This is a genomic window from Enterococcus sp. RTP21361st1_A6_RTP21361_211029 (assembly GCF_040910045.1).
GTDB lineage: Bacteria > Bacillota > Bacilli > Lactobacillales > Enterococcaceae > Enterococcus_D > Enterococcus_D gallinarum.
The window spans coordinates 1-47,874 of the sequence record NZ_JBDGBK010000017.1 but is presented as its reverse complement, the minus strand read 5'-3'; the positions used below and the strand labels follow the sequence as shown (position 1 = coordinate 47,874).

45 protein-coding genes and 1 riboswitch are annotated in these 47,874 nt (G+C 40.7%); of the genes, 38 read left to right on the top strand and 7 right to left on the bottom strand.

What is annotated here, in order from left to right:
• Positions 1 to 259 precede the first annotated feature (259 nt).
• The 8 genes from AB5Z52_RS05000 to AB5Z52_RS04965 all read left to right on the top strand — a co-directional run bounded on the left by AB5Z52_RS05000 (position 260) and on the right by AB5Z52_RS04965 (position 9,815).
• Positions 260 to 1,573 carry an NlpC/P60 family protein gene (locus AB5Z52_RS05000; protein ID WP_288551592.1) on the top strand — a complete coding sequence of 438 codons (1,314 nt, stop codon included), beginning with the start codon at positions 260 to 262 and terminating at the stop codon, positions 1,571 to 1,573.
• A gap of 144 nt (positions 1,574 to 1,717) precedes the next feature.
• Positions 1,718 to 3,388 (top strand): PTS transporter subunit EIIC, encoded by a 1,671-nt coding sequence (locus AB5Z52_RS04995; RefSeq protein ID WP_041120311.1) that lies wholly within the window; start codon positions 1,718 to 1,720, stop codon positions 3,386 to 3,388.
• Positions 3,375 to 5,405: a BglG family transcription antiterminator gene (locus AB5Z52_RS04990; protein WP_288551593.1), complete on the top strand. Its 2,031-nt coding sequence runs from the start codon at positions 3,375 to 3,377 to the stop codon at positions 5,403 to 5,405. The genes AB5Z52_RS04995 and AB5Z52_RS04990 overlap by 14 nt, the downstream gene beginning before the upstream one ends.
• Positions 5,406 to 5,418: 13 nt before the next feature.
• Complete coding sequence (locus AB5Z52_RS04985; protein ID WP_029487365.1) at positions 5,419 to 5,856, top strand: PTS sugar transporter subunit IIA; 438 nt, start codon at positions 5,419 to 5,421, stop codon at positions 5,854 to 5,856.
• Positions 5,857 to 6,014: 158 nt separating this feature from the next.
• Positions 6,015 to 7,778 (top strand): PTS mannitol transporter subunit IICBA, encoded by a 1,764-nt coding sequence (locus AB5Z52_RS04980; RefSeq protein ID WP_021150857.1) that lies wholly within the window; start codon positions 6,015 to 6,017, stop codon positions 7,776 to 7,778.
• 12 nt (positions 7,779 to 7,790) lie between these two features.
• Complete coding sequence (locus AB5Z52_RS04975) at positions 7,791 to 8,228, top strand: PTS sugar transporter subunit IIA (protein ID WP_003128815.1); 438 nt, start codon at positions 7,791 to 7,793, stop codon at positions 8,226 to 8,228.
• 12 nt (positions 8,229 to 8,240) lie between these two features.
• Positions 8,241 to 9,389, top strand: coding sequence for a mannitol-1-phosphate 5-dehydrogenase (locus AB5Z52_RS04970; protein ID WP_003128816.1), 1,149 nt, complete (start codon positions 8,241 to 8,243; stop codon positions 9,387 to 9,389).
• 132 nt (positions 9,390 to 9,521) lie between these two features.
• Entirely contained in the window at positions 9,522 to 9,815 is a 294-nt protein-coding gene (locus tag AB5Z52_RS04965) for a hypothetical protein (protein ID WP_208787682.1), read from the top strand.
• Positions 9,816 to 9,935: 120 nt separating this feature from the next.
• On the opposite strand, the gene AB5Z52_RS04960 is transcribed toward AB5Z52_RS04965, so the two are convergent.
• The gene (locus AB5Z52_RS04960; RefSeq protein ID WP_029487366.1) at positions 9,936 to 10,457 is read right to left on the bottom strand and encodes a type 1 glutamine amidotransferase domain-containing protein; all 522 of its coding nucleotides are present in this window, start codon (positions 10,455 to 10,457) and stop codon (positions 9,936 to 9,938) included.
• A gap of 126 nt (positions 10,458 to 10,583) precedes the next feature.
• Here AB5Z52_RS04960 and AB5Z52_RS04955 point away from each other — a divergent pair, with 126 nt between their 5' ends.
• From AB5Z52_RS04955 to AB5Z52_RS04945, 3 genes are all read left to right on the top strand, one after another.
• On the top strand, positions 10,584 to 11,135 hold the full coding sequence (locus AB5Z52_RS04955) for a hypothetical protein (protein ID WP_005469738.1): 552 nt from the start codon (positions 10,584 to 10,586) through the stop codon (positions 11,133 to 11,135).
• Positions 11,136 to 11,304: 169 nt separating this feature from the next.
• Positions 11,305 to 11,730 carry a hypothetical protein gene (locus AB5Z52_RS04950; RefSeq protein WP_288551594.1) on the top strand — a complete coding sequence of 142 codons (426 nt, stop codon included), beginning with the start codon at positions 11,305 to 11,307 and terminating at the stop codon, positions 11,728 to 11,730.
• 8 nt (positions 11,731 to 11,738) lie between these two features.
• Positions 11,739 to 12,491 carry a DUF6681 family protein gene (locus tag AB5Z52_RS04945; RefSeq protein ID WP_005469742.1) on the top strand — a complete coding sequence of 251 codons (753 nt, stop codon included), beginning with the start codon at positions 11,739 to 11,741 and terminating at the stop codon, positions 12,489 to 12,491.
• 68 nt (positions 12,492 to 12,559) lie between these two features.
• On the opposite strand, the gene AB5Z52_RS04940 is transcribed toward AB5Z52_RS04945, so the two are convergent.
• Complete coding sequence (locus tag AB5Z52_RS04940) at positions 12,560 to 12,967, bottom strand: Hsp20/alpha crystallin family protein (protein ID WP_005469744.1); 408 nt, start codon at positions 12,965 to 12,967, stop codon at positions 12,560 to 12,562.
• Between the two features lie 169 nt (positions 12,968 to 13,136).
• Between AB5Z52_RS04940 and ispE the strand changes: the two genes are divergently transcribed.
• From ispE to thiT, 8 genes are all read left to right on the top strand, one after another.
• The gene (ispE, locus tag AB5Z52_RS04935; RefSeq protein ID WP_003128827.1) at positions 13,137 to 13,988 is read left to right on the top strand and encodes a 4-(cytidine 5'-diphospho)-2-C-methyl-D-erythritol kinase; all 852 of its coding nucleotides are present in this window, start codon (positions 13,137 to 13,139) and stop codon (positions 13,986 to 13,988) included.
• 235 nt (positions 13,989 to 14,223) lie between these two features.
• A complete protein-coding gene (locus tag AB5Z52_RS04930) occupies positions 14,224 to 15,168 on the top strand; it encodes a metal ABC transporter substrate-binding protein (RefSeq protein ID WP_005469746.1) in 945 nt (314 codons plus the stop codon).
• Positions 15,169 to 15,180: 12 nt separating this feature from the next.
• On the top strand, positions 15,181 to 15,861 hold the full coding sequence (locus tag AB5Z52_RS04925; protein ID WP_003128829.1) for a metal ABC transporter ATP-binding protein: 681 nt from the start codon (positions 15,181 to 15,183) through the stop codon (positions 15,859 to 15,861).
• Positions 15,834 to 16,667, top strand: a complete 834-nt coding sequence (locus AB5Z52_RS04920; protein ID WP_003128830.1) for a metal ABC transporter permease — start codon at positions 15,834 to 15,836, stop codon at positions 16,665 to 16,667. Before AB5Z52_RS04925 ends, AB5Z52_RS04920 begins: the two co-directional genes overlap by 28 nt.
• A 136-nt stretch (positions 16,668 to 16,803) precedes the next feature.
• Entirely contained in the window at positions 16,804 to 17,628 is an 825-nt protein-coding gene (purR, locus tag AB5Z52_RS04915; protein WP_003128831.1) for a pur operon repressor, read from the top strand.
• 125 nt (positions 17,629 to 17,753) lie between these two features.
• Positions 17,754 to 19,142: a bifunctional UDP-N-acetylglucosamine diphosphorylase/glucosamine-1-phosphate N-acetyltransferase GlmU gene (gene glmU, locus AB5Z52_RS04910; protein WP_003128832.1), complete on the top strand. Its 1,389-nt coding sequence runs from the start codon at positions 17,754 to 17,756 to the stop codon at positions 19,140 to 19,142.
• A gap of 101 nt (positions 19,143 to 19,243) precedes the next feature.
• Entirely contained in the window at positions 19,244 to 20,218 is a 975-nt protein-coding gene (locus tag AB5Z52_RS04905) for a ribose-phosphate diphosphokinase (RefSeq protein ID WP_003128833.1), read from the top strand.
• Positions 20,219 to 20,360: 142 nt separating this feature from the next.
• Positions 20,361 to 20,462: riboswitch (TPP riboswitch) on the top strand.
• A 53-nt stretch (positions 20,463 to 20,515) separates the two neighbouring features.
• Positions 20,516 to 21,097 (top strand): energy-coupled thiamine transporter ThiT, encoded by a 582-nt coding sequence (thiT, locus tag AB5Z52_RS04900; RefSeq protein ID WP_003128834.1) that lies wholly within the window; start codon positions 20,516 to 20,518, stop codon positions 21,095 to 21,097.
• A 39-nt stretch (positions 21,098 to 21,136) separates the two neighbouring features.
• Here thiT and AB5Z52_RS04895 read toward each other — a convergent pair whose 3' ends face one another.
• Complete coding sequence (locus AB5Z52_RS04895; protein ID WP_368243552.1) at positions 21,137 to 21,910, bottom strand: hypothetical protein; 774 nt, start codon at positions 21,908 to 21,910, stop codon at positions 21,137 to 21,139.
• A 229-nt stretch (positions 21,911 to 22,139) separates the two neighbouring features.
• Between AB5Z52_RS04895 and AB5Z52_RS04890 the strand changes: the two genes are divergently transcribed.
• From AB5Z52_RS04890 to gor, 18 genes are all read left to right on the top strand, one after another.
• Positions 22,140 to 22,853: a class A sortase gene (locus AB5Z52_RS04890; RefSeq protein WP_003128837.1), complete on the top strand. Its 714-nt coding sequence runs from the start codon at positions 22,140 to 22,142 to the stop codon at positions 22,851 to 22,853.
• An 80-nt stretch (positions 22,854 to 22,933) separates the two neighbouring features.
• Entirely contained in the window at positions 22,934 to 24,592 is a 1,659-nt protein-coding gene (locus tag AB5Z52_RS04885; protein ID WP_003128838.1) for a patatin-like phospholipase family protein, read from the top strand.
• Positions 24,585 to 24,800 carry a YdbC family protein gene (locus AB5Z52_RS04880; protein ID WP_368243554.1) on the top strand — a complete coding sequence of 72 codons (216 nt, stop codon included), beginning with the start codon at positions 24,585 to 24,587 and terminating at the stop codon, positions 24,798 to 24,800. Before AB5Z52_RS04885 ends, AB5Z52_RS04880 begins: the two co-directional genes overlap by 8 nt.
• Positions 24,801 to 24,813: 13 nt before the next feature.
• Positions 24,814 to 25,698: a YicC/YloC family endoribonuclease gene (locus AB5Z52_RS04875; protein ID WP_003128840.1), complete on the top strand. Its 885-nt coding sequence runs from the start codon at positions 24,814 to 24,816 to the stop codon at positions 25,696 to 25,698.
• A gap of 12 nt (positions 25,699 to 25,710) precedes the next feature.
• On the top strand, positions 25,711 to 25,992 hold the full coding sequence (locus AB5Z52_RS04870) for a hypothetical protein (RefSeq protein WP_003128841.1): 282 nt from the start codon (positions 25,711 to 25,713) through the stop codon (positions 25,990 to 25,992).
• A 119-nt stretch (positions 25,993 to 26,111) separates the two neighbouring features.
• The gene (gmk, locus tag AB5Z52_RS04865) at positions 26,112 to 26,726 is read left to right on the top strand and encodes a guanylate kinase (protein ID WP_003128842.1); all 615 of its coding nucleotides are present in this window, start codon (positions 26,112 to 26,114) and stop codon (positions 26,724 to 26,726) included.
• Between the two features lie 5 nt (positions 26,727 to 26,731).
• On the top strand, positions 26,732 to 27,037 hold the full coding sequence (gene rpoZ / locus AB5Z52_RS04860; protein ID WP_005469752.1) for a DNA-directed RNA polymerase subunit omega: 306 nt from the start codon (positions 26,732 to 26,734) through the stop codon (positions 27,035 to 27,037).
• Between the two features lie 131 nt (positions 27,038 to 27,168).
• Entirely contained in the window at positions 27,169 to 29,568 is a 2,400-nt protein-coding gene (gene priA, locus AB5Z52_RS04855; protein ID WP_368243556.1) for a primosomal protein N', read from the top strand.
• Positions 29,569 to 29,578: 10 nt separating this feature from the next.
• Complete coding sequence (def, locus tag AB5Z52_RS04850) at positions 29,579 to 30,070, top strand: peptide deformylase (protein WP_003128845.1); 492 nt, start codon at positions 29,579 to 29,581, stop codon at positions 30,068 to 30,070.
• Positions 30,063 to 31,016: a methionyl-tRNA formyltransferase gene (gene fmt / locus AB5Z52_RS04845; protein WP_005469753.1), complete on the top strand. Its 954-nt coding sequence runs from the start codon at positions 30,063 to 30,065 to the stop codon at positions 31,014 to 31,016. Before def ends, fmt begins: the two co-directional genes overlap by 8 nt.
• Positions 31,006 to 32,364 (top strand): 16S rRNA (cytosine(967)-C(5))-methyltransferase RsmB, encoded by a 1,359-nt coding sequence (rsmB, locus tag AB5Z52_RS04840; protein WP_005469754.1) that lies wholly within the window; start codon positions 31,006 to 31,008, stop codon positions 32,362 to 32,364. Before fmt ends, rsmB begins: the two co-directional genes overlap by 11 nt.
• Before the next feature lie 15 nt (positions 32,365 to 32,379).
• A complete protein-coding gene (locus AB5Z52_RS04835) occupies positions 32,380 to 33,123 on the top strand; it encodes a Stp1/IreP family PP2C-type Ser/Thr phosphatase (protein WP_117474768.1) in 744 nt (247 codons plus the stop codon).
• Positions 33,116 to 35,107 carry a Stk1 family PASTA domain-containing Ser/Thr kinase gene (pknB, locus tag AB5Z52_RS04830; RefSeq protein ID WP_005469756.1) on the top strand — a complete coding sequence of 664 codons (1,992 nt, stop codon included), beginning with the start codon at positions 33,116 to 33,118 and terminating at the stop codon, positions 35,105 to 35,107. Before AB5Z52_RS04835 ends, pknB begins: the two co-directional genes overlap by 8 nt.
• Positions 35,108 to 35,346: 239 nt before the next feature.
• Positions 35,347 to 35,814 (top strand): CtsR family transcriptional regulator, encoded by a 468-nt coding sequence (locus AB5Z52_RS04825; protein WP_003128852.1) that lies wholly within the window; start codon positions 35,347 to 35,349, stop codon positions 35,812 to 35,814.
• Positions 35,815 to 35,819: 5 nt separating this feature from the next.
• Entirely contained in the window at positions 35,820 to 38,294 is a 2,475-nt protein-coding gene (locus AB5Z52_RS04820) for an ATP-dependent Clp protease ATP-binding subunit (RefSeq protein WP_005469758.1), read from the top strand.
• Positions 38,295 to 38,593: 299 nt separating this feature from the next.
• Positions 38,594 to 39,514 (top strand): peptidase U32 family protein, encoded by a 921-nt coding sequence (locus AB5Z52_RS04815; RefSeq protein WP_003128854.1) that lies wholly within the window; start codon positions 38,594 to 38,596, stop codon positions 39,512 to 39,514.
• Positions 39,515 to 39,526: 12 nt separating this feature from the next.
• Positions 39,527 to 40,768, top strand: coding sequence for a U32 family peptidase (locus AB5Z52_RS04810; RefSeq protein WP_005469760.1), 1,242 nt, complete (start codon positions 39,527 to 39,529; stop codon positions 40,766 to 40,768).
• A gap of 213 nt (positions 40,769 to 40,981) precedes the next feature.
• Positions 40,982 to 42,328, top strand: coding sequence for a glutathione-disulfide reductase (gene gor, locus AB5Z52_RS04805; protein ID WP_003128856.1), 1,347 nt, complete (start codon positions 40,982 to 40,984; stop codon positions 42,326 to 42,328).
• A gap of 160 nt (positions 42,329 to 42,488) precedes the next feature.
• Here the strand turns inward: gor and AB5Z52_RS04800 are convergent, their stop codons facing one another.
• The 4 genes from AB5Z52_RS04800 to AB5Z52_RS04785 all read right to left on the bottom strand — a co-directional run bounded on the left by AB5Z52_RS04800 (position 42,489) and on the right by AB5Z52_RS04785 (position 46,584).
• A complete protein-coding gene (locus tag AB5Z52_RS04800; RefSeq protein ID WP_003128857.1) occupies positions 42,489 to 43,475 on the bottom strand; it encodes a polyprenyl synthetase family protein in 987 nt (328 codons plus the stop codon).
• Between the two features lie 11 nt (positions 43,476 to 43,486).
• Positions 43,487 to 44,047, bottom strand: coding sequence for a Gx transporter family protein (locus AB5Z52_RS04795; RefSeq protein ID WP_003128859.1), 561 nt, complete (start codon positions 44,045 to 44,047; stop codon positions 43,487 to 43,489).
• A gap of 10 nt (positions 44,048 to 44,057) precedes the next feature.
• The gene (locus tag AB5Z52_RS04790) at positions 44,058 to 44,474 is read right to left on the bottom strand and encodes a NusG domain II-containing protein (RefSeq protein WP_288551596.1); all 417 of its coding nucleotides are present in this window, start codon (positions 44,472 to 44,474) and stop codon (positions 44,058 to 44,060) included.
• A gap of 166 nt (positions 44,475 to 44,640) precedes the next feature.
• Positions 44,641 to 46,584, bottom strand: coding sequence for an NAD(P)/FAD-dependent oxidoreductase (locus AB5Z52_RS04785; protein WP_003128862.1), 1,944 nt, complete (start codon positions 46,582 to 46,584; stop codon positions 44,641 to 44,643).
• A 268-nt stretch (positions 46,585 to 46,852) separates the two neighbouring features.
• Here AB5Z52_RS04785 and pplA point away from each other — a divergent pair, with 268 nt between their 5' ends.
• Positions 46,853 to 47,794, top strand: coding sequence for an extracellular electron transfer flavoprotein PplA (pplA, locus tag AB5Z52_RS04780; RefSeq protein ID WP_288551597.1), 942 nt, complete (start codon positions 46,853 to 46,855; stop codon positions 47,792 to 47,794).
• The last annotated feature ends 80 nt before the right edge of the window (positions 47,795 to 47,874 follow it).

Genomic DNA, 47,874 nt, shown 5'->3' with positions numbered 1-47,874 from the left:
TATGTTTTTTAATACCTAAAATAAAAATGGGGCTGAAGAATCAATTCTGATTCATCAGTCCCATAAATTATAGAGCCTTTTTTTGTTATGTTTTGTATCGAATCTGGTAGATTATTTGAAATCTGTTTGTAACATTCTTTTTATCTGCTTGACATGTATCTATGTTACAATCGTTTTATCGTAAAAAGACTTTAGATATTCTTATATATTTTAAAATTAACTTAAACTTTCAATGAAAAGTCAGGCGGAGGAATGAAGGGTGAAAAAACGTATTCTATCAGTAATATTAGTGAGTTCCATTGCGCTTACTTCAGTTGTAGCACCAACACTTGTCGCGGCAGACGACTTTGATAGCAAAATCGAACAAAAAGATCAAGAAATCAGTAACCTAAAAAATCAACAAGCTGATGCTCAAGCACAAATCAAAGCATTGGAAAATGATGTTGCAGCTATCAATGAAAAAGCTGAAGCATTATTGACGCAACAATCTACTTTACATGCTGATTCAGAAAAATTACAAAAAGAAATCGACGACTTGAATGTTCGTATTGAAAAACGGGAAAAAGCGATTCAAGAACAAGCAAGAGATGTCCAAGTGAATGGACAAAGCACCAATTTTATCGATGCCGTTCTTGAAGCAGATTCTTTAACGGATGCTATCGGTCGCGTTCAAGCTATGACGACGATTGTTAGTGCTAATAACGAATTGGTTCAACAACAAAAAGCGGATCAAGAAACGGTTAAAACGAAAAAAAATGAAAATGATAAAAAACTAAAAGAAATTGAAGCAAATCAACTTGAACTTGAGAAACAAGTAGGAGCACTTCAATCGAAGCAAGCAGACTTGAATGTTTTGCAAGCAGATCTTGCTTTGCAACAATCATCTAAAGAAGATGAAAAAGCCGACCTAGAAAAACAAAAGGAAAGCTATCAGGCTGAACAGGCACGAATTGCTGCCGCAAAAGAAGCGGCAAAAGCAGCTCGAGAACGTGAAGAAGCTGCGCAAGCCGAATCAAGCACAAGTAGTACAACAAAAACAGGCGAATCAACTTCGTCGTATGAGTCAAGCTCAAATGAATCAAGCTCAACAAATGAATCTTCCAGTACTAACAGTACCGGAACAAGTGACTCAGTAGAAAATGATACACCAAAACAAGAAACAATTGTAAATAAGCCTGAAAATAAACCAGAAAACAATACAAACGTTCCTTCACAATCTGTAAACGGGTCAGCAATTGTTTCAGAAGCAATGAAATATCTTGGTACACCATATGTCTGGGGCGGAACGACACCGAACGGATTCGATTGTTCTGGTTTTACTCAATATGTGTTTGCAAAAGTAGGAATTTCATTACCTCGTGTGACCTATGATCAAGAGTATTCTGGCACGGTTATCTCAATCAATGAAGCAAAAGCTGGTGACCTATTATTTTGGGGATCGCGCGGAAGTACGCACCACGTGGCTATTGCACTTGGTGGGGGACAATACATTCATGCACCTACCATTGGACAAAGCGTTTCAGTTAGCAGCTACTCTTATTACGCACCAAGTTTTGCTGTGCGTGTTAATTAAATAAAAAATGGTAAAAATAAGGCAATAACTTGAGCTGACGTTTTTCGTCAGCTTTTTTGGTACATTCAAAAGGAGGAAGCATAATCTATGGTTATTCCTTTTTAGAGAAAACCAAATTATACTAGTGTTAGGTAGGTGAGGAGGATGAAGGGAATAAAAGACAGAGGACAAACAATTCAATTTTTAAAACTCTATACTCATTATTTTTCTGATATGATGATGCCAAATGTAAGTATTTTTATTGCATGGGCAGTCATTGCGTTTGCCGTACCCGTACTACATGCGGATCAGGGGGGGTTGATCAAGTCAGAAGAAGCTATTTTACATTTTCTCTTACCAATATTGCTTGCTTACACTGGCGGAAAAATGGTTGAACCAATAAGAGGTGGAGTTTCAGGAGCAATTGCAATTTTAGGGATGATTTTAACCTCTCAATTTCCACAAGTTTTTGGAGCAATGATTATCGGTCCGCTAACGGGTGGTATGCTTCGATTCTTTGATCATATCTTTTCTCGAAAAGTAAAGACTGGCTATGAGATGCTCTTTCGTAATTTTTCTGCAGGCTTAATTGGAGGTCTTCTATTTTTATGTAACTTTTTTGTATTTGGCCCTTTGCTCGATCAGCTTAGTCAACAAAGTTATCATTTAGTTGATTTTTTTCTCAAGCAGAATTTATTTCCTGCTATTCATCTTTTTCTGGAGCCACTAAAGGTTCTTTTTTTTAATAATATTATCAATCATGGTCTATTTACGCCGTTGGGTGTTGAAGGCGCCAGTATTCATGGAACGTCGATTTTATTTCTGCTTGAAGCCAATCCTGGTCCTGGTTTAGGCGTCTTGTTTGCATGTATGAGGTATGGTTCTAAAAAAGCAAGAAATGGGGCGACTGCTGCTGCATTTGTGCAAGCAATAGGAGGTATTCATGAAGTTTATTTCCCATTTATTTTAATGAACCCATTATTGATTATCGCACCGATTTTAGGTGGAGCTACTGGTACATTTATTTTTCAATTGAGTAAAGTTGGCTTACGATCACCGGCTTCACCAGGTTCTATTTTGGCTATCTTAACAAATACGCCAAATCACATGTGGTCAGGCGTATTAGCTGGAGTATTGGTAAGCACGCTTGTTTCTTTTTTTGTTGCCTATTTTGTTTTGACCTATCACTCAGTGAATGAAAAAAGTACGGAAGGAACAATATGTATGGATAAAGTAAAGAGAATTATCGTTGCATGCGACGCGGGGATGGGATCTAGCGCAATTGGGGCAAGTTTATTAACTAAACATTTAGAAGAAGCAGCCATTTCCATACCTGTCGATTATAATTCAATTTATCAGTTGAAGGATGGAGAAGATCTTTTAGTTATTACCCAATCAGGGCTTGGTGCTTTAGCTCAAACAAAGACACCTCAAGCACAACATTACTTCTTGAGTAACTTTTTAGCGGAATCAGAGTATGAAACACTAGTTAAACTTTTAAAGCAAGAGCAAGAAACGGTAGCAAATGTTTCTTTTAAAGTTGGGGAAAAAATCCCAACATTGATTTTTTTGTATGAAGGCAAGAAAAGAGGCGCTCAAACGATGGCTGTTGCAATCGTTCGTAAAATTGCCAATGAATTAGCCATACCTATTGAGGTAAAGAAAGAAGATATTGAGACAACCCAGTTTAATCCAGAGGCATTATATATCGTTCAAAAAGATTTTCAGCAAATGGCTGCATTAACAAATGTCACCCACTTAGTTGTCGATGATTTAGTGACAACTTCCAAATATCGTCAATTGATGACAGAAGGAGTCGCCTATGTTCTTGACTAAGCGTGAAACTATTTTGTTGACTGAGCTAATGAACAGTAACAGTCCTGTTTCTATGGACCGAATGATGCAGCTTTTGAAAGTAAGTAAGCGGACTGTCTACCGCGAATTAGCCAATTTAGAGAATTCGTTGCGTACTGTAGGGGCATCCTTAGAAAAAGAAGGTCGTGGACATTTTCGAGTCATTGTCGGGAATAGTATCACTCAGCTGCAAGAAGCAATTATGTCTGATCCATCCCAAGAGTTTGCGTCAATAGAGCGACAACATAGGATTTTGCTGCAATTAGCAACTACTGCTAAGCCGATTAGTAGCCATCGTTTTTTAGAGCTCTATCAAATCAGTAATACTACTTTTTTTTCTGATATTAAACAATTAGAAGAAAGTTTGGCGCGTCTTCCGTTGACAATTGTCCGTAATCAAGGATATGAGCTCAAAGGACCAGAAAAACATCGACGTTTAGTAGCAGCGAATACGTTGATGATGGAAATAAATGAATACCAGTTTTTTCATTTTCCTGAAGCAGAACAAACGGCGCATTTTTTATTTGAGTTTATTGAAAAACAGTACTTGATTTTAGCGCAAGATCTTATAAGAGAAGTGGTTGAATCTAAATATCCTGAGTTAAGTGATCGCAAGTTGGCTTTTATTGGTATTATGCTTGCTTTAGCCATGGAGCGAGTAGCAACAGGATTCTCAGTAGAGGAAGAAAGTTATCCAAGTCAAATCAACAAAGATTTGCTAAAGGTAGCTAAACAGATTTTTGCTCAAGTTGCTGAACAAACGAAGCGGTTGTATTCGGTTAATGAAATAGTTTTTTTTGCGATTTTATTAGGGGATTTTTCTAATTCTTTTGACCGCGATTTTTTTGAAGAGAATTTTGATACAACTTTGGCATATCAGGTAAAACGGTTGATCGAACTGATTAGCCAGCACACTGAGGTTGATTTTTTTGAAGATGAAATTTTATATAAAATGTTGCTAACACATATTTCTGGGGTAATGACCCGAGCGATTTTGGAAGAGAACCATCTAAACAATCCAATTTTAGAAAAAATAATGAAACAATATGAGGAAATTGCAGAAGCAATCCGTTTAAGCTTACCGCTTGTTTTCCCACAACAGCAGTTTTCAACAGAAGAAATTGCCTATATGGTATTGCACTTCGCAAACTCATTAGAAAAGAATCCTAAAGTGATGGAAGTCAATATTGCAGGTGTATCACCAAGCGGACTGGCTTCAATTAGTTTGTTAGAGATGCAGCTAAGAAAGCAATTTCCATTTATCAATAAAATTACTTTTTTCCGTGTGGGGGATATCGAACAGGATAAAATTGAGGGCAACTACGACTTGGTGATTTCCACATCTTTGTTGCCAGGTTATCGAGGAAAATATAAGCTAGTATCTCCTATTTTATTGGAAGAAGACATTCAGGAACTAAAAGAAGAATTTCGTCTGCTTAGTCAGAAAAAGAGACTTTCTCATGCAATACCTACGCCAGTTTCTACTAGGGAAGATACCTATGAAGATGTTCTAGCATTTATTGAGGAGATTAACCGCTTATTAGAATTGTTTACTCTTCAAACGATTGACAATGGCCCCAACTTAGAAGAAACATTATCTGAAGTGATGAAACATTTTTCCAAAGCGTTAGTGCAAGACAGAAAAAAAGTAGCCAATAAATTAGTGAAGCGCTATTTACAAGCCCCTGTTGGAATACCGAAGACTCACTTTGCCCTTTTTCATGCGTCAAGTACAGAAATTTTGCAACCAGTTTTCAAAATCTTTGATTTATCACAAGGACTATCACTTTATGCGATGGATAAACAAGAGATTAACGTAACTCGCTTGTTAGTTATGCTCGCTCCTTATCCAATCGATGAGCAAAGCAGTAAAATCTTAGGGAGGATTAGCGGTTCCATCATTATGAATGATCTCAATACAGAAATATTTAATTCAGGAAATTTTTCCATCATTTATCAATTGCTTGCTACGCTTTTGATTGAAGAAATCAAACAATAATGGGGAGGAGAAAATAGTGGATATTCCAGCAACACATATTTTGTTAGATCAGCGATTCCAAAGTGCAGAAGAAGCATTGCATGAGATAGGTACATTCTTAGTAGACCAAAAAATGGTTCAACCTCAGTATATAAACAGTTTAATTCAGCGACACAAAAAATATGGTGTTTATATAGGAAACTTTGTAGCCTTGCCTCACGGAGAAGAAGAGGCAGACAAATGGATTAATGAAGAAGGGATTTGTCTTGTTCAAGTACCAGACGGTGTCGATTTTGGCGATGCAAAAGAATCAAAGGTTACTACGATTCTGTTTGTGGTTGTTCTCAAAGAAAAGCAGTTGTCATGCTTGCAAGAAATTGCTTTTTTTTGTTCAGATATCCAAAATGTAAAACTATTAAGCGACGCCGCTACAATAGAGGAAATCCAAAAAATACTATCGCTAGAAGAGTAGAAAAGGGCATTTATTGATTAGTCATGCATTATGCATGGCTTTTTTTTGTAGATAAGAGACAAATTTTGGCACAGTTTCCTGTGACAAAGTACGACTTTCGAAGCTTTCGGAAAGCGCCTACAATCAAGGTGTAAAAACAAGTTGGGAGGAGAATGAAGATGGAACAAGTACAAGCAGACAGGAATGCGTCTTTAAAGTCGAGGGTCCAAAAACTAGGTAGTACATTGTCGAGTATGGTAATGCCCAATATTGGCGCATTGATTGCATGGGGCGTGTTAACGGCTCTCTTTATTCCAGATGGCTATCTGCCAAATGAATCCTTTGCTTCAATGGTCGGTCCGATGCTGACTTATCTAATACCGATACTGATTGGATACACGGGCGGGAAAGTAATTGCTGGAGATCGGGGCGCAGTTGTTGGGGCAATCGCTACAATGGGGGTCATTGTGGGAACAGACATCCCAATGCTTTTAGGTGCAATGATTATGGGGCCATTAGGCGGATATACGATTAAGAAGTTTGATGAATTTTTTCAAGATAAAGTGCGGGCAGGCTTTGAGATGCTAGTCAATAATTTTTCTGCGGGTCTTCTAGGTTTTGCTTTGGCTCTGTTAGGCTTTGTTGTCATTGGACCTGTTGTAAACACATTGACAGAAGTAATGGCAGCAGGCGTTGCAGTGATTGTCAATGCACATCTGATTCCATTAGCAAATATTTTTATTGAACCTGCCAAAATCCTATTTTTGAATAATGCCATCAATCACGGAATTCTGACTCCATTAGGTACGGAACAAGTAAGCGAGTTTGGTAAATCAATTCTATATTTATTAGAGGCAAACCCAGGGCCTGGATTAGGTGTTTTATTAGCATTCACTTTCTTTGGCAAAGGCGCGGCAAAATCATCTGCTCCAGGAGCAATCATTATCCACTTTATAGGTGGTATTCATGAAATCTATTTCCCATATGTGATGATGAAGCCATTAATGTTTTTAGCTGTTATTGCAGGAGGTGTTTCTGGGAGTTTCACTTTTCAATTATTAGGTGCAGGTTTAAGGGCACCAGCTTCTCCAGGTTCGATTATTGCTATTTTAGCGATGACACCGTTGAATTCGGTGATGAGTGTCGTCTCTGTTTTAGCAGGGATTGCTGTTGGAGCAACCATATCGTTTCTTGTGGCGGCAGCAATTCTAAAAGCCGATGCCAAAGACACTGTAGATAATTTTGATGAGAAGGTACAGGAAATACACCAAGCAAAACAGCGTTCAAAAGGAGTGGCTCTAGAATCGTTAACAGGCATTCAGAAGATTATTTTTGCCTGCGATGCTGGTATGGGTTCAAGTGCAATGGGGGCTTCCATTTTGCGTAAGAAAGTTAAAGATGCTGGTTTGGCTCAACAAGTCACTAATCAAGCAATCAATAATCTGACAGATGATGCGCATACATTGATTGTGACACAAAAAGAGTTACAAGAGCGGGCAAAATTAAAAGCACCAAATGCAACATTTGTTGCTGTAGAAAATTTTTTGAATTCTCCTAAATATAATGAGATCGTGGCCACATTGTCAGGCTCAGGAGTTGAGGAAGAGAAAAAAACGAAAGCAGTAAATTATAAGCCACTGCCTCTAGAGGAATTAAAGGGCATTCATGAAGTTATTCTTGCCCATGACGATCGTGAAGGCTCAGCGACCATGGCGAGAAAGGTTTTTCAAGACTTATTAGCGAAAGAATCTCTCTCTTTATCACTTAAAAAGGTTCATATCGATAATCTAAAAGCGGATGCTTCATCATTGGTAATTACCAAAGAAGAGCTGACAAAGCAAGCGCGGTCGCTAGCACCAGATGCAGTCCATCTATCTGTCAGCAATTTGATGCGAACGTCAAACTACCAGCGTGTAATCACAACACTTAAAGAAGCTCTTTAAGGAGGAAGAAAAATGAAACTATTAGAAAAAGAAATGATTGAGCTGAATCAACAGTTTGCGAACAAAGAAGAAGCGATTCGTTATTGTGGGAAAAAACTTGTTGAGGCCGGATATGTTGATCCGGAATACGTCAACGCTATGATCGAACGAGATGCAATGTTATCTGTCTACATGGGGAATTTCATAGCTATACCACACGGGACAGATGAAGCAAAAAAATATGTCAAAAAATCTGGTATCTGCATTGTTCAAGTGCCTGAAGGCGTAAATTTCGGGACAGATGAGGATGAAAAAATCGTTACGGTATTATTTGGCATTGCTGGAATAGGTGAAGATCATTTGCAGTTGGTACAACAAATCGCTCTCTTCTGTAGCGATATCGATAATGTGGTCGAATTAGCGGATGCTTTGAGCAAAGAAGAAGTCGCCGCTAATCTAACAGTGGCATAGGAGGGGAAAAAGATGAGAGCAGTTCATTTTGGTGCAGGGAATATTGGTCGAGGGTTTATCGGAGAGATTTTGGCAGCAAACGGTTTTGAAATAACCTTTGTTGATGTAAATGAAACGATTATTGCTGCGCTTCAGCAACGTAAATCCTATACAATTGAATTAGCAGATGAGAACCGCGAACAGATTTTTATTGAACACGTGACAGGAATCAATAACGCAAAAGAACCGGATGCGGTTGTTCAAGCAATTGTCGAAGCCGATATTTTAACCACTGCCATTGGTCCTGCAGTATTGCCTCGCATTGCACCGCTCATTGCAAAAGGGCTGGATCAGCGAGCAATCAAGAAAAAGGAGCAAGCAATTGATGTCATCGCTTGCGAAAATATGATCGGTGGATCCACTTTTCTAAAAGAGGAAGTAGAAAAGTATAGCCAACAACTCGCTTACCTGGAGAATAGTGTTGGTTTTCCAGATGCAGCAGTGGATCGCATTGTTCCGATGCAACAACATGATGATCCTTTGTTGGTTCAAGTAGAACCATTTTGTGAGTGGGTAGTTCAAGAAACAGCAATGAAATCAGTGCTTCGTCTACAAGGCGTACAATACGTACCAGATCTGAAACCTTATATCGAGCGTAAATTGTTTAGTGTGAACACAGGTCATGCTACAGTAGCTTATACAGGAGCTCTACAAGGCTATGAGACCATCGATGAAGCCATGCGTGACCATCTAGTTGTGATTCAGCTGAAATCCGTTCTAGAAGAAACTGGTCAACTTTTAGTCGCCAAATGGGATTTTGATCCTGATGAACATGAACAGTATATTGAAAAAATTATTCAACGATTCAAAAATAACTACATTTCGGATGCTATTGCTCGAGTAGCCCGCACCCCTTTGCGAAAATTAAGCGCACAAGAACGATTTATCCGCCCCGTCCTTGAATTGCAAATGAGAAATGTGCAACCGTTCCATCTCTATGAAACGATTGGTATGATTTTCAACTATCATGATCCTGAGGACGAGCAAAGTCAACAATTGAGAGAGTTATTGGAAGCAGCTAATCTTTCTCAAGTGATCACAGAAGTCACAGGTGTAGAGGATCAGAGAATCATTGAGAAGATCAAACAAAACATTGAAAAATATGCTTATGTAGCTGCATGATCATTGGCTGCCGATTGCTATTCCAAATCATGGATAAGCCATCGGTAGCCAGTGTTTTTTAGTCTATTTTGACAGGAAGTTTGACCTTCTGAATCATTCACGTGATAATAAAGGGAGAAATGAGGGATCGGGATGGAGAGATGGTTTGAAGAAGCCCAACTACATGTGATTGAATTACCTATCAGTTGGCAAGATGGTCGTCCTTGTTATAGTGCGTTTATTCGAGAATTGCCAATGCTGCAGGCAGAAGGTGGTTCACGGAAAGATGTCTATCGACAATTGGCGGAAGCCTATCAGATCTATTGGGAAAAACACCAACAAACGGAAGAAGAGGAGATGACTTCTTCTTTGCTATCACTCGATGAATTACTTAAATATTATGATGGTGAGATATTTGATGGTTTTGACATTTCTATGGATGAATAGAAATATTAATTAAAAGAACTTGCGAACAAAAACAGCAGGTAAAATCGCTAAAGGATAGAAAAATAGGGAGTACGATATTCGTACACCCTATTTGTGAGTTCTTCGTTTAAAATTTAGGCTTTATTTGTTGCCTTCAAGTGCTGTTGTAATGGCTTGATTAAATGCATCCAAATCATCAGGATTACGACTAGTGATCAAATGATGCGTGTCGTCAATCACCACAGGCTCATCTTTGACAGTAGCACCTGCATATGTTAAATCTGGACGAATGGAATCATAGCCAGTCAATGTTAATTCTTTTGTCAATCCGGTTTGAATAAAGAGTTGAGGTCCATGACAGATAGCAAAAACTGGTTTTTCAGATGTCAGAAACTCTTTGGTCAAAGTGACATAGCGTTCATCTGTACGTAATTGGTCTGGAGAAAAGCCACCAGGAATCAACAAAGCATCAAAATCGGAAAAATTGATTGTATCAATAGACGCGTCAACTGCAAAAGTGGTTCCTTTTTTTCCTGTGACAGTGTCCACGCCTTCATTACTGATAATGACAACTTCATGTCCAGCATTTTCCAGTGCTTCTTTTGGTGAGGTTACTTCAATATCTTCAACTAGATCGGTAATGATAGTGGCAATTTTACTCATCAAATCTCCTCCTTAAAAATTAGCTTTTATTCATCTTCAATTTCTATGCTAACGAAGATTCATACCGCTGACAAATAATCTGTTTAGAGCAAAAATAAATTAGATAAAAAAGAAAGAGAGAAAAAAATGGCAACAATTCAATTATTTATTACAGATGAGCCGCTCGTTTTTGAAAAAGCTGTCTTGCAATTTATGGGTGAAGAGCAAATAGTCGAAAAGAATCTGAGGTTCAAAGATGCTACTATAGAATTATCAAAGGAAGTAGAATCTACATGTGTCTCATTGGTCAAGCAAGGCATTCTATGGCTGGAAGAAACAGGTGAAGAAGAAGACTACATTGACTTGCTTTATTTGGATTTTCAAAATACAACCCACTCAAAGACAACGGCATCTATTTTGTCACGACCTTTTTATCAAGTAGAAGAGACTCTCCAACCTGTTCTTGAGGAAGTTGGAGATGTGCTCGCGGAGAAATTCTTCGAAGAGTGGAGCAATCAACTAGCCGAATTGTCTGATGATGAACTGTCCTATGCTTATTTCATCGACGGTGCTCGGATCACTTTAGAATTGACTGAGCCATTTGAGCTACAAGAATCGATCTTATTAAAAGAGCTGATAGTGGATTATCACTCTGCGTTAACTCGTTCTGTACAAAAGTTTTACGAATTTCTTATTTAGAGCCTAGCAGAAGCTAGTTTTTGTTTGTAACCGAAAACATTTTTACTTTTTTTTAAATCTGTTCCGTTAATCCTTCGTAGTCTTGACCATTTCCAAGGAAAGAACTATAAAGAAAGTAAGTACTCAATGAGTGCAAAAAAGATAAGAATCAAGACAAGGATGGAAAATTATGCGAAAAGTACCTCCTATTTTGAAACCAATTGCTCTCTTGACCATTTCAACCATCATCGCTACTGCAACTGGTGTTGTGAATTCCAGTAGCTATCGGCAGTCAAATGGAACTAGTCACTCGACTGAGATTACTGAAACGACCGAAACCAGCGATGTTAGTCACTCGCAATCGGTAGACAGTCAATCTGTGTCTGAAAGCACAGAACCTTCAACATCAGCTGAAGATCATGGAGGCACTACATCTTCCACAACAAATAATCAGCGAACTGTTCCTTCATCTTCGATAGAGGATAGCTCTACACCACCAGCTACAGATGTCCCTTCTTCAGAGAACGGGCAAAGCGAGGAAACGACGCCGTCAAGTCAGGATCAGAATGCGGCTGACCAAGAAGCAGTCATCAATGAGGATCAAGAAAATGAGTAGGTGAATAAATGACTTTTTTATTAGATATGATCAATGGGATTCATAAGTTCTTAGGTTATCTGGATATTAGTCCTAAATACTTGAATCGGGCCTATACATTACTTAGTTTGATTCCAACGGCTTATATTCTGCGTATTGTTTATGGTCTCTATCTCAATCAAAATTATTTACAGATGGCTTTATACGGGATAGGATTCTGCGTGTTGCTCTATTTCTGGGTTCTAAATATTTTTTATTACTTTTTTGATAAAAATCTTAAGGTAGATATTACTCAGCTTTTTGTGAAGTATTTACCTGATGAAGTATTCAATATTGAAGGAGAAAAAATTAGCACCACACAAATCGATCGTTTATCAACAGAGAAAGCAGTTATTGATTTTGAAGAAGACTATCAACTGGTATTGGCTGACTATTTACAGAAACTCATTTCAAAAGATGAATTAGCAACGAATGCTATCGCACAAGGATTTGTGATTCCTAAAAATACCCTTTATCCCTACTACTTTGTCAAACAACGGTCAGATTCTGAATACTCGTTGCAAATTGGTACGAGCTATAGTGACTTAACAACAATTGGCCGTATTTATTGGAACGGGGAAAAAGCTTTGGAACCAGTTGGGTTGTTCATTACTGGCGGAGATTTTGTCAAAAATGATGTAAAATATCATGAACCTTATAGTTTGAAGCTTTATGTCAAAAAAGAAGAAATACCCACAGCAACAACTCGACAAGCTTATCGTCAAACTGGTAAGGCAAGGTAGAAATACAACAAAAAAGACTTCAGAAACTGATATTTCTGAAGTCTTTTTTACTTTTTGCGATAATTCAATTATTCGATTGGAATATGCTTACCTGGCGCGTCTTTGTAACTTGCCTTTGGTAAATTCAAGGAAAGGACACCATCTTCGAACCGTGCTTTGATCGCTTCTTCATCAATGTCAGGTATAGTGAATGCACGTTGATAAGCACTGCTAGATCGTTCTTTACGCAAGTAGTGACCAAGATCATCTTTCTCTTCGCTTTCTTCAATTTGGGAAGCAGAAATTGTTAGAGTATCATTCACGAAACTAACACGGATATTTTCTTTTTTTATACCAGGAAGATCAGCTTTGACTACATAATGATCTTCATATTCTTTAATATCTGTATTCATTTGTCGTTCTTGCCAGAAACTGTTCATCAATTTGCCTAATAGTTCTTCTCCACCAGGTAGATCTCTAGGAATTAGATTTGCCATAATTTCCCCTGCCTTCTTGATCAAATTTGTTACTCTTATTTTACGAGGAACGATTTCAAAGAGCAACCCAAAAGCTGATAAAGATCAAAAACAGGAGAAATATCTCAACTATCTCTAAAGAATCTGCTATGATAGAACTAGTTAACTATCAGATGATTGGGTGAATAAGATGGAAATTATTGAAAAAGCGCCTGCTAAGATAAATCTAGGACTTGATGTTTTGGGTAAGCGAGCAGACGGTTACCATGAATTGGAAATGGTGATGTCCAGTGTTGATCTAGCCGACCGTCTGATAATGGAAGAGCTAGAAGAAGATAAAATCATTATCGAAACCAATAAGGCCTTCTTGCCGATCGATAAACGCAATAATGTATATCAAGCAGCCAGTATTGTCAAAAAACGCTATGGTATCAATAAAGGTATCTTGATTCGGATCACGAAAAATATCCCTGTAGCAGCAGGCCTTGGCGGTGGCAGTACAGATTGTGCAGCAGCGCTAAGGGGGATGGACCGCTTATGGCAATTAGGTCTGACGATGCCGGAATTGATCGATATAGGAATGGAAGTAGGTACTGATGTCCCTTATTGCATTTATGGAACGACTGCGTTCATCTCTGGTAAAGGAGAGAAAGTCACGCCGTTGCGCCCGATGCCGCAGTGCTGGGTGGTCTTAGTCAAGCCCCGACTAAGTGTTTCAACAGGTAAAATTTTTCAAGAAGTTGATCTAGATCAGTTGCATCATCCAGATATTCAAGAACTTTCTGATGCAATTCTTGCTGAAGATTATCAACGAATGATTGCTGCAATGGGAAATAGTTTGGAATCGATCACGATTCCTAAGCATCCAGTCGTACAACAAATCAAGGAACGAATGATGAAATATGGTGCGGATGTGGCACTGATGACTGGAAGTGGACCGACTGTTTTTGCCTTGTGCCAGAAATACTCACGGGCTCAGCGAGTGTATAATGCTTTAAAAGGTTTTTGTGAAGAGGTTTATCTAGTTCGCACATTAAAATAGTAGGAAACAAAAGGACAAATTAAAAAGCAGATGCACACATTCAAAAAATGTGACATCTGTTTTTTGCTTAGCGGATATATGAATCAATTTTCCCATGTTTTCCGATTTACTGGCAGAGGAACGCTCTAAATCGGAAAACATACGATTTGTCTTGACGAATGAGGTTTCCTTTGGTAGAGTAATTTTTGCTGATAAATCGGATTAGTTCCGTTTTAATAAGAAAAGAGGAATCATCATGAAAAAATTACTAGCTCTATTTTTGCTTACCAGTACTGTTTTATTAGGGGCTTGCGGAAAAGGATCAGAACAAGTCGCAGAAGAAAGTCAGGATTTGCAGGTTATTACGACTTTTTATCCAATGTATGAGTTTACCAAAGAGGTTGTTGGAGATACAGGTAAAGTATCTTTGCTTATACCGGCGGGCACAGAACCCCATGATTATGAACCTAGTGCGAAAGATATGGCAAAAATTATGGATGCAGATGCTTTTGTGTACAATAGTCCGGAATTGGAAACATGGGTGCCAACAATGACAGATTCGATCGATACTGACAAAACAGTTGTGATCGAAGCGGCCAAAGAGATTGATTTAGCTGAAAATGAAGACCATGGAGAAACGGAAGCAGAAGCAGAACATGGGACAGACGCCCATACCCATGAATTAGATCCGCATGTGTGGACAGATCCAGTAATGGCAATCAAAGAAGTTGAAACGATTCGAGATCAGTTAAGCGAGAAATTTCCAACGAAAGCAGCTACATTTAAAAAGAATGCCGCTGCTTATATTGAGCAATTGAACGCATTGGATCAAGAGTACACTGCTGCTTTGAAAGATGCGGTCAATCGAACATTTGTCACACAACATGCCGCTTTTGGATATTTGGCAAAACAATATGATCTAGTCCAAGAATCGATTGCTGGATTATCTCCAGATCAAGAACCAACTCCTAGTCGGTTAGCAGAGCTAAAAGAATATGTTGAGGATCATCAAGTCAAAGTTATCTATTTTGAAGAAAATGCTTCTTCTAAAGTCGCGGAAACTTTAGCGAATGAGACTGGGGTTGAATTGGCTGTATTGAATCCGTTAGAAAGTTTGACGGAAAAACAGATTAGTGATGGAGAAACATATCTCATAGTAATGAAGGAAAATCTGCAAGCTTTACAAAAAAGTATCAAGTAAGGAGGCACATCTGTGCGTTATATCGATGTAAAAGGACTAACGTTTTATTATGATGATGAGCCTGTATTAGAGGATATCTCTTATTTTGTTGAAGATGGGGAATTCGTCATTCTAACAGGAGAAAATGGGGCTGCAAAATCTACCTTGATTAAAGCAACATTAGGGTTGTTGAAACCATCAAAGGGAGAAGTAATACTGGCTACCAAAAACAGAGAAGGACAAAAGCTAAGTGTAGGCTATATTCCACAACAGATTGCCTCGTTCAATGTAGGCTTTCCAAGTACAGTCTTAGAATTGGTCCAATCTGGCCGTTATCCGAAAGACCGATGGTTTAAGAAGCTGACAAAGCGGGATCATGAACATGTTCGGCGAGCATTGGATGCAGTAGGTATGTGGGAAATGCGCAAAAAACGGATTGGCGAACTGTCCGGAGGGCAAAAACAGCGAATCAGTTTAGCACGTATCTTTGCGACTGATCCAGATTTATTTATTTTGGATGAACCAACGACAGGGATGGATGAGCAATCACGAAATTTATTTTATGAATTACTGCGTCACAATGCACACGATCATGGGAAATCGATTTTGATGATCACCCACGATCACGAAGATATTAAGGAGTATGCGGATCGACAAATTCGGTTGGTTCGAAAGGAGGATTCACCATGGCGTTGCTTTCATATGAATTCATGAGGCGTGCTTTTTTGGCTGCAATTTTTATTGCCGGAATCGCACCGATGCTAGGTGTGTTTCTTGTGATCCGAAGACAGTCTTTGATGGCCGATACACTCTCACATGTTTCATTAGCTGGTGTAGCATTAGGCTTTTTTCTTAATTTGAATCCAGATCTCACGACCTTATTAATCGTAATCATCGCCGCGGTCATTTTGGAATATTTACGAACACTTTATCGGAGTTATTCAGAGATCTCAATTGCGATTTTGATGTCAGGCGGTTTGGCATTAGCATTGGTCCTTATGAATCTGAGTGGAGGAAACTCAGCGACCAGTATCCAATCCTATCTCTTTGGTTCCATCGTGACCATTACTCAGGATCAAGTTTGGTTTCTAGGCTTTTTATTTTTAGCTGTATTCGTTCTCTTCTTTCTATTCAAACGTCCGATGTATGTCCTGACTTTTGACGAGGATACGGCTCATGTAGACCGTTTGCCAGTGCGGATAATGTCGATGCTTTTTAATGTTTTGACAGGGATTGCTATCGCTATGATGATTCCCATCGCTGGTGCGTTACTGATTTCTGCGATTATGGTATTGCCAGCTGCAATCAGTATGCGTTTAGGCAAGAGTTTTAATGCGGTGATTTTGATCAGTGTCTTGATTGGTCTATTCGGTATGCTGTCGGGATTGACTAGCTCTTTTTATCTCGATACACCTCCAGGCGCTACGATCACATTAGTATTTATCGGTTTGTTTTTAGTCATCAATGTGGTCAAGCGTATTGTCATTCTTTTCCAACGAAAACAACGGTTAAAACGATAAGAAACGAAAATTTTTCGTTTCTTTTTTTCTTTGATTGAATGAAAAGCGAACAATTCTTTAGATTTTCAAGATAATGCTCGCATTTATACGCAAAAAGCCTTATAATAAGACGAATAAATTAAAGGAGTGGGCATGTGTGAAAATTCGTCGAAGTGAACGATTGATAGATATGACACATTATTTATTGAATCATCCGCATGAATTGATTTCATTGTCATTTTTTTCAAAACGCTATGCTTCTGCTAAATCATCGATCAGTGAAGATCTAGCGATTATCAAAAAGACCTTCAAAGAACGTGGTACGGGAACTCTCGATACAATTCCAGGTGCAGCTGGCGGTGTTTTTTTTGTGCCTGAGATTTCAAAAGAAGAAGCCTATGCCTATGTTGAAGGGTTAGCGGAACGCCTTTCTGAGCAAGATCGACTGCTGCCTGGTGGTTACGTTTATCTCTCGGATTTGCTTGGAGAACCTGAGCTACTGCGGCAAGTAGGCCGTATCATTGCTTCGAAGTATCTGGATAAACAAATTGATGCAGTCATGACTGTTGCTACTAAAGGAGTGCCAATCGCACAAGCGGTATCTTATTATTTAAATGTTCCCTTTGTGATCGTTCGGCGAGATTCTAAAATTACGGAAGGGTCAACAGTCAGCGTGAACTATGTTTCTGGGTCATCTGAACGAATCGAGAAAATGGAATTATCAAAGCGTAGCTTAAAACGCGGTTCCAAAGTCTTAGTCGTAGATGACTTTATGAAAGGCGGCGGCACTGTGAACGGTATGAAGAGCTTGATCGAAGAATTTGAAGCTGAACTTGTTGGCATAACGGTTTTTGCGGAAGCTAAATTCAAAGGAAAACGTGCTATTTCTGATTATAGTTCGCTGCTGTTTGTTGAAGACGTTGATACTCAGACGAAAACGATCTCGGTCGTGCCGGGGAATTATTTTGAAACAAAAGACTGATTTTGAATCAGTCTTTTTTAATTGGTCTAGTTGTGTTTTTCCTTATATATTGAAAACCATCCTTAGTTGGGCTAAACTGGACATATACAGAAATCAATCAGTCGGAATCGATAGGAGTGGAACACGTGGAATCACGTTTTGCAATTATACTTGCCGCAGGCAAAGGTACTAGAATGAAATCCAAGTTATACAAGGTTTTGCATCCCGTTTGCGGAAAACCTATGGTAGAACATATCATGAATCGCGTAGTGGAGACAGAACCTGATGCAATCGTAACAATCGTCGGACATGGAGCAGAAATGGTCAAGCAACAATTAGGGGACCGCAGTGAGTATGCTTTACAAGCAGAACAGTTAGGAACTGGCCATGCAGTTGTTCAAGCAGAGCCTTTCTTAAGAGAAAAACGGGGAACAACGTTAGTAATCAGTGGAGACACCCCTTTGTTAACGACTGAGACATTGAATAATCTTTTTGAGTTCCATCAGGAACAAAAAGCCTCAGCAACGATTTTAACTGCGCAAGCTGAAGATCCGACCGGATATGGTCGGATTGTACGCAACCAAATGGGTGTCGTAGAAAAAATCGTGGAACAAAAAGATGCCTCTGTGGAAGAGGCGATGATCCAAGAAATCAATACGGGAACGTATTGTTTTGACAATGAATTATTATTTGATGCATTGGCAAAATTAGATACCGATAATGCACAAGGGGAATATTATCTAACAGATATTATTGAGATCTTGAAAGCAGAAGGGAAGATTGTAGCTGCTTATCAAACGGATGATTTCAATGAGTCGTTAGGAGTCAATGATCGATTAGCGCTGGCAGAAGCGAATCGTTTGATGCGCAAGCGTATCAATCAGCAGCATATGCGCAATGGCGTGACATTGATTGACCCTGATACTACTTATATTGATGATGGCGTGGAAATTGGAGCAGACACACTGATTGAAGCTGGTGTCGTCATCAAAGGTGCAACGAAAATTGGTGAAGACTGTGTCATCACTGCATCTTCTCAAATCATAGACAGTCAAATCGGTGATGATGTAACGATCAAGGCATCTGTGGTGGAAGAAAGTCGAATCTACAACGGGGCAGATGTCGGACCAAATGCACATCTGCGTCCAAAAGCAGACATTAAAGAAAGAGCCCATATTGGTAATTTCGTAGAAATAAAAAATGCAACGATCGGTGAGGGAACAAAAGTAGGGCATCTCTCTTATGTCGGAGATGCAACGCTAGGGAAAAATATCAATGTTGGTTGCGGCGTCGTCTTTGTAAATTATGATGGCAAAAATAAATTCAAGACAGTTGTCGGAGACAATTGTTTTATCGGCTCTGGTTCGAATTTAGTGGCGCCATTGCAGATTGAGGAAGAAACCATGATCGCTGCTGGCTCTACAATCACAAAAGATATTCCTAAACATAGCATGGCGATTGCCCGAGCAAGGCAGGAAAACAAAGAAGGCTATGCAAAAAAATTGCCTTATTTGAATGAAGAAACTGCGAAATGACTTGATTTATTTAGCAAAAATGACTACTATTTACTAGGAAGAAGATTCTGGTGAACTAGTAGTCTTTTTGCCAGATGAACGCAAAGAAAGTGGAGGTTCTCATGTCAAATCATTATTTTGATCCAAGATTGAAGATTTTTTCGCTGAATTCTAATCGTCCGTTAGCTGAAAAAATCGCAGCTGCAGTAGGTGTGGAATTAGGTAAGTGTTCAGTGAACCAATTTAGCGATGGCGAGATTCAAGTTAACATTGAAGAAAGTATCCGTGGTTCACATGTCTATGTTATTCAATCCACAAGCAGTCCAGTAAACGATAACCTAATGGAGCTACTGATCATGATTGATGCCTTGAAACGTGCAAGTGCGAAAACAATCAATGTAGTGATGCCTTACTATGGTTATGCGAGACAAGACCGTAAAGCTCGTTCCCGCGAACCAATCACTGCTAAATTGGTGGCGAACATGATCGAAAAAGCTGGCGCAAATCGTATGGTTACCTTAGATCTACATGCTTCACAAATCCAAGGTTTTTTTGATATTCCTGTAGATCACTTGATGGGTGCACCATTGATTGCTAATTATTTCTTGGAAAGAGATATTCAAGGAGATGACGTTGTAGTCGTTTCACCAGACCACGGCGGAGTGACTCGTGCGCGTAAATTAGCAGAATTCTTGAAATCACCAATTGCGATCATTGATAAACGACGTCCAAAAGCAAATGTTGCTGAAGTAATGAATATCATTGGTCACGTAGAAGGCAAAACGTGTGTCTTGATCGACGACATGATCGATACGGCCGGAACAATTACTCTAGCAGCGAACGCATTAAAACAAGCTGGTGCAAAAAGTGTTTATGCTTCATGTACTCATCCTGTTTTATCAGGACCTGCTTTGCAACGGATCGAAGATTCAGCTATCGAGCACTTAGTAGTTACTGATTCAATTTTCTTGCCAGAAGATCGTAAATCTGAAAAAATTGACGAAATCAGTGTTAGTGCATTGATGGGAGAAGCAATCAAACGAATCCATGAGAATAAACCTGTTAGTCCACTGTTTGAATCAAAATTATCGATTTAAAAATGATAACCCAAAAGAAGCATCTCGTCTAGACGCGGTTGAGATGTTTCTTTTTTTATCAGAGCGAGTTTTCTTTTCTTTTTTTTATTTTGTGGTATTCTTGAAGATGACTTGCAGCAGTGCAAGCAAAATAAAATAGAATCTAATCACAAAGGGGAGTCTGAAAAGGCTGAGAATGAGAGTACTCTAAACCCTTCGTACCTGTTTCGATCATGCGAACGTAGGAATTGTGACGAGTTGAAGTGTCTAACACTTCTCCTTTGTGAATTGTGATGATTCTAAAGGAGGAGTTTTTTTGTGGGAAATGGTACAAAAATTTGGATAGAGGGAACGATTATGGCGGCACTGGCGATGGTACTATCGCTGATTCCTTTAGACTTTGGAAGTAGTTTTTCAATTTCTTTAGGACAGATTCCATTAACAATATTTGCTATCCGTAGAGGCTGGAAGCCAGGATTAATGGCCGGATTGGTTTGGGGATTGCTGCATTTCCCATTAGGTAAAGTCTGGTTTTTGAGTGTTCTTCAAGTATTGATTGAGTACCCATTTGCTTTTACATTTGTGGGTTTTGCCGGACTTTATGCAAATAAAATTCATTTGGCGATTAGAAATGGTTCGAAGGGTAGCGTGCAACGACTACTTGTACAAGCAACATTCACAGGCGCATTTGCTCGTTATTTTTGGCATTTCCTTGCCGGTTGGGTTTACTGGGGCGCATATGCTCTCTGGGGGATGAAACCTTGGCTTTTCTCTCTGGTAATGAATACCGCCAGCGGACTTGCTACGGCAATCGTCACGGCAATTATCTTACTAATTGCTTATCGAACATCCCCAGAGGTATTTGTACCTAAGGACGATTATTTAAATCGGACTGCGTAAAAAAAGACTTGTTCTCCAAAATCAAAATAGGAGAGCAAGTCATTTTTTATCGATAAAACCAAAAGCTAGATCATCTTGATCCAATTCCAACTGCCATTCTTTTTTATTTGCAAAGTAGCGAAGCGTTGCCACTTGATAGTCTTCTTTCAGAGAGAGGTGACTATTTTTGAGCCCAGATTCCTCGACTAAGTAAATCGGGATTGTGTAGGTTTTATCGACCAATTGTTCTTGATGGAAACATAAGATGATTCCTTCCTGCATGACCCCCCGCAAGTCTTTGAGAAGATTTAAATCAAGTTTAGAGACCGGAGTAGGCTTTTTGAAGAAAGAAAGTCGATCATTTATTTTTTCTAGAACGATGTGCGTGATTTTGTCAGCTAAAATTCGGTAATATTCTTCCAGGTAGCGGTAGTAAACACGGGAACGCTGATCTTTGAGGTCGAAATAAACAAAGTTGTTTTGCAGTTTGTAGAAAAACGGAGAATGAAGATGCGTTTTCATATGCCCAAAATATAACAATTCTGAAATTTCTAGCGGTGTTAGCTCCTTTACCATTTCTAAATCATTAAAGTCGATCCATTTGATTTCTTCTGTGATCCGTCCGCGGTTGAGTTGTTGAAAGAAAAGGTGGACATCTTCAATGCCTCGGATAATCTTTAGCCCTGTATGCGACTCAAATTCACTAGAGGGATCAAGCAACAACAGATTTTTTGGCTGGTGAACGATGCTCTTGTTGAAATCTTGAGCATCCACTCCGCGAGTCGAAACGGCATTGCTGGTTGTATCAATATGTACATAAATCGTGTTCGACATGCCAATTAATCCCTCCCTGATAATAAGTTCATTCTACAATAAAGTGTATCAAATTGCTTGTATCTTTTCGTTTAAAGTTATATTACAAAATAACGGAAAAAACAATTTTTAAGATTACGTTTTTTTATGAAGCAAAAAACTTTGCTTTTTTATTAAAAAAAATCCAAAATTGGCGCTTCTGCAATGATTTTGTTATGATAGGAGTAATAAAAATTGGAGACGAAAAACGATGAAAAAGAAACGAACTTTGTTCCATTGGCTCTCGAATCTATTTTTGGTCCTTTTGTTATTGATTGGTCTTGCTTTGATTTTTAATAATCAAATCAAAAATTTTCTGATCAAACACAACGGAGATGCTTACGCAGTTTCCGAGATCTCTAGAGCCGATGTCAAAAAAAATATGGAGGCAGATACTACTTTTGATTTTGATGCCGTTGAACCGGCCAGCTCAGAAGCAGTTCTTAAAGCGCAACTAAGTAACAGCACATTACCAGTGATCGGTGGTGTTGCGATACCTAGCGTAGCGATTAATTTGCCGATTTTTAAGGGGTTATCGAATGAAGCTTTGCTATATGGAGCAGGAACTCTTAGCCCAACACAAAAAATGGGCGAAGGAAATTATGCACTAGCTAGCCATCGTGCGCAGTCGCCAGACCTTTTGTTCACACCTTTAGATGATGTGGCTATTGGCGCAACAATTTATATTACGGATTTAGAAAATATTTATACATATACAGCAACTTCAACCGTGCGGGTTCAACCAACAGATGTTTATTTATTGGATGAAGTAGCAGGGAGAAAAATGATCACATTAATTACATGTGGTGAAATGGGTGGAGTAACCAGACGTGTGGTTCAGGGTGATCTTGAATCGGTTACACCAGTTGCTGATGCGACAGACGAGATGCGGGCCGCATTCAATATGGAACAGCGGACTTTTTAAATGATAAGAATACCACGAATGATGTCAGAAATTTTCATTGATCATCCGTGGTTTCTTTTTTGCATTTGAGGAGGAGTCGGATGAAGACAACAAAAATTTATTTTTCTGATTTATATGTATCCCAAGATGTGTTTCAACAAAGCCGACTAGTTTTCCCTTTTTTTTCTAGTCATTCGGAGGCGCGAGCCGCTTTTCAATCAGTGGTCAACGAACAGGGGTGGCGATTGACGAGTCAACACGGCACAGTCTATCTGTCTTGTGTCCATGAAGGGCCGCTTCTGACCATTCAGAATTTGTTGCAGGTGCCAAGTGATGCATTTACTTGGGAGACACTTGTTTCGATGACTGAGAGTTTTGCTAGAAGCCGTTTCGTAGACCAGATACTTTGGGAAATGACAAGAAACCCCATCATGGATCAGTGGTTTGTGGGACGTGGATATGGTAGGGTGACACAGGGGTACCACAAGCAACTGGACTACCATACAGCTTTCGTCCTAGGTGGAGGAGGCGCCCATGGCGCCTATCAAATTGGCGTATGGCAAGCGCTGAAAAAACATGGAATCATATTTGAGTGGGTAGCGGGGACGTCAGTTGGTGCATTGAATGGTGCATTGGTTTTAATGGACGATATTGAAGCTGCTGAGCAATTATGGACGAATATTTCTAGTGAACAGGTCCTCCAATACCCAAAAGCTGCTGCTAAAAAAGAAACCTTATTAGATATGATGGAGCAATTACGCTCACTCGTAAAGACAGCACTTAAAGACAATGGTGCGAGTACAAAACCATTAGCACAGCTGTTAGCAGCGACTTTTGATGCAGAAAAATTTAATGCCAGCAAAAGCCAGCTCTTACTTTGTACGACTCGTCTGCCGGATTTCAAAGAGGTTGTTTATCAGTTTGATTCCAGCAAAATTGATTATAGTTTGCAATGGTTGCTAGCATCAGCGTCTTTTTATCCAGCAATGCAGGCACAATTGATTGATGGGATCTATTATATTGATGGAGGGTACCGCAACAATCTGCCAATTGATGTAGCCATTGAGCGAGGCGCTACAGAAGTCATTGCCGTCGATGTCCAAGGGCCTGGAATCAATAAGAAGGTTCAGGTCTCAGAATCAATTGCGCAGATTCAAATTGCTTCACCTTGGACTCTAGGTAGTTTTTTGATTTTTGATGCCAAACGTTCTCTAGAAAACATGACTCTTGGGTATTTAGAAACGATGAAATACTTTGGCAAGTTCAGTGGCTATTGGTATACTTTTGATGAAGAGGTCTTCAACGATTCGTGGAAGCCATTCGTTCATTTGCTTCGACAAGATGCACCGCGATTGTACGCATTTATGAAAAAAAAGGAATTTTGGAAGAAAGTGCGTAAGTTATATCAGCAAGAGGTCCCCTTGGAAATTTGTGGGCGCGTCTTTTTTGAATGCATAGGCAGATTACTACATCTTACACCGACCGTCATTTATACAAAGGAATCTTTCCTGCAAGCGATACGTGAGAAAATCATGGCAGAACCAACGAAAGAAACAGAAGTATGGTCAGTGTCAGAATGGTTGTATTACTATCGCGAACAGTTCTTTTTGTTATCTGAACAAAAACGGTTCTTGTTTTTCTATCGAACCCAACAAATTGAAACACCGGCATTTCAGCAGATTCGTGCGCGGTATCCAGAATTGGCTGTGCTGTCAGCCTATCTGGCTTATTTTTTAAAAGGAGAGGAACACAATGGATAATTTTTCTTATGAGATCGTAGAGGAGATCGCCGTTCTTTCGGAAAATCCTAAAGGGTGGCGTAAAGAGCTTAATTTAGTCAGCTGGAATGGTCGCCCGCCTAAGTTTGACTTGCGTGACTGGAGTCCAGGACATGAAAAAATGGGTAAAGGCGTAACGTTATCAAATGAAGAATTCACCGAATTGAAAAAAGCACTGCTTTCTATGTGAAAGGAAGAAATGAATGAAAAGCATGACAGGTTTTGGAAAAGGGAATGGAGAAACAGCTGATTATCAAATAGAGATTGAGATTAAAAGTGTCAATCAGCGATTTATGGATTTGCAGTTGCGCATGCCCAAACAATTGAATGATTTGGAAGCACTAATTCGACAAGAAGTCAAAAAAGTATTACAGCGTGGTCGGGTGGAGCTTTATCTGACATTGAACGAAAAGAATGCGGCTCATAAAGAAGTTATAGTCCAATGGGATTTATTGGTGCCTTTTTTGAAGCAGGTCGAAGAAGAAGCTGCTCAAAGGTTGGATATAAAAGAGCTGTCGAAAAAAAATCTTTTGGAAAAATTAATCGTCCATGAAGCATTTCTTGATATCCGAGAAAAACAACAAGAAGATACCCAGTTAGAGCAAGGTGTGTTAGATGCTTTGTCTCAGGCTCTAACAGCTATCGATCAAAGCCGTGAAATTGAAGGACAAGGGATTTATCAAGTGTTAAAAGAAAATCAGCAGCAATTACTTGGTAAAATCATGGAATTACAGACGTTTATTGCCGTTTATGAAGCCGATCATCGCCAACGTTTTGAGAAAAAGCTGACGGAATATTTAGGCGAGCAAGTAGATCAAGAACGTTTGTTGACCGAGATGGCCATCCTGTTGGAGCGGGGAGATATTCATGAAGAGTTGGATCGAATGATGATTCATTTAGATTCTATGACTACTTTGTTAGAGGCAAAATCGCCGATCGGCCGGGAGCTGGATTTTTTGATTCAAGAAATGAACCGAGAAGTAAATACCATAGGTTCCAAGTCAAGCCCAATTGAAATCAAGAATAGTGTAGTACAGATGAAGACGATTATTGAAAAAATAAGAGAACAAGTCCAAAATATCGAATAGGAGTGATCAACAATGAAATACTATGATATTACTTTTCATGAATTAAGCGGAAAAAACGTCATCAAGCGGAGCGTCCCATCAGATAAAGCAAACTTTGATGCTTGGCAAGATGCTTGTGTCGCGATTGATCAAGAGTTCTTGCAAATTTTGGTCAATGGAAATGCGGTATCGTTGAATCGTCGGTATATCGTTCGGATTGATTGCCAGGAAGTAGAAGATCCTACGGAGAAAGCTATCACGACAAAAGATGAGTTGGCAGGTGTGATCAATACGCTAAGCAACATGGGGTTCTAAAAGTAGGAGAGATGAGTAGTAATTTCATGAATTTCCCATTATAATAAAGTAGTTCTTGAAAGTTGCTGAAAAAAAGTGCAAAATAGACGTTAAGCAAAAGTCAGTGAAAGGACGTCATTATGTCAGAGCGAGGATTACTAATAGTTTTATCAGGACCTTCCGGTGTAGGCAAGGGCACTGTGCGAAAAGCAATTTTTGAAAGTGATGACAACGATTTTCAATATTCTGTTTCGATGACAACACGCAACAAGCGTGAAGGTGAGATCGAAGGCGTTGATTATTATTTCCGCACCCGTGAGGAATTTGAAGCCTTGATCGAAGCAGGCGAAATGTTGGAATATGCAGAATACGTTGGCAATTACTACGGCACCCCGTTGTCTTATGTTCAAAAAACATTGGACCAAGGGAAAGATGTTTTCTTGGAAATCGAAGTTCAAGGAGCTAAACAAGTCAAAGAAAAAGTGCCTGATGGGGTCTTTATTTTTCTTACCCCACCTGATTTAGCAGAGCTACGCTCACGTATCACTGGCAGGGGGACAGATTCTGCTGAAGTGATCGATGAACGAATGCGTGTTGCCAGAGAAGAAATCGAAATGATGGCTTTATATGACTACGCAGTCGTAAATGATGAAGTATCTAAAGCAGTACAACGGATTCGAGAAATTATATCAAGTGAACATTTTCGCGTTGATCGAGTAATCGGCAAGTATATCAAAATGTTAGAGGAGCTGTAAAACGAATGATGTTAAAACCTTCAATCGATTCATTATTGGATCGTGTGAACTCAAAGTATTCCCTTGTGATTTTAGCCAGCAAACGCGCGCATGAACTAGATGCAGGCGCCCAAGCAACATTGGAACAATTTGATTCGGTGAAAAGCGTAGGACAAGCATTGGAAGAAATCGAAGCAGAGCTTGTTGTTAATGATCCGCATCCAGAAATCAAACGTGCTCGCTTGAAAATGGAACAAGAAGAGCGCAAAGCGCAAAAAGACCAAGAGCAAAAAGAACTGGAAGCCCGGATTCGTGACGAACAGAATCTGTAGACAATTAAAAAAGCTAGAGCACAATGCGTGTTCTGGCTTTTTCTTTTGAGTCGATAGCCGTTAAATTTTCGTAAGGTTTACAGACAAATGTCTGTCATTTTAGTAAAATAAAGCCTGGAGGAGGAGAGAAGATGACCTATGCAGCAGAAGTGATCGTGGATGTACCAACGATGCAGACAGATCAACCTTTTACATATGAAATACCTGAATATTTGCGCGCTGTAGCAGAGACTGGCATGCGAGTCGAAGTGCCATTTGGTAATGGGGATCGGCATATCCAAGGCTTTATCGTAGGATTGACGGATACACCGCCAGGTCAACCATTGAAACCTATTCTTCGCTTGCTGGATCTTTCTCCTGTGGTGAATGAAGAATTATTACAGTTAGCTGATTACATGAAAAAAACGACATTTGCTTTTAAGATTACCTGCTTGCAGACCATGTTGCCTAGTGTGATGAAAGCAGAATACCAGAAGAATATTCTTTTATTGGATGATACGCACCCAATAAAAGCGCATTTTCCTGAGACGAATAGCCTGAGCTGGCAAGCTGCTGAGGAAGCGGGATTATTGTCGCAATTGAAAGTATTGCGTGAAGAAGCAGTCGTTGAATTGCAATATGTGGTAAAAAATAAAAATAAAGCCAAGAAAATCCGTATGGTGAAACGCCTGATCTCTCCAGAAGCAATTCCAGAGGCAATGAAGCAAATCAGGAAAGGGGCTAAACGGCAACAACAACTATTGACAGTCTTACAAGAATCTGATCAGCTTCCTGTTTCATTTTTTGCAGAAGCAGGCATTTCGACAGCTGTCTTGAATCAAGGGCAAGCATTAGGCTGGCTTGAATTTCATGAGGTTGAGACATATCGGGACCCCTTCAAAGATCGATCATTTCCCCAAACTGCAGCATTAGCATTGAACGAAGAACAAACCGATGCGGTTTCAAAAATTCTGTCAGCAGCAAAAAGACAAGAAGCACAAACCTTTCTTTTAGAAGGCATCACTGGCAGTGGGAAGACAGAAGTCTATCTTCAAACGATCGCTGAGCTGTTGGAACAAAAAAAGACTGCCATTATGCTGGTGCCAGAGATTGCTTTAACCCCACAAATGGTGGAACGATTCAAGAGCCGCTTAGGTAACGCTGTGGCTGTGCTTCACAGTGGACTGTCACAAGGGGAAAAATATGATGAATGGCGAAAAATTGAACGGGGAGAAGCCCAAGTAGTAGTCGGCGCACGTTCAGCTATTTTTGCTCCTTTAAAAAACATTGGCGTCATTATTGTCGATGAGGAACATGAAGCAAGCTATAAGCAGGAGGAGGCACCAAGATATCATGCGCGTGATTTAGCGATATGGCGCGGAGGATATCATCATTGTCCTGTTGTTTTGGGGAGTGCCACTCCCTCTCTCGAGTCACGGGCTCGGGCGCAAAAAGGCGTTTATCAATTGTTGCGTTTGAATCAACGAGCAAAACTCAGTGCTCGTTTGCCGCAGATCAATGTAGTAGATATGCGGGAAGAATTTGCCAACAAAAACTACCAGACCTTTTCTCGCCAATTACAGGAAAAAATTCAAGATCGCTTAGATATACAAGAACAAATCGTTTTGCTGCTGAATAGACGCGGGTATTCTTCTTTTGTTATGTGTCGTAATTGCGGGTATGTTCTGCCTTGTCCGAACTGTGATATTTCTTTGACGCTTCATATGGATACCAAGACGATGCGCTGTCATTATTGCGGGCATGAAGAAAAGATCCCTCACCGCTGTCCTAGTTGTCATGCAGATAAGATCCGTTACTATGGAACAGGTACGCAGAAAGTTGAAGAAGAACTAATTGCTAGATTTCCAGAAGCACGGGTATTGCGGATGGATGTGGATACTACCCGCAAAAAAGGAGCACATGAAAAAATACTTACTTTATTTGGCGAAAAGAAAGCAGACATTTTACTAGGAACACAAATGATTGCCAAAGGGTTAGACTTTCCGGATATTACATTGGTAGGGGTCTTAAATGCTGACACAGCATTGAATCTGCCAGATTTTCGTTCTAGTGAACGAACATTTCAATTGCTGACGCAAGTAAGCGGCCGAGCTGGCCGGGCGGAGAAAGCCGGCGAAGTAATCATTCAGACATTTAATCCGGAACACTATGCGATTCAGCTAGCACAAACCCAAAACTATGAAGCTTTTTACCAACAAGAAATGTGGGTTCGGCATCAAAGCGGATATCCCCCTTATTACTACACGGTAAAAATTACCTGCAGTCATCTCGAAGAGCAGGCAGCTGCCCAAAAGATGTTTGCCATTTACCAAGAAGTACAAAAAGAATTATCGGGTCAAAGTATTTTGCTTGGACCGGCACCTAGCGCGATCATGCGTGTCAAAAATCGCTATTACTACCAACTGATTATTAAATACAAAAATGAACCACATTTGCCTGAACTGTTGACCCGGTTATTGGAACAAAGTCAGATCGATCAGCGAAAAGGACTCTATGTTTCCATTGACCAAGAACCGTTGAATTTTATTTAAAGGAGATATTATGCGCTATCCGATTATTATTCATCCCGACGATCAGCTTCGTCGAAAACCAAAACCGGTATCTATGATTACAGATGAGCTGGTACAACTACTAGAAGACATGTATGAAACAATGGTGGCGCATGACGGCGTAGGTATTGCGGCCCCTCAGATTGGTAAAAACCTGCAAGTGGCAATCGTTGAAGTAGATGAAGAGGATCGTTTCGAACTGATTAATCCAGAAATCATCGAGTCATCAGGAGAATCTGTTGATGTAGAAGGGTGCTTGAGTATTCCTCATACCTATGGTACGGTCAAGCGAGCAGATGAGATTACGGTTCGCTACTTTGACCGTGAAGGAGAAGAAATGGAGGTTCAAGCTTTTGGCTACTTGGCTCGGGCTATCCAGCATGAGATTGATCATCTGAATGGTGTCTTATTTATTGATAAAATGATCGATAAGATCCCAGAATCTGAACTAGAACAATATATGGAGGAACACGAAAATGACTAAAGTTGTCTTTATGGGAACCCCCGCGTTTTCTGTACCAATCTTAGAAGGATTGCTGGCAGAAGGCTATGAAATTGCAGCGGTAGTGACCCAACCGGATCGGCCCGTAGGTCGAAAACGAGTAATCACGCCAACGCCTGTCAAAGAAGCAGCATTGAAGCACCAATTGTTGGTTTTGCAACCAGAAAAAATCAGCGGTTCACCTGAAATGGAAACGATCAAAGAATTAGCACCAGACATTTTAGTCACTGCGGCCTTTGGCCAATTTTTACCGGAAAAGCTGTTGCAAGTACCAAAATTTGGAGCGATCAATGTCCATGCCTCCTTATTACCAAAGTATCGGGGTGGTGCCCCAGTGCACTATGCCATCATGGAAGGCGAACCGGAAACAGGTGTCACCATCATGGAAATGATTAAAAAAATGGATGCTGGGGGTATTTTTTCTCAAGCTAAACTGCCGATCACTAATCAAGACGATGTGGGGACTATGTTTGAGAAATTAAGTTTATTGGGTAAAGAATTACTGCTGAAAACATTACCTAAGATCCTATCAGGAGAACTGAAACCAATGCCTCAAGCTGAAGAGCAGGCAACATTCTCCCCCAATATTACGCAAGAACAAGAAGCAATTGATTGGACAAAGACAGCACAGGAGATCGACAATCAGGTCCGAGGGATGCGACCGTGGCCAATTGCTTTCACGACTTACCAAGGGAGCCGTTGGAAGATTTGGTCAGTAGCAGTAGTCGATGAAACAACAGATGCCGCGCCAGGAACCATCATACAACGAACGAAAAAGGCGCTATGGATCGCTTGTGGTCAACAGACAGTTTTAGCTTTAGAAGAGCTACAACCAGCTGGAAAAGGTCGTCAATCCATTGCGGCTTTTCTAAATGGCACTGGGCAACACATTCAACTAGGTGATAAGGTTGGTACTCATGAAGCGTAAAATAGGAAAAATCCAATATACTGTTCGCTTTGTTGCATTAGAGGCCTTAGTTCGTATCGAAAGAGGCGGTGCCTATTCGAACTTATTATTGAGAGAACTGATGAATCAAGGCCGTTTAAATGATAAAGATGGACGTTTATTGACAGAAATGGTCTATGGAACCATTAGTCGGCAGCTGCTATTGGATTATTATTTAGCGAACTTTATCAAGAATGCAAAAAAAGTCGATCCATGGGTCAGATCATTATTGCGTCTTTCTCTTTACCAAATGCTGTACTTGGACAAAGTACCTAATCATGCTATTTTAAATGAGGCCGTGGAAATCGCGAAAGCAAAAGGAAATCCAGGGATCGGAAAATTTGTTAACGGCGTGTTGCGTACGATTCAAAGAGAGGGTGTGCCGGCACTTGATCAAATCAAAGATCCCTTGGAGCGGTTAGCTATAGAAATCAGTATGCCATTATGGCTAACTGAAAGATTCGTAGCGCAGATCGGCAGCGATAAAACCCGGGAGTTAGGGCTGTCTTTACTAGTACCTAGCCATGCTAGTGGACGCCTTGATCTACAAAGAATTACTCGCAACGAAGCCATCCTTCAACTACAGGAAGAAGGAATCGAAGCTCGAGAAAGCCAACTATCTCCATATGGGATTGTGGCTGATAAAGGATTTTTAGCCGGCTCTTCTTTATATCATGACGGATTATTGACAATACAAGATGAAAGTTCGATGTTAGTAGCACCGGCACTGCACATTGCACCAGAGCACCAAGTATTGGATGCTTGTGCAGCGCCTGGAGGTAAAACAACCCATATCGCGTCCTTTCTATCTGCAGAAGCAGGTGGGAAAGTCACTGCATTGGATATTCATCCTCATAAAGTTAAATTGATCACTGAAAATGCTGAAAGACTTGCGGTCTCAGAGGTGGTTCAAGCGGAAGTGATGGATGCAAGGGAAGTCGCTCAACATTTTGAGGAACAACAGTTTGATCGAATCTTAGTGGATGCTCCTTGCTCCGGTCTAGGATTGATGCGTCGTAAACCAGACATCAAATACAACAAGCAGGCAGCTGATCTAGAGCGTTTACCCGAAATTCAGTTAGCGATTTTAGAAAGTGCCGCCCCAACGCTAAAAAATTCGGGTATAATGATCTACAGTACATGCACTATAATGCTAGAAGAAAATCAGGCAGTAGTGGAGGCATTCTTAGCGGATCATCCAGAATTCGAACGAATCGATGTATCGGTAAATGCTGATATTGCTGCGAATATCAATGATCAGATGCTAACGATTTATCCGCAAGATTTTATGACAGATGGCTTTTTCATAAGCTGCCTTCGCAAAAAGTAATGAGGTGAAAAGAAGTTGGAAATCCATTTTCAAACAGATGTTGGTAAACGTCGGAATACGAACCAAGACTTTGCTGCTGTGTATGTCAACAAAAAAAGTATCCCATTGGCGATCTTAGCTGATGGGATGGGAGGACATCGGGCAGGTGATGTAGCGAGTCGTCAGGCTGTGAGTGGCTTGGGAACCGCTTGGGAAAAAACAGAATTGACAGATAGTGAAAAGGCTGCTCAATGGCTGATCCAAAAAATCCAGGCAGAAAGTGTCTCGATCTATGAAAAAGGCATCGAGGATGAGGCGCTGAATGGCATGGGAACAACGATCATTGCTGTAGCACTCTTTGAGGATCAATTTACGATTGCGAATGTTGGCGACAGCCGCGCCTATATTTTGCGGGATCATGAGTTGATACAAATTACTGAAGACCATTCTCTTGTCAATGAATTGGTGAAATCTGGCCAAATTACTGCTGAAATGGCACTGAACCATCCACGCAAAAATGTTTTGACTCGTTCTGTTGGAATGCCTAATACAGTAGAAGTAGATGTAGCGATTCATTATTTTGCTGAAAGTGATTACTTGCTTCTTTGCTCAGACGGACTGACAAACATGTTGGCAGATGAAAAGATCGCAGCCATCATTGAAGGCGCGTCGTCCCTTAAAGAAGCGGTTCAGCAGTTGATCGATGCAGCCAATCAACAAGGCGGAGTCGATAATATCACAGTGTTACTGATCAAAGTTGGAGGAACTGCCCATGATTGAAATAGGGAAAAAGTTAAATGGCCGCTATAAAATCATTGGCAATATCGGCAGTGGCGGCATGGCAAATGTATTTCTGGCTCATGATTTGATTCTTGATCGAGAAGTTGCCGTCAAAGTATTGCGATTTGACTTCCAAAATGATAAAAATGCGATTCGCCGCTTTCAGCGTGAAGCATTGGCTGCCACAGAGTTGGTTCATCCCAATATCGTAACAGTGTATGATGTAGGCGAAGAAGATGGGATGCAGTTTTTGGTGATGGAATATGTCAAAGGCATGGACTTGAAGCGATATATTCAAACCCATTACCCAGTTCCTTATCTACAGATTGTCGATATCGTGCAACAAATTTTGTCAGCAGTGGCATTGGCTCACCAACATCGAATCATTCATCGGGACTTGAAACCACAAAACATTCTGATCAATGAAGAAGGCGTCGTTAAGATCACGGATTTCGGGATCGCGATTGCTTTATCGGAAACATCGATCACCCAAACCAACTCGATGTTAGGCTCTGTGCACTACTTATCGCCAGAGCAAGCACGGGGAAGTATGGCTACTAACCAATCTGATATCTATGCGATTGGAATCATCCTATATGAAATGCTGACGGGGAAAGTTCCTTTTGATGGTGAGTCCGCTGTCACAATTGCCTTAAAACATTTTCAAGATGAGATCCCTTCTATTCGTATCTATGATAAAAATGTTCCTCAATCATTAGAGAATGTCGTATTAAAGGCAACAGCGAAAGAGCAAGCCGATCGTTATAAGACCGCTGATGAAATGCGAGAAGATCTTTCAACAGCCCTGTCACCTGAGCGCTTGAATGAACCAAGGTGGGAGCCACATGCGCTAAACGATGAAACTCGAGCGCTGACCCCTATTACCGATGAAATGATAGCTGAACAGCCTGCAGAACCGGCAGTGACGGAGCCAGAAGTAGAAGAGACCGCAGACCAGAAACAAGAAAAACCAAAGAAGAAGCGGAAGAAATGGTGGCTGATCCTGCCAATACTAGTTATTGCAGCGCTGCTGGTCATTGGCGGCTATTTTGTTTTTGGCGGAGGGCGCGGCGATGTTGAGATCCCTAAAGTCAGCGGAGACACAGAGACCGTTGCTCGAGAAAAGCTGGAAGCAGCAGGATTAAAAGTTGCTGATGAAACCGAAGAAATTGCTGACGATGAGATTGAAGAAGGCAATGTCGTTAAAACGGATCCACAAGAAGGAACCGAAGTCAAAAAAAATAGCGAGATCACTTTGTATATCAGCTCAGGGACTGAAAAAATCACCTTAAAAAACTATGAAGAGAAAAATTTTGAAGATGTAAAAGCCGAGTTGATCAAGTTAGGTTTTTCAGAAGACCAAATCAAAGAAGAGACCAAATCCAGTGATGCTATCGGAGAAGGTCTGATCATTAGCCAATCACCAGATGTCGGCGAGAAAGTTTCTCCGAAAGAGGATGACATTACTTTTGTAGTCAGCACGGGACCTGAATCGTTTGCAATGGAAGACTATTATGGTCAGCGAATCGAAGATGTACGGGCGGCATTGACCTCAAAAGGAGTTCCAACCGAAAATATTTATGAACAATCAGCGCCAAGCGATGAACCGGTGGGGACTGTCATTAATCAAGCGCCAGGAGCAGGAGAATCAGTCATTACCTCTCAAACTGTTATCACGCTGACAGTCAGCAGCGGTCAAGAGATGGTTAATGTGCCACGAATCATTGGACAGAGTCGAAATGATGCTGTAGCAGCACTAAATGAGGCTGGGTTAAAATATTCGATCAAAGAAGAATCAGGCTACAATGATTCTGTTCCGGCTGGAGAAGTCACAGATGTTTCGCCAGGTGAAGGGACTTCGGTGGCTGTTGGTTCTTCAGTAAATGTTACTATTTCTAAAGGACCAAAACCAGAGTCCTCTACGAGTGAATCCTCCGCTAGCAGTGAATCAACAAGTACGAGTTCAACGAGCTCTGAAGATTAATCAATAGCTGAAAAAACTATCCGAATGATTTTTAAGTTTACTCTATAGGTCGCAGTGAGATGGCAACCAAAGACTGTAGAAGTAACCACTTGAAGATGCGGATAGTTTTTTTGTGATGCGAAAAAAGAGCTAGCTGTTTAAGTTTCTTTTAGTAATTCCGCATCTCTAGGCGTACATCTTTTCAAGTTTTCAAAAATTGGGTATAATGAAGGTCAGAATTAGTCAAGGGAGGGAATGAATTGAATCATCATAACACTTCCGATTTGATTGAGGCATATTTGAAGAAAATTCTTGAAGACAGCGAAACAATCGAGATTCGCCGAGCTGAAATGGCGAATTTATTCAATTGTGTGCCTTCACAAATAAATTATGTGATCAATACCCGTTTCACTATTCAAAGAGGGTATACTGTTGAAAGCAAACGTGGAGGCGGAGGATATATCCGTATCGAAAAAGTAAAGATCACGGATAACCACCACTACCTTGAAGAAATGAATCAATTATTTGATGAAACCATCTCGGAAAAAGATGCTTATGCAATAATCCAAAAACTTTATGAGGAAGGAATCCTGTCGAAGCGTGAGGGCAATTTATTGTTGACCGTCATTGCGAAGTCAGTATTAGGACGTTCTCCTTATGAAAATCGAACACGAGCAGACTTGCTCCATGCAATTTTAGAACGTTTAAGTTATGAAGACAGGAAGTGAATGAGATGGATGAACTATTTACACAACGAGCGAAAGCTGTGCTGACGATCGCACAGGAAGAAGCAAAGTACTTTAAACATCAGTCCGTAGGTTCAGAACACATCTTGCTTGCCTTAGTCATTGAACAAAATGGCATTGCCGGCAAAACGTTACGGGAAATGAATATCACTGAAAATGATATTCGCGAAGAAATCGAGCATTTAACAGGTTACGGAACTGTTCGCCAATATCCAGAGAATGCCTATCTAGCCTATTCCCCACGAGCGAAGCAAACATTTGCTTACGCTGGAGATGAAGCTAAGCGTTTAGGCGCTCTTCAAATCGGCACAGAGCATCTTTTGTTAGGATTGCTTCGGGATGAAGATATTTTAGCCTCAAGAATCATGTTGAACTTAGGTTTGAGTTTGGCTAAAATGCGGCAGTTATTAAAGAAAAAAATGGGTATCAATGACACAAAAAATGCCGGTGGTGCGGGTCGTCGTCGTCCTCAAGGAAAAGCACAAGGAACGCCGACGCTGGACTCACTAGCTCGAGATTTAACAAAATTGGCAAGAGATAAACGCTTAGATCCAGTAGTGGGTCGAGCAAAAGAAGTGAAACGATTGATTCAAATCCTAAGCCGCCGGACCAAAAACAACCCTGTTTTAGTAGGGGAACCGGGGGTTGGTAAAACAGCTATTGCTGAAGGATTGGCACAAAAAATCATTCACGGTGAAGTACCAGAAGATATGCAGAACAAACGCTTAATGATGTTAGATATGGGTGCTTTAGTAGCTGGCACGAAATATCGCGGTGAGTTTGAAGATCGAATGAAGAAAATCATCGACGAAATTTACCAAGATGGACAGATCATTTTATTTATTGATGAGCTGCATACACTGATTGGTGCTGGTGGTGCGGAAGGTGCTATCGATGCATCGAATATATTAAAACCTGCATTAGCCCGCGGAGAATTACAAACAATTGGTGCTACGACCTTAGATGAATATCAAAAGTATATCGAAAAAGATTCTGCATTGGAAAGACGGTTTGCCCGTGTTCAAGTGGATGAGCCAACGCCAGAAGAAGCAGAAGAAATTTTACGAGGATTACGTCCCCGTTATGAAGAGCATCACGGCGTAGAGATTTCAGATGATGCCCTGCATGCCGCTGTCCAATTGTCGGTACGCTATATCAATTCACGGCAGTTGCCGGACAAAGCCATTGACTTGATGGACGAATCGGCAGCAAAAGTGCGCTTGGATAAAACAGACGAAAGTTCTGAGTTGGCCGATTTGCAAAATGAAATCGCCAATCTGATTGAAGAAAAAGAAGCAGCGATTCGCCAACAAGACTTTGAAGCTGCAGCTCGTTTGCGCATCAAAGAGAAGAAATTGACCCAGCAGTTGACTGAAGTTGCATTCATGGAAGTGAAAGAAGCTTCCGGCTACGCAGACAGTGTCACTGGCGAAGATGTTGCGGCAGTCGTGTCGCAATGGACGGGCGTTCCTTTACAGCAAATGGAGAAAAAAGAAAGTGAACGGCTTCTCGATCTAGAAAAAATCCTGCATCAGCGAGTTGTTGGTCAAGAAGAAGCTGTGAAAGCAGTCGCACGTTCGATTCGTCGAGCACGTAGTGGTCTAAAAGATCCGAATCGTCCAATTGGTTCATTCATGTTCCTAGGTCCTACGGGTGTCGGAAAAACAGAGCTGGCAAAAGCCTTGGCAGAAGCAATGTTTGGCAGTGAGGATTCACTCGTTCGTGTGGATATGTCTGAGTTTATGGAGAAATACAGTACAAGTCGTTTGATTGGATCCCCTCCTGGTTATGTTGGTTACGATGAGGGTGGACAATTAACTGAAAAGATTCGTTCAAAACCTTATTCAGTGATTTTACTAGATGAAGTGGAAAAAGCTCATCCAGATGTCTTCAATATTCTCTTACAAGTCCTTGATGATGGTCATTTGACAGATGCCAAAGGGCGGAAAGTCGATTTCCGTAATACAATCCTGATTATGACCTCAAATATCGGCGCACAACAGATTCGTGAAGAAAAGAATGTAGGTTTCAATGTGGTGGATCTTAGCAAAGACCATCAAGCGATGCAAAAACGGATTCTGGAAGAGCTCAAGAAAGCATTCCGTCCTGAGTTCTTGAATCGGGTGGATGAAACAGTTGTCTTCCGTTCATTAGGTGAAGATGAAATTCATGAAATCGTTAAAATCATGAGTAAAGCGATCATCAAACGTCTCAGTGATCAAGACATTCAACTGAAGATCACATCTGCAGCGATTGATGTCATCGGTAAAGCTGGTTTTGATCCAGAATATGGGGCTCGCCCAATTCGTCGAGCATTGCAAAAAGAGGTCGAAGACCGCTTAAGCGAGGCACTATTGTCGGGACAAATCCATTTAGGTGACCGGGTGACGATTGGGGCATCGAAAGGCTCAATTACATTGAATGTAAGAGAAGGCCAATCTCGTATTCTTCAACAAGTATAAGCTCATAAAGAAAAATAAAACTATCTAACTAGCAAACGACTGATGGTCAGCAGAATGCAGGCTGAACCATCGTTTGCTGCTTGGATAGTTTTTTTGTGGGCAAATAGTATTTGTTGGAATTCGAACAATTGAACTGGAGATAAAAACTCATAAAGTTCACAAATTTAAAAGAGTGTTAAAGTTGTATTACCAGTTCTCATCGCTGAGTATTCCTTTTTTTAGTGAAAAAAGTTCAAAAGGAAGTCTTGGAAAGCCGTGTTGCCTGTGATACTATTAGTGAGTTATAGAGGAGGAATATCATGGTTGAGATTATCGCAACGGTGGAGTCGATCGAACAAGCAAAACAGCTCTTACCTTATGTAGATACTATTTTTTTCGGAGAAGAAACTTTCGGTTTGCGTTTGCCGACATCTTTCTCACGAGAGGAACAAAGCGAATTGATCCGCTTAGCGCAAGCAGAAGGAAAACAAGCGATGGCGGCAGTCAATGGCATCATGCACCCGCAAAAAATGACGCTAGTTCCAGAATACTTGGCTTTTTTGAAGGCCAACCATGTTGATAAAATTTCTATCGGCGATCCAGGAATCATTTATCGTATGAAAAAGAATCCGGAATTGGCATTGCCGTTTGTATACGATGGAGAGACGCTGGTCACCAGTGCTAGACAAATCAATTTTTGGGGGCAAAAAGGGGCGATTGGAGCAGTTTTAGCAAGAGAAGTCCCCTTTGGAGAAATGACAGTTTTAGCACCACAGCTAACGATTCCTGCGGAAGTGCTTGTCTATGGGGCAACGTGCATCCATCAGTCGAAACGTCCATTGCTTCAAAATTATTATAATTATACGCAACAGGAAGATGAAAAATCTCGTGAGCGAGGTTTATTTTTATCAGAACCCAAGAAGGAGGATACCCACTACTCGATTTATGAAGACAGTCATGGCACACATATTTTCGCCAATAATGACATCAATTTGATGAATGAATTGCAGTCTCTTTTTGAAACGGGGTACCAGACTTGGAAGTTAGACGGTTTATTTACTCCAGGGACAGCGTTTGTCTCGATCGTAGCTTGTTTTGCACAGGCGAAGCAGTTGCTTACTGAAGGCACATGGACTGCTGAACAAGCAGCTAGCTTGAGTGAACAAGTACGTCAGCTACATCCAGCTCAACGGGGGTTAGATACCGGTTTTTATGCGATCAATCCAGAGGATATCAAGTAAGGAGCAATGGAAATGACAGTCAAACAAAAATTGAAACGGCCAGAAGTATTGGCACCAGCCGGTACATTAGAAAAATTAAAAACAGCCATTCATTACGGGGCGGATGCTGTTTATATAGGCGGCAACGCCTATGGCTTACGCAGTCGTGCCGGAAACTTTACCTATGAAGAGATGGCTGAAGGGGTTGCATTTGCTAAAGCTCATAATGCTAAAGTATATGTAGCAGCAAATATGGTCACCCATGAAGGCAATCAAGAAGGAGCTGGGGAATTTTTCCGTCAATTGCGGGATGTGGGAATTTCGGCGGTGATCGTGTCTGATCCTGCTTTGATCGAGATCTGTGCGACAGAAGCACCAGGATTGCCGATCCATCTTTCAACGCAAGCTTCCGCGACAAATTATGAAACGCTAGAATTTTGGCGAGAAGAAGGGCTTGAGCGAGTTGTCTTGGCTCGAGAAGTATCCATGGAAGAAGTCGCCGAAATCCGCAAAAATACGAGTGTGGAGATTGAAGCTTTTATTCATGGGGCGATGTGTATCTCTTATTCTGGACGTTGTACATTGTCCAATCACATGTCGATGCGAGATGCCAATCGTGGTGGTTGCTCACAATCTTGTCGTTGGAAATATGATCTTTTTGATATGCCTTTTGCACAAGAAAGAAAGAGTTTGACAAAGAATGGAACGATCGAAGAAGAATTCTCAATGAGTGCAGTCGACATGTCCATGATCGAACATATTCCTGACTTGATTGAAAACGGCGTCGATAGTTTTAAGATCGAAGGACGGATGAAATCGATCCACTATGTTTCAACTGTTGCGAATGTGTACAAAGCGGCAGTTGACAGTTATATGGAAGATCCAGAGAACTATGTCTGCAAACAAGAGTGGATTGATGAATTATGGAAGGTAGCGCAAAGAGAACTAGCTACCGGATTTTATTACCATACACCGAGTGAAAATGAGCAATTATTTGGTCCTCGGCGTAAAATCCCGCAATACAAGTTTATCGGGGAAGTCATGGCCTATGATGACGCAACAAAGATGGCCACGATCCGGCAGCGGAATTTGTTTTCGGTGGGGGACGAGATCGAGTTTTATGGACCTGGATTCCATCATTTCCATCAAAAGGTGGAAGTCATGTATAATGAAGACGGTGAATCGATCGATCGCGCGCCAAATCCGATGATGCTTCTAACGATGCCCGTCGCTGAACCTGTTCAGGTTGGCGACATGATCCGGAAGAAAAAATAAAAACTGTGACAGAAGTATCCAAGGCTGATAAAGGAAAAATAATGAGATTCGAGGGGTAGCGCACTGTGCTAAAAGCGAGTTTGAATTTCGTACATGTTATGTTCCTCTCCCTTTATCATTGACTCGGTGCTTTCTGTCGCATTTTTTTTGTAAGATTTGAAAAATCCTTCGATATACACCAAAATGAAGTTGTTCCTAAGGAGGAGACCAATAATGCAAGAGTATGATTACATAGTGATTGGCGGTGGCAGTGGCGGGATTGCTTCTGCTAACCGTGCAGGAATGCATGGAGCCAAAGTTTTATTGATTGAAGGCAATGAGCTGGGGGGTACTTGTGTCAATGTGGGCTGTGTACCCAAAAAAGTGATGTGGCAAGCAAGTGAAATGTTAGAAATGATTAAGCGTGATGCCACGAGCTATGGTATTTATCCACATGTGGATAAATTTGATTTCAAGCAACTTGTGGATAACCGTGAAAAATATATTGATTTTTTACACACAGCATATCAAAAAGGCTTAGATAGCAACAGAGTAGAAGTTATCCACGGTTATGCACAGTTTGTGGATAACCATACTGTGACGGTCGATGGACAAGAATACAGAGCGCCAAAGATCTTAATTGCTACAGGAGGAAAACCTAGTGTCATGTCGATTCCTGGTGGTGAACATGCGATTGATTCCAATGGCTTTTTTGCCTTAGAAGAAGTGCCTAAAGAAATGATCGTCTTAGGAGCAGGGTACATTGCGGCAGAACTTAGCGGAATGAGTCAGCAATTTGGCAGTCACGTTTCTTGGGCTTATCGTAAAGAACGTCCATTACGGGCGTTTGATCATATGTTAACTGATAATTTAGTAGAAATTTATCGAGAAGCAGGAATGGACCTTTATTCCGGCTATGTAGCTGAAAGGATCGAAGAACGTGATGGACAATATACGGTTTTCTTTGAAAATGGTCAAACACTGACGGGGGACTGTGTATTGTTTGCTGGGGGACGAGTGCCCAATACCCAACACCTTGGTTTGGAAAATACAGATGTCTCTCTAGATGAAAAAGGCTTTGTCATTGTTGATAAGTACCAAAATACGACTGCTGAATCGATCTTTGCAGTTGGAGATGTGATCGGCAAATTAGAGTTGACGCCAGTAGCGATTGCAGCGGGTCGTCGCTTGTCTGAACGATTGTTCAATGGTCAAACTGAGGCACATTTAGATTATGATCTGGTGCCGACAGTCATTTTTACGCACCCACCAATTGCAACGATCGGTCTTTCAGAAGAAGCTGCAATCGCAAAATATGGCGAAGAAGAAATCAAAGTATATCATTCACGCTTTACACCAATGTACTTTGCATTGAATGACTATCGTCAAAAATGTGAAATGAAACTTGTTTGTTTAGGAAAAGAAGAGAAGATCATTGGTCTACACGGTATTGGAATTGGTGTTGATGAAATGCTGCAAGGATTCGCCGTCGCCATCAAAATGGGAGCAACTAAGGCAGATTTCGACAATACCGTTGCAATCCATCCGACTGGAGCAGAAGAGTTCGTTACAATGCGATAAACAGTCAAGAGAAAGTGAAGTAAAGAAAAAGAACGATCTCCGATTATAGAAGACGTGTCGTCTAATCAATCGGAGATCGTTCTTTTTTGTCTGAAAGACAGCTAGTTGAAAGCAGCTACCTCTAAATCACTTATCAAACTATTATTTATAGAAAAACCACTCAATTTGTGCGAGCTAGGATTTGGTTTGTGATCTGATACAAATAGTCTTTGGTATTTTTTCCAGGATCAGGTAATTTCTTGATTCCTTGCAGGGCTTTTTTTGTATAACGAGCAGCTAATTGATGTGCTTCTTCAACGCTATGGCTGTTGTGAACGATTTGGTAGACTTGCTGCGCTTCCTGATCGGTCATCTCGGCTTTTTTCTCCAGTAATGGTGTTAGCACTGCCCGCTCTTTTTTCAGTGCCAACAACAACGGCAGTGAGTAGACCCCCTGCTTGACATCTTCAAGGACAGGCTTACCCAAGGCACTTTCGCTTTGGCTGTAATCAAGGATATCGTCCATGATTTGAAATGCTAACCCGATGGATTGACCAATCGTTTTTGCCTGATTGGCTAAACGTAGAGAAGCCCCACTTTCATAAGCCCCGATAAAGCAGCTTAGAGCAAACAGTTCAGCTGTTTTACCAGAAATGTTTTCCAGATAGTCCTCAATCGTCACATTCAGGTCGTAGCGTTTGCTCATTTGTCCTAATTCTCCAGCTAAAATTGTTTCCATGCTGCGAGAATTGATTTGCAGACTTTTGAGAGAACCAGCGTAATCCGCCAGTAGTTTAAAACAGCATACAAAGAGATAATCACCCGCGTAAACGGCGACATCATTACCGAATTGTGCACGGATAGTAGGCAAGCTTCGCCGAGTATCGGCTTGATCAACAATATCATCATGAATCAGTGAAGCAGTATGGAGCATTTCGATCGCTGCGGATAGTGCTACTGCTTTTTGAGAATCTTTCTCTTCTCCGAATTCAGAGAACAACAACTGATAGGCCGGGCGGAGCATCTTGCCGCCAGAATGGATCATCGCTAATATCGCTTGTTCTACTGCTTTATTTTTTAGTTTCAAGGATTGTTCCATTAATTGCAGCGATTCAGATAAATCGTTTTGCAACGCAGGATATGCTTGCCACATTGGATGAAGTTTCATAAATGACTCCTTTATTTTGAATCAGAACGCCACTTGACATTGGTTTGCCGTTCATAATCAAGCTGAAATCGCCGTAATGTGTCTACTCTTTGCAAAAGATAGTTGGCGGCGATGCCGATGGCGATCCCTGATAGAATACCGAAAAATGCGAGAACGGGTAGGTAAAGCATGACACTCCAGGATTGAGCAATCCAAGAAGCTGTGACCAATTGGCCAACATTGTGTAAAAAACCACCAGCTGCACTGATCCCGATAATGCTGACGCGCTTAGGTCCTAGTTGTTTTACTAGCAACATACCGAAATAGCTCAAAAGTGAACCACTCATACTATATAAGAATGTTGAAACAGTTCCGCCTAAGAGTGTAGTTAAGATTAAACGTAGCCATATCAGCAAAAAACTGTCTCGTTTAGGCATAGTGAACAAAGCAATGATCGTGATCAGATTGGCTAAACCTAATTTAGCTCCGGGAGCAAAGGCAAAAGGATACGGAATCATATTTTCAATCAAACCGATAACGACTCCTTGAGCAACTAATAATGAGATGAAAATGATTTTCTGTAAACGACTCATAGTATCACGATCAGTAGATTAGATCGTCTGTCTCACTCCCATCTGTTGCACGAACTTCGATCACTAATTTATGTGGCAAACATACGATTGTTTCGCCATTTTTTGAGGCCCAGCCGCGGCGGACGCAAATTTGATCGCCACAGTCAGCTTCTTTGATGCGGATGCGGTCACCAGAGATTTCAATGAGATTGTAATCACCATCTGGATCTTCGTATCGATACGTGTAGCTATCTTGTCCTTCGATCAAATCAAACTCTTTGATCTCCTTGCCATCAACTCGCAAAACAGCTTGTTTGGCGGCAGTAGGGGTACTTTGTGATTGCCCAAAAATCAAAATTGGTAAAAACGAGCTAAGTATCAGTACCAGAATGATGACCCCGTCCCAAGGCTTCAGGTGGGCACGACGGATAAATTCTTTTACTTTCATCAGAAAGACTCCTTTGAAGTTCTGTGTCTCATTCTAGCATAATCCGCTGGTTTTCTACTACTTTTAAGAGAAGGTTTTTCTAGTAGATAAAAAAAGTGCTTAACTTGGAAAGAGACTGAGACATTGATCAAAGGATCAGGCTGCCTCAGTCTCGTTTATAAAGCGATTATTTTTTACCGTATAAGGAACGCGGTGTACCGTACCACCATTTACCAAGTGTACGTTGTAACCATGGGATCACCCAACGATCCAAACCAACGGCACGGCCAGAACCGTTCATTAATGCAAAGGCTACTGGGATGAACCAAATGTTAACCCAATAGAACATACCTGACATACAGAATGTCAAGACTAAAACGATTGTCGTTGCATTCACTAACCAAGTAAACAAACCAGCCATCAATGCTAAAGCTAAAGCAATTTCAAAGAAGACCATGAATTTTTGGAAGAACATTGCTACATCGTTGTTAGGCATAATAAATTGCATCACTTTTGTAAACCAATCTGGTGATTTTTCGATCACGACCATTGGTTGTTCGCCGTAGGCATAACTTAAACCAAAGTGAGCTGCTTGGGTTGCTACTGCGCCGGCAGCATCGCCTGCACCGCTTGCCGCACTGGCAGCGTCAGCTGCTTCACTCGCGCCGCTTGCTGCATCAGCAACAGTTTGATATTCCCAAGTCCAAGGGAATACGCTGTTTCCTTGGAACCAAGAACCTTCGCCAAACCAAGTTCCTGGCTTAAAGACTTCACCATTTGTACCTAGAATTTTCTTGAAAGCTTCAACGAACCATACCAGACCGTAGAAGATTCGCAGTGGAACACTCCAAAGAACGTTTCCGTAACGTGAAGTATGACCACGCGCCACTGTCCGATCATCTTTGATATGGAAGATTTCATGCATCAAGTATTGGAACATGTAGTAGCCAGAACGAATGTCAAAGAAGTATTTCAAGTTGACGATATGTTTCATAATGATTGCTAAGAAACCGCTAAGGTGAATCTTATTGAATAAGTTGGCTACGCCCCATTTAGCGCCAATCGATACCATGAATCCTTGGTAATTTCCTTTAAATTTGTGTTTTTCGCCACCTTTGATCGCTGCGACGATATTTGATGCAGCTGTATGACCAGTTTGTTCAGCGGCTTGAACGATTTGTGGTGTTGGTGTATTTGGAAATTCTTCATAGAAGACCAAGTCACCAATGATATAGATATTTTTGTCTTCATAACCTTTTGCTTCCATATATTCGTTAGCAACAAGGCGGAAACCGCGAGCAGTTTCTAGACCAAAGTCTGCAGCGTCGCTCGTTCCTTTCACACCAGCTGTCCAAATCAGTGTATAAGTTGGGATCGTTGAACCATCTTTTAATTTGATGTGATCTTCAGCCACTTCAACGATTGGTGCGTTCAGAACTAATTCGACATTTTTTTGTTTCAAGTAGCGTTCTGCTTTGGCAGCATCGTTACGATCCAACATGTTAAGGATCGTAGGCATTGCTTCGACCACTTTCAAAGTGATTTCGCTTGGATCCAATTTGTAGTCTTCAGCCAAACGCTCTTTCCAGTCGATCAGTTCACCGATCATTTCAATACCGGTAAAGCCAGAACCGCAGACAACGAAAGTCAACATTGCTTTACGAAGTGCTGCATCAGGCTCGATTGCTGCTTTAGCAACAGTTTTTTCGATGTGTTCACGAATGCGAACAGAATCTTCAAATGACCATAGAGTAAATCCGTGTTCTTTTACTCCTGGAGTGCCGAAGTCATTTGGTTCGCCACCCATACCTAAGATCAAGTAATCAAAGGAATAGCTGCCTTGTTTTGTTTGTACGACTTTCTTTTCTTTATCGATAGCAGTTACCGTGTCGGTTACTAAGCGAACATTTTTCTTACGTGAAAACAAACGTTGCAAGTCATATTGGATTGCGGTCGGCTCGACACGTCCCCCGGCAACCTCGTGCAGTTCGGTCATCATGGTGTGATAAGAGTGACGATCGATCAATGTTATTTCTACATCATTGTCTTTTTTCAATTTTTTTGCCATGTACTTGGTTGCTGAAACACCGGCATAGCCTGCACCGACAACGACAATGCTTTTCTTTGCCATTGCAAATCTCTCCTTAAAAAAAATAATCTATGATAATAAATACACAATCGTTCCTATTATATATAGAAATCCATCGTTTGTCTAACTTTTCTGATAGGAAAATACGATATTTCATGAAATTCGTGAAAATTTGCGAAAATCAAAAAAAGTTCAAAAATATTCACAAAAGCCATAGGGAAGCGGTTGACATATTTCTAATTTACTTTAAAATGTTAGATGAATCACAAACTTTTTTTGTGGGAAAATAATTAGTAAAAGGTGGAGCATTATGAAAGCAAAGAAATTAATGGTAGGTATGGCGGTATTTTCATTCTCAGCGTTAGTATTAGCAGGTTGTGGATCTGACAACAACACGTCAGCTTCTTCGTCAACAAAAGAAAGTACTTCACAAGTCGCTAGCAGCGAATCAGCAACAGCAACTTCTGAATCAGAAGCGAAAGTAGTCGCAGGAGCACCATTGCAAGATGGCACATATAAATTAGAAGAAAAAAATTATTCAAACGATTACCGCGTAGTTTTTGAAATCACTGTTAAAGATGGCAAAATCACTGAATCTAAATATGACAACATCAATGCAGACGGCGAATCAAAAACAAAAAATGCGGAATACAACGAAAACATGAAAGCCAAAGCAGGAATCAGTCCAGAAGAATTTATTCCTAAATTCAATGAAGAATTGGTTGCGGCACAAAGCCCTTCAGCAATTGAAGTTGTTTCTGGTGCGACACACTCATTCGATTCATTCCAAAACTATGCACAACAATTGATCCAAGCTGCTCAAGCAGGCAACACAGATACAATCGAGATCGACAACGGTGCAGACTTGAAAGATGGTACGTATAGCTTAGAAGAAAAGAACTATTCAAATGGCTACCGTGTAGCATTCTCAATCACTGTCAAAGACGGCAAAGTGTCTGAATCTAACTATGACTATGTTAACGAAGATGGCAAATCTAAAAAAGATGATGCGGAATACAACGAAAACATGAAAGCAAAATCTGGTACAAACCCAGAAGAATTTATTCCAAACTTCAACGAAGCATTCGTGACAGCAGTAAATGCTGAAGATGGTTCAGTTGCTGATATGGATGTTGTTTCTGGTGCGACACACAGCTTCCACAGCTTCGTGATCTATGCACAACAATTGTTGAACGCAGCAGAAAAAGGGGACGAAACACTTATCCAAGTGGATAACATCGTCACTGAATAATTCAGGCTCTTCGTCAAATCGTGTTGGTGAAGACAAATTTGAATAAAACTTAGTCCGATATGCGGCGCGTTCTGTGCGCC

Bases quoted from the DNA above. Each gene is read 5' to 3' on its own strand.
- gmk (WP_003128842.1), top strand. From the start codon at position 26,112: ATGTCAGAGCGAGGATTACTAATAGTTTTATCAGGACCTTCCGGTGTA.
- AB5Z52_RS04940 (WP_005469744.1), bottom strand. From the start codon at position 12,967: ATGGCAAATCTAATTCCTAGAGATCTACCTGGTGGAGAAGAACTATTA.
- AB5Z52_RS04970 (WP_003128816.1), top strand. From the start codon at position 8,241: ATGAGAGCAGTTCATTTTGGTGCAGGGAATATTGGTCGAGGGTTTATC.
- AB5Z52_RS04790 (WP_288551596.1), bottom strand. From the start codon at position 44,474: ATGAAAGTAAAAGAATTTATCCGTCGTGCCCACCTGAAGCCTTGGGAC.
- AB5Z52_RS04880 (WP_368243554.1), top strand. From the start codon at position 24,585: ATGGATAATTTTTCTTATGAGATCGTAGAGGAGATCGCCGTTCTTTCG.
- priA (WP_368243556.1), top strand. From the start codon at position 27,169: ATGACCTATGCAGCAGAAGTGATCGTGGATGTACCAACGATGCAGACA.
- AB5Z52_RS04950 (WP_288551594.1), top strand. From the start codon at position 11,305: ATGCGAAAAGTACCTCCTATTTTGAAACCAATTGCTCTCTTGACCATT.
- pplA (WP_288551597.1), top strand. From the start codon at position 46,853: ATGAAAGCAAAGAAATTAATGGTAGGTATGGCGGTATTTTCATTCTCA.
- pknB (WP_005469756.1), top strand. From the start codon at position 33,116: ATGATTGAAATAGGGAAAAAGTTAAATGGCCGCTATAAAATCATTGGC.
- AB5Z52_RS04785 (WP_003128862.1), bottom strand. From the start codon at position 46,584: ATGGCAAAGAAAAGCATTGTCGTTGTCGGTGCAGGCTATGCCGGTGTT.
- AB5Z52_RS04875 (WP_003128840.1), top strand. From the start codon at position 24,814: ATGAAAAGCATGACAGGTTTTGGAAAAGGGAATGGAGAAACAGCTGAT.
- AB5Z52_RS04810 (WP_005469760.1), top strand. From the start codon at position 39,527: ATGACAGTCAAACAAAAATTGAAACGGCCAGAAGTATTGGCACCAGCC.
- AB5Z52_RS04800 (WP_003128857.1), bottom strand. From the start codon at position 43,475: ATGAAACTTCATCCAATGTGGCAAGCATATCCTGCGTTGCAAAACGAT.
- gor (WP_003128856.1), top strand. From the start codon at position 40,982: ATGCAAGAGTATGATTACATAGTGATTGGCGGTGGCAGTGGCGGGATT.
- AB5Z52_RS04990 (WP_288551593.1), top strand. From the start codon at position 3,375: ATGTTCTTGACTAAGCGTGAAACTATTTTGTTGACTGAGCTAATGAAC.
- AB5Z52_RS04795 (WP_003128859.1), bottom strand. From the start codon at position 44,047: ATGAGTCGTTTACAGAAAATCATTTTCATCTCATTATTAGTTGCTCAA.
- fmt (WP_005469753.1), top strand. From the start codon at position 30,063: ATGACTAAAGTTGTCTTTATGGGAACCCCCGCGTTTTCTGTACCAATC.
- AB5Z52_RS04815 (WP_003128854.1), top strand. From the start codon at position 38,594: ATGGTTGAGATTATCGCAACGGTGGAGTCGATCGAACAAGCAAAACAG.
- AB5Z52_RS04975 (WP_003128815.1), top strand. From the start codon at position 7,791: ATGAAACTATTAGAAAAAGAAATGATTGAGCTGAATCAACAGTTTGCG.
- AB5Z52_RS04965 (WP_208787682.1), top strand. From the start codon at position 9,522: ATGGAGAGATGGTTTGAAGAAGCCCAACTACATGTGATTGAATTACCT.
- AB5Z52_RS04870 (WP_003128841.1), top strand. From the start codon at position 25,711: ATGAAATACTATGATATTACTTTTCATGAATTAAGCGGAAAAAACGTC.
- def (WP_003128845.1), top strand. From the start codon at position 29,579: ATGCGCTATCCGATTATTATTCATCCCGACGATCAGCTTCGTCGAAAA.
- AB5Z52_RS04905 (WP_003128833.1), top strand. From the start codon at position 19,244: ATGTCAAATCATTATTTTGATCCAAGATTGAAGATTTTTTCGCTGAAT.
- rpoZ (WP_005469752.1), top strand. From the start codon at position 26,732: ATGATGTTAAAACCTTCAATCGATTCATTATTGGATCGTGTGAACTCA.
- ispE (WP_003128827.1), top strand. From the start codon at position 13,137: ATGGAAATTATTGAAAAAGCGCCTGCTAAGATAAATCTAGGACTTGAT.
- rsmB (WP_005469754.1), top strand. From the start codon at position 31,006: ATGAAGCGTAAAATAGGAAAAATCCAATATACTGTTCGCTTTGTTGCA.
- AB5Z52_RS04945 (WP_005469742.1), top strand. From the start codon at position 11,739: ATGACTTTTTTATTAGATATGATCAATGGGATTCATAAGTTCTTAGGT.
- AB5Z52_RS04995 (WP_041120311.1), top strand. From the start codon at position 1,718: ATGAAGGGAATAAAAGACAGAGGACAAACAATTCAATTTTTAAAACTC.
- AB5Z52_RS04960 (WP_029487366.1), bottom strand. From the start codon at position 10,457: ATGAGTAAAATTGCCACTATCATTACCGATCTAGTTGAAGATATTGAA.
- AB5Z52_RS04955 (WP_005469738.1), top strand. From the start codon at position 10,584: ATGGCAACAATTCAATTATTTATTACAGATGAGCCGCTCGTTTTTGAA.
- AB5Z52_RS04930 (WP_005469746.1), top strand. From the start codon at position 14,224: ATGAAAAAATTACTAGCTCTATTTTTGCTTACCAGTACTGTTTTATTA.
- AB5Z52_RS04885 (WP_003128838.1), top strand. From the start codon at position 22,934: ATGAAGACAACAAAAATTTATTTTTCTGATTTATATGTATCCCAAGAT.
- AB5Z52_RS04980 (WP_021150857.1), top strand. From the start codon at position 6,015: ATGGAACAAGTACAAGCAGACAGGAATGCGTCTTTAAAGTCGAGGGTC.
- AB5Z52_RS04890 (WP_003128837.1), top strand. From the start codon at position 22,140: ATGAAAAAGAAACGAACTTTGTTCCATTGGCTCTCGAATCTATTTTTG.
- AB5Z52_RS04920 (WP_003128830.1), top strand. From the start codon at position 15,834: ATGGCGTTGCTTTCATATGAATTCATGAGGCGTGCTTTTTTGGCTGCA.
- AB5Z52_RS04895 (WP_368243552.1), bottom strand. From the start codon at position 21,910: ATGTCGAACACGATTTATGTACATATTGATACAACCAGCAATGCCGTT.
- AB5Z52_RS04820 (WP_005469758.1), top strand. From the start codon at position 35,820: ATGGATGAACTATTTACACAACGAGCGAAAGCTGTGCTGACGATCGCA.